The following is a 53486-nucleotide window of genomic DNA, read 5'->3' as shown; positions in this document are numbered from 1 at the left end:
GTGACAGCGCTGCCGAGTACTTACGTGCGCCCAGCGGCCCTGGAACGGTACCTCGCGCTGGCGACGCTGGGCCTGCTGGGCGAGCAGCGCGCCGGGGTGCAAGCAGAGCTGGAAGAGCACCTGCTGACCCGCGCTGACCATCTGCACGCCTTCGGAATGCCTTATCCTCATAACTTGCACCTTGCATAGCTGAGCGAATAGCCGTGCTGGTGGAGGAATTCTTGCTCTTTTTGGAGCTGACTCAGAAGATGGTTGAGCCTGACTACGGGGAACAGGGTGTAGAGGGCCAGGCGTGCCGCCTCTTTCAAGGTCATCCCTTCTGAGCGATGCAGCATGGTCAGGGTGAAGGCCAGGAAGACCATCAGAATCCAGCGGTCCAGACCCCTGGCAGTTCGCAGCGCGAACTGCGCCAACCCAAACTGATGCTTCCCTTCTTTGAAAAACGACTCCAGTGCCCAGCGCCGTTTTCCTTCAGCCAGGATGTCATCCCCCTCTAACAGCTCAGACGACACCGCGAAGAATTCGCGGTCCCCACGGTCCATCCTCCCCAGAGACAGCGTTTCCAGAGGCCAGTTGGCGAGGTTGACGTACCCCCCATGCGGACAGTCCGCCACCGTCACCCGCCCAGGATGGTCCGTGCGCCGGTTGCTCCTCACACCCACCACGAACTCGAAACCGAGGCGCTGCACACCTTCCAGAAAGACAGCGGCTTCAAAGCCGCTGTCCGCTAGGACACGTACCCGGAAACGTTTCTTGATGAAGTCCGGCACCTCTTCCAGTAGGTCGAGCGCCAGAGTGACGGGAGTGCTGGTGTACTTGCCCTGGTAGACCCGGTAAGAAATGGGGAACTTCAGTTCCCCATACTCGGCGAACAAGACCACCAGATGGATGCCGTGCCTGCCGTTGTAGACGCTGACGTAGGGCAGCTGAATTCCCACCTTTTCCACCGTGGTCAGATCCACGCTGAGCCGCAGACGAGGTCTACGTTTGTGACGAGCTGTATCCAGCAGGATGCGCCACTGGAAGTCCTGCATCTCTTCCCAGCAGCGGTCTGAATCCCAGTCATAGACGTTGAAGAAGCGACTCAGTGCACTGGGACTGACTCCCTCAGCCTGGCTGAAGTTGGTCTTCTGACCTGGACTGTGGAAAAGGTGCAGCGAAGCCTCCAGGCTTCGCCGTTGGTACAGCGTCTCTGGAATATCCAGAACCTGCTGTGCGAAAATACGGACGCGCTCCCCTGAAACCGGTTGATTCACACCTCCAGAATTTCAGCTCTGGGAGCGCTTTTTGTCCGCCTATTCAGGTGCAAGTTCTGAGTTATCCCGACGCTCTTTCTCAGGCCATGCGCGAACTAGGGTCACCCTTACGCGTGTGCGCCGGACTGTTCAAGGTGTATCCCATGCCAAAAATCCTGCTGACTTCCGTCCTCGCGGCGCTGGGCCTGAGTGGTTTGTTGCTGGCTTCGGCTGCCGCCCCGCGCCCCGCCGCCCTCACTCTCCCCCTCCAAACGGCGGCCCAACTCTGCGCTCCAGGCGCTACCAAGTGCCAGGCACTCTGCCCCGAGACCGACTGCGTGCAGAACGTCACGGCTCCCCTCATCTCCCTTACCACTGTCAAGGCCCTGGCGGCGGCCACAGGTCTGGAAGTGTCCGTGTCAGACGAAGTTATAGACGGAAAGACCTACCTTAACATGCTGCGCTTGGGCCTGCCCGATGAGCCGGACGAGGAGGTCAGCAGCCTTCAAACCCCGGCGATGGTCGGGCGCGGGGGCGAGCTGTACTACCGGGCGTCCAGCGTCCTGGGCTTCCTGATTCAGCAGGGGGGAGAGGCCCGGTTTTCCAGCCTGCCTGGTCTGTCCCTTGAAGTGCGGGGCCGGGTCATTGGCCTGCAGCTTGGCTCGGCAGCGCAGGGCGAGGAACTGTTGCGGGAACTGTCGTTCACCTTCCTAGAAGCGCTGCTCCCCGAAGCGTTCAGACCCGCCGCCCAGTGCCCCAGCCCAGAATCCTGCTCCTCCAGCTCGCCAATAGTCTCGGCCCGGATGTCCAGCGGCGAATCCTACCGCGTGCAGACGGGCTTGGCAGAGGGCGAAGTCGTGATGCTGGCCCTGCCGCTGTCCGCTCAGGGCCCGGATGACGCGTCCTACGCGGTCGCCGTCTCACCCGTAGATGACCAGGGCTGGGCCGAGTTCTCGGTGAGCGAGGCCCCCAAACGGTTTGTGTCCCGCCGGGAAGCGGTCCTCTCCAGGCCGGAGAACAGAGGCAACGCCCTGCTCGTCCGCGTCACCAATACCCCGCTGAACGACCTGTGGGGCGGCATCATCCAGCCTGCGCAGGTGAAGTAGAAACAGACCACCCCGGAGATACAGGCCACCCCAGCAGCCGGTCCTGACCCTTGACACGGGCCAGGGCCACCGGCCTTTCATTCACCTCTTCCCTACCCGCCCCACACCTACCGGTCCAGCCTCTACTCGCCCAGAATGCGCCGCAGGTACGGGCTACCGAAGCGCCGCTCGGGGTCCAGCGCGGCGCGGGCGGCGCGGAACTCAGTCCAGCCGGGGTAGAGCGCTGCCAGTTCGTGTTCGCCCAGGGCGTGCAGCTTGCCCCAGCTGGGCCGCCCGCCGTGCCCCCGCAGCACGCCTTCGGCCTCGCGGAAGTGGGGGCCGGTCACTTCGGGGGGCAGCTCCAGCGGTGCCCCCAGGGCAATGACTGCGGCGCCCTCGCCGGCCGGGGTGCCCAGCGGCAGGTCATCGGGCGCCACAAAGCGCACGCCCACCGGCAGCTGCAACGCCGGCCCTGCCGAGCTGGCGCTGGAGAGGGCAGCGCGCAGATCACGCAGGGTGGCTGTCAGCGCGGCCAGCGGCACCGCGTATTCCAGCTCACGCAGGGGCGTGTCGGCTGCCAGCAGCGCCTGCTGCGGGGCCAGCAGGACTGCGGCCTGGGCACGCTGTTGCAGCAGGTTCCGCAGCGGAGCCGGCAGCGGCGAGAACAGCTCGCCCGCTTCGGCCAGAGCCTGGGCTGGGCCGCCCAGTAGACCGGCGGTACTACCGGCTCCGGCCGCAGCTGCCCGGTCTTCCCCACTGACAGCTTCCTCGGGCCAGGCGCGGCGCAGCAGGATGGCCTCGTGGTCCTCGTGCGCCGGCCGCCAGGTGAGTGACACGTGCGGGGCCGCCTGAGCATATTCCGGCCCCAGCGCCAGCACCTCGCCCCAGCTGACCGGCCGGGTGCTCAGCCGCAGGCGGTAAGCCGGCTGCACACGCAGGGTCACGCGGGTCAGCACACCCAGCGCACCCAGCGACAGCGCCGCTGCCCCGAACAGCGCCTGGCCTGGGTGCAGCCGGTGCAACTGGCCCTGGCCGTCCACCAGTTCCAGCCCGGTTACGGAAGCCGCCAGCCGGGCGCTGCTCAGGCCGCTGCCGTGGGTGCCGGTGCTCAGGGCGCCGCCCAGCGTCTGTGACGCGCGGCCCCCCAGGCCCGGCACGCTCAGCCCACGCGAGTCGAGCGCGGCGGCCAGCTCGCCCAGCGGGGTGCCGGCCCACACGGTCACGGTGCCGGCGGCCGGGTCCAGCGCGGCCACGCCCCGCAGCCCGGCCACGCTCAGCATCACTTCCTGCCCGGCGGCCAGCGGGCTGAGCGCCGTGCCGGCCCCCACTGGCCGCACCCGCAGGCCTTCTTCCGCAGCGCGGGCCACCGCTGCCGCCGCCGCCTCGGCCGAGCGCGGCACAGCCCAGACGGCCGGGCTGGCCTGGGCGGTGCCGGCGCGGTTCTGCCACGCCGGCGGTTCGGTTTGCCAAACAAGGTCAGTGTCTGTCACGTCGGTTCTCACCATACCCTCTGCCCGGCCGGGGCACCGTGAGCCGCCCCCGGCCAAACCGTTAAAATGACGCATGAACCGCGAACAAGCTTACGCGCTGATGGTGCAGCACACCCCCAGCGAGTCCCTGCAGCGCCACATGCTGAACGTGGAAGCTGCCATGCGCTGGTACGCCCGGCACTGGAACGCCCAGGGCATGAACGAGGACGAGGAACAGTACGCCGTGGCCGGGTTGCTGCACGACTTCGACTACGAACTGCACCCGGAAGAACACCCGAGCTGGGGCGTCAATTATCTGCGTGAACACACCGACGTGGCGGAGCCTGTGCTGGACGCCATCATGGGCCACGCCGCCTATACCAGCACGCCCCGTCAGAGCCAAATCTCCAAAACCCTGTTTGCAGTAGACGAACTGACCGGGCTGATTCAGGCGGCGGTGCTGGTCCGCCCCGATAAGGACATCCAGCAGCTGGAACTGAAAAGCGTGAAAAAGCGTTTCAAGGCGCCGTCGTTCGCGGCAGGCGTCAACCGCGAGGAAGTGGCCCAGGGCGCCGAAGAACTGGACGTGCCGCTGGAGGAACACATGGCGAATGTCTTAAAAGCGCTGCAGGAGCTGGACGCGGCCGGAAACGGAGTTGCTGCACCGGAGGCGGGGCAATGAGGCGCCTGCTGACCCTGCTGGCTGCCCTGGCGCTGCCCCTGGCCAGCGCTCAGGCCACCGCCGCACCCACAAAAGCAGCGCCCGCAGAAACCGCGCAGGCCGTCCCCCTGCCCCACTGGGCGCTGGCGACTCCGCTGCAATGGCAGCGCACCGGCCGGGTGGGCGAGCCGGCAGAGGTGCAGCTGCGCTTCGCAGCCCCGCCGGAAGTGACCGTGTCTTTTCCCTGCACGCTCAGCGAGCCGCCCAGCGTCAAGGTGACCCGCCTGCGCGACAGCGGCGAGGAAGAACCGCTGTGGCTGACGCTCACGCCGGTCTGGGACGCCCCCACCTGCCAGGGCGGCGTACTGGTGCTGCCGGGCGGCACTCGCGGCCAGTACCGCGCCGAGCTGTATGGCCTGCCGGCCGGCGAGTACCGGCTGACCGGCTTCTGGTTCGGCGGCCGGGCCGGCGATACCCTGGGCGCACCAGAGCAGCGGCTGCGGCTGGAGTAGCGGGGCCTCATTCCCCGTCAGCTCCGCTCCGCTAGTCTGAGCCATGCACAAAACTCTGCCCCTGCTCACGCTGCTGCTGTGTGCTTCCGCCTCTGCCGAACTGCGTGCCGACATAGCCAAGAACACGCCGCCGGGACAGGCCACCATGCGGGTCTACGACGGCGAAAAGCTAGTGTTCCAGGCGACGACGCCGGGGCTGAACGCAGTGACGGAAAGCAAGTTCAGCCCAGACGGGCGCTGGCTGCTGAATATTGCAGACGGGAGCGGCTACGTGCAGCTTTGGGACGTGGAGAAGGGAGAGCGGGTCAAAACCTTCCTGAACGCCTCCTCCCGTATTTTCGGAGCCGATTTCACGCTGGACAGCGAGCGCCTGTTGCTGGATTTCAGCGGTTCACAGGACAAAGCGGACCCACGCAGGCCCGCCTACTTTCCCTCTCCTTCGCTGTGGAATCTGGCGACATTGGAACGGATTTCTTTCGTCTACAACGACAAACGCGAAAGCTTTTACGATGGCAAAGTGACATTTAGCCGGGACGGCGAGCGCATGGCCTTTATTCGTCGAACCGCTTATTCTTCAGGACCTGCCTCTGTCTGGAACGCCAAAACGGGCGCCCATATCGCCACCATTTCCCGCCTGCCCTACCCGAAAGGTGCGGCGCAAACAGGCGGCGCCGGGGCCGTGGACGCCCGCCTCTCGCCGGATGGTCAGCGCGTGCTGGTGCGATATGTGGATAACCGCCTGGCTGAATACGATGCCGGCACCGGCAACCTGCTGAAGGTTCGTGGGAAGGCGGCCGAGGCTGAGGCGCGGGCACAGCTGGAGCGGTTCGCACAGACGGGCCACTGATAGAGATTTCCCCGCCCAGCGGTTTCTCTTTTACTTCGTGCTGGGGCTGTTGCTGGGGCAATGGGCCATTCGGGAATGGACATGGGCGGCAGTGTGCGGGTTGCTGAACGCTCTGGCTGTAGCTTATCTGCTGCCCAGGCTGCCGCTTCTCCTGTCCTCCTCCGCCACCCATTTTGCGATGCTGGCAGCTGAACTCTTGGCGCCTGTGGGGCATCTCAAAGCTGCCGGCACTGCCAGACTGTGCTGCCCTGCCCTTCATCTGCTGGACGGTAGCAACGGCCGGAATGCTGGCTTTTTTCACCACCATCTTCCAGATTCCATAAAAAAAGAGCGCCCGGCTGGACGCTCTTCTTTTTACTTTCTCTCTTAGTCTGCGGCCTGCTCGCCCGCTCCAGCAGGGAACACCTCGATGATGCCCGCCGCGCCCATGCCACCGCCGATGCACATGGTGATCAGGGCCTTGCCACCGCCCCGGCGCCCGAGTTCGTAGATGGCGCTGGTGGTCAGCTTGGCGCCCGAGCAACCCAGCGGGTGGCCCAGCGCAATGGCGCCGCCATTCACGTTCAGCTTGCTTTCGTCGATGCCCAGTTCGCGCACCACGGCCAGGCTCTGCGCAGCGAAGGCTTCGTTCAGCTCAATCAGGTCAATGTCGTCCAGGTTCAGGCCGGTCTGCTTCAGTACCTTGGGCACCGCCGCCACCGGGCCGATACCCATGATTTCGGGGTCCACGCCGGCCACCGCAAAACCGATGAACTTGGCCAGGGGCTTCACGCCCAGTTCCTCGGCCTTGTCGCTGCTCATCAGCAGCACGGCGGCAGCGCCGTCGGAAAAGGGGCTGGAGTTGGCCGGGGTCACGCTGCCGCCCAGCTTGAAGGCGGACTTCAGCTTGCCCATCGCTTCCAGGCTGGCATCGTCGCGGATCAGTTCGTCGGTATCGAACTGAATGGTTTCGCTCTTCAGCTTGGTGCCCTTGAGCTTATCCACCTGCACTGGCACCGGCACGATTTCGTCCTTGAATTTGCCGGCGTCGCGGGCAGCAGCAGCCTTCTGGTGGCTGGCCAGGGCGAACTTGTCCTGGTCCTCGCGGCTCACGCCGTACTTCTCGGCCACGTTTTCGGCGGTCATGCCCATGCCCACATAGGCGCCGGGGCGGGTGTCTACCAGGTCGGGGTTGGGGCTGGGGTTGTGGCCGCTCATGGGCAGCATGCTCATGCTTTCCACGCCGCCGGCCAGCATCACTTCGGCCTGGCCGGTCTGAATGGCCGCCGCCGCCATGGCAATGGTCTGCAGGCCGCTGGAGCAAAAACGGTTCACGGTCACGCCGCCCACGCTGTCGGGCATGCCGGCCCGCAGCGCCGCCAGGCGGGCCACGTTCAGGCCCTGCTCGGCTTCGGGGATGGCGCAGCCCAGGTACACGTCTTCCACGATGTCGGCTTCGACACCGGCGCGGCTGACGGCTTCTTTCAGGACCAGCGCGGCCAGGTCGTCGGGGCGGGTGTTGCGGAGGGTGCCTTTCACGCCGCGTCCAACGGGCGTGCGAACGGCGGATACGATTACTGCGTCTTTCATTTGTTTACTCCTTGTGTGGGAGGTCGAAGGGTCTGGAGGTCTGAAAAATCAAAGGTCAAAGGGCGTCCGGGCCGCTGCGTTTGCTCGCTGTTCCGGGCATCAAGCCGGAAATCTGCCGGGTCACTGGCGTTGCTGCCGCACCCGGCGTTCATTCCTTCACCCGCTGGAGAAAGCTTTCCAGCGCCGCCTCGTACCGCTCTGGGTCAATGTTCCAGGTGCGGATGTGGCGTGCGCCTTCCACCGAATGGAACTCGACCAGGTCGGGGCGGGCCTCGGCCAGCGCCTGAGCCTGCCAGAACGGCACCGTCTTGTCGCTGGGACTATGAAACAGCAAGATAGGCACCCGGAACCGCGGCGCAGCAGCCAGTTGGTCGACCGTGTCGAAGTTCTGGCCGCTGCGGTAGGTGACCAGGCGCTCAATCATGCGGCCCACCGGCCGGGCAATGAACTGCGGCAGCCCACCCCGGCGGGCCTGGCGGCGAATGATGTCGCGCCATTCCAGCGCCGGCGAGTCCAGCACCACGCCCCGGACGGGCAATGGGTGGGGCCAGAAGTGAGGCCGCAGTACGCTCAGGGCGATGTTGCCGCCCATGCTGTAGCCGTACAGAATGGCCTGCTTGTATCCCGCGCCGCGTGCCCAGACCAGCGCCGAGAGAACGTCCTCGGCCTCCACGTCGCCTAGGCTGAGGTAGCCCTTGCCCACGCGGGGGGCGTCGAAGGCGTTGCGGAAGGTTACGAACAGCTGCCCCGCTCCGGTGCGCTGCACGGCCTTCAGGGTCCGCAGGCCCTGCGAACGCTGCCCGCCGTGACCATGAATCTGAATCACGATCAGGTCACGCTCATCACCGGGACTCGGCACGTGCCAGGCTGGCAGATCGCCGATGGGCGTCTGAACCACCACATTCTCGTAGTCCGCGCCCAGCTGCGCCGGCGTGCCGTTGTACACGAAGCTGGACACCCAAGAAATCCAGCCCGGCTGAATCACACCGCTTTCTTCCAGCACCGGCCGCTCCACGTAGGGGCCGCGCCGCTCCACATGCCCGACCAGGGCGTGGCCCTTCACCGGGTTCAGCGGCACCACGCCCAGCACGTCACGGCTGAGGCTTTCGGGCAGTGGAGGCATCAGCAGTTTGCCGCCCCGCCGCGCCACCAGCATAAAGCTGCCCTTGATCCAGCGCGATTTGGAGCGCAGCAGCACTTCCGCCCCCACCAGCGCCCCCAGGGCAACCAGCGTGACATAGGCACCGGCCGCAATGGCCAGGGTGCGGGGCAGGCGTTTGGGGGTGAAGTGTTGCTTGAATTTCATGCAGGGGTCCTTTGAAGGGGGAGGCGGAGAAGGCTCAGTTGCGCAGGGGCTTGCCGGTCTTCAGCATGTGCTGAATACGCTGCTGGGTGCCTTTCTTGCCGGCCAGGGTCAGGAAGGCTTCGCGTTCCAGGTCCAGCAGGTGCTGTTCGGACACCTTCTGGCCACGGGTACGGCCCACGCCACCGCTCAGTACGCGGGCCAGCTGTTCGCTGACCACCACGTCGTATTCGGTCACGTAGCCGGCCTGCTGCATACCGTACAGGGCGCTCTTGATGGCAGCCACGGCGTCCTCACCCATCACCGGGATGTCCTGGCGGGGCTGGGGCTGCACGTAGCCGGGGGCCAGGGCCAGCACGTGGCGCTTGGCTTCCTCGATGCGCAGGTTGGCGTTCATCACGACCGTATCGGTGTCGCGCAGCAGCCCCAGTTCCTTGGCGTCCAGGGCGCTGGTGCTCACCTTGGCGGTGCCGATCAGCTCGAAAGCGCGCTGCACGGCCGGCAGCAGGGGCTGGCCGCCCTGCAGGCGGTCAGTAAAGCGCAGCAGCATTTCCTTGGTGCCGCCGCCGCCGGGGATCAGGCCCACGCCCACTTCTACCAGGCCCATGTACAGCTCGGCGCTGGCGGTCACGTGGTCGGCGTGCAGGGTGAATTCACAGCCGCCGCCCAGCGCCAGGTTATGCGGCGCCGCCACGCAGGGGTGGGGGCTGAAGCGCAGGCTGGAGGTGGTGTCCTGGAACTCACGGATCACGTTGTCCATTTCATCCCAGTCGTCGTCCTGGGCCAGGCTCAGAATCTGGGGCAGGTTGGCGCCGGCGCTGAAGTTGTCGCCCTGGTTGGCCACCACCAGACCGGCGTAGCCCAGCTGCTGCACCTGCTTGTGGGCTTCTTGCACGATCCGCAGCTGGTCTTCGCCCAGTGCGTTCATCTTGGCGTGCCATTCCACCAGCAGCACGCCGTCGCCCAGGTCCACGATGCTGGCGCCGGGCTTTTTCTTGATGACCCGGGTGGCGTCCTTTTTCAGGTCGGTCAGGATCAGGTAGGGTGCCTGGTAGCTGGTCTTCTCGCCCGAGGGGGTCATGATCTGGTCGCCCTCATAGAAGCTCTCGGCGCCGCTATCTTTCATCTTCTGCAGCAGCGGAGGCAGGGCCAGGCCGGCCGCTTCGATGTTGGAGATCACGTGCTGCACACCCAGCAGTTCCATGGTTTCAAAGGGGCCGACTTCCCAGCCGAAGCCCCACTTCATGGCGTTGTCGATGTCGGCCAGGCTGCCCGACACGTAGCCGGCCATCTTGGCGGCGTACCAGAACGAATCGTTCAGGCTGGCGCGCATAAAGTCACCTTCGGGGCCTTCAGCGGTGTAGAGGCCTTCCAGACGGTCTTTCAGCGGCTGACCCTTGAGGCTGTCGGCCAGCTTGCTCTTGGCTTTGCCTTCGCCGGTGTATTCGCCGGTGGCGATGTCCAGCGCGGTGATGACGGTCTTGCCCTTTTCGTCCTTGCTCTTCTTGAAAAAGCCGGAGCCGGTCTTGTCGCCCAGCACGCCGCGGCCGACCATTTCGGTGAAGAAAGGAGGCAGGCTGAAGTCTTCGTCGTCGCCGCTGGCTTTCTGCAGGTCAGACGCCACGTGGCTGATGATGTCCAGGCCCGAGAGGTCGGCGGTGCGGAAGGTCGCGGACTTGGCGCGGCCAGCCACCGGGCCGGTGATGGCGTCCACCTGCGCGGGGGTCAGGCCAGCGTCCTGCATGTGTTTCATGGCCCGCACGATGCCGTACACGCCGATACGGTTGGCGACAAAGCCGGGCACGTCGTTGGCCACCACGATGCCCTTGCCCAGCACGTTGCGGCCGAATTCGCTGAGGGCTTCGGTCACTTCGGGGCGGGTCTTGTCGGTGGGAATCAGTTCCAGCAGGTGCAGGTAGCGGGGCGGGTTGAAGAAGTGCGCACCGATAAAGCGGCTCTGGAAGTCTTCGCCCCGGCCTTCGATCTGCATCTTCATGGGAATGCCGCTGGAGTTGCTGGAAATGATGGCCGTCTTCTTGGCGACGCCTTCCACCTTTTCCCACAGGTCGTGCTTGACTTCCAGCTTTTCGAGGACCGCTTCGATGACCCAGTCACAGTCCTTGATGTCTTTCAGGTTGTCTTCGAGGTTGCCGGGGGTGATCAGCGCGGCGCGGCTCTTGGACATGAACGCGGCGGGGCGGGCCTTGAGGGCCTTTTCGATGCCGGCCTTGGCCAGGAAGTTGCGGTCTTCCTTGTCGGGCAGCACGATGTCCAGCAGGCGCACGGGAATACCCGCGTTGGCCAGGTGGGCGGCGATGGCGGCACCCATCACACCGGCGCCGATCACGGCGACTTTGCGGATGGGGGGCAGATGTTGGGATTGACTGTCTTGCATGGGACCTCCTGACGCACCGGGCGCCGGACGAGAAGCGGAATTTTGGACTCGGTCTAAAGATTAATGGATTTTCGGGAGAAATGTCCATGCACAGACTACCTTCTCGCCGGGGCCACCGGGCCCAGACTGCAGCGGTAGTTCTCCCTGCCAGCGGCACTCAGGGGCCGCCCGGCAAGCGCTGCAGCCATTCACGCAACCCGGCTAGGAACTGCGCTTCGGCCTCCGCCCGGCTGACCGAGGGCACCCCGTCTCCGCTCTGGGGACCGTAACGCCCGAAAAAAGCGTGTACAGCGCCGGGCAGTTCCAGCAGCTGGTGAGGTGGCAGGCGGGCCTGAGCTTCTCGCCAGTGTTTGCGGTCCAGCACGCCGTCATTGCCGGCCAGCACGTTCAGTACCGGAAAGCCGGCCTGCCGCAAATCGGTGCCGTTCGGCGGGTAGGCGGCCAGCAGCACCAGCCCGTCCACCTGTTCCGGGTGCTGCCCGGCGTACTGCGCGGCCACCACGCCGCCCAGCGAGTGTCCGGCCAGCACCACCTGTTTGCCCCCACCCAGCGCTTCAATCAGCGGCCCGGCGCGGCCGGCACCTGTTACTGCCAGGTCCAGCGGGAACACTGGGATGACCGTTTCCACGCCCTCGCTCGCCAGGGCACGCCCCAGCCACTCGTACGCCTGCGGCCGCACCAGCCCGCCGGGATACAGCACCAGCAGCGTCCGCACCTGCCCCGCCGCGCTGACCGGCGGCTGGATATGCACAAAAGGCACCGGCTGGCGTTCCAACGTGACCCGGGCGGCGTGGCTTTGCGGGGAGCTGACCGCGTCCTGCCCCAGCACCAGCGGCGCCGGGCTGAGCAGCGGGCGCAGGGTGCCCAGGCCAAAGCCGGCCAGCAGGGCCAGCGCGAGCGGGAAAAAGCGGCGAAGCATGGCTGCACTTTATCTTCAAGACTTTATCTTCAGAATTTCAGCCTCGGCCTCTGCCGTGCCTCCCCGGTTTTCCCGCCCCTGCCTGTTCCATAAAGCACGCTGAGGGGCAGCGCTTCTGGGGCATACTTGCCCGCATGACGCAAGACACCAGCCCTTCCGATAGCAGCACTCCCGACAGCAGCATTTCCGAGCAGGCCGGGTTACCCCAGGCCGGCACTCTGATTCTGATTCGCCACGGCCGCACCGCCCTGAATGCCCAGAGCCGCTTCCAGGGCCAGACCGACACCCCCCTGGACGCCACCGGCCAGGCCCAGGCGCGAGCCACTGCCCAGCGGCTGCGGGATGAAGGCGTGCGTGATCCCCTGATCCTGACCAGCGATCTGCCACGGGCAGTCCAGACGGCCGAAGCGGTGCGGGCCGCCGTGGGTGGGAGGCTGCAGACGACTCCGGCCCTGCGTGAGATGGCTTTTGGCGAGTGGGACCAGCAGGGCATTGAGGACATCGAGGCCCGGTTTCCGGAAGAGTTCGGGCGCTTCCGCGACGGCGACCCCAGCTTCACCTGCCCTGGCGGCGAGTGCGGCAGCGACGTGGCCGACCGGGCCTACGCGGCGGTAGAAAGCCACCTGCCCACTCCCGGCGAAACGGTGGTGGTGGTGGCCCACCAGCTGACCATCTTCGCGCTGCTGACCCGGCTGCTGGGCGAGGATTACCAGACGGTCTGGCCCACCTACCGCTTTAACCACGCCAACGCTGCTTTCTCGCGGCTGAGTTATCAGGGGGGGCAGGTGGTGTCCGCCGAGCTGGGCGTCCACGACCACCTTGACCATCTGACTGCGGCCAGGGTCTGAACCAGCGGCAATCGGCCGGGCGCCACCAATAGAGCTGTGGCTCAGCTCTCCGGCTGGACCTCCGGGGCAGCGGCGCTCAGGCGCTCCAGCACGGCCTGCACGTCCGCCGGTTGCCAGCCGGCCGGCTTGAGCAGCTTGCCGTCCTCGCGCAGCGGCCCGCCCACTTTTTGCAGGTTGGCCTGGTGAACTGCCGCAAAGGTGGCGTCCGGGTCCACGCCCAGCTGCACCAGGGTGCCGTAAGCGACATACAGCAGGTCGGTCAGTTCATGGGCCAGCCGGTCCAGCTCGGCGGCCGGGGTGCCGGTCGCTTCACCGGCCGCCAGCCGGGCTTCCAGCTGGTCCAGTTCTTCTTGGACTTCGGCCCATTCCTCGTCCATCAGGGTGCGGCGCATCCGTAGCAGCTCAGGGCTGGGCAGGGTGGGGCGTTCCGGGGCCGGCTCGCCGATGGCGCGGTGAAAGGCCCGCAGCCCCTGGGTATAGCGCGACGGCCCGGCCGCCCGGGAACCGTCCTCCAGGGCCCCTTCCACCCAAGTCGCCTGAGAAACCCGAGCCGGCGCGGCAGCAGAAGCAGCAGGATCATCCATGCCCCGACTCTAACGCGCCGGGAAGCCGGGCACAGCGGCCGACAGCAGCAACCAACAACAGCAAAAAGAAGAGGGCGCCTTCCAGAGCAGGAAAGCGACCTCTTTTTCTTTGGGAGCGGGCGGCAGGACTTGAACCTGCGCGGCTGGCCTTTCAGGCCCACTCGTACGTCCGTTTTGTGGCTCACCTTATTTCTGGGCGGAATAACCGGCGGTGAGCGAGGTGGACGTCTCCCTCAGGACTGACCTGCGCAGGCTTTCCGGAAAGAGAATCAAGCCGGCGGGGGTCAGGCTTCAGAGTCTTTGCCGTAACGGCAGACTCTCGGGTAGTGCAGAACCCTAGGTAGTATGGCAGGTCATTCTGACAGCAGTATGAACCGCAGGGCTATGAAACCTTGAATAAACCAGCAGCCTGCCCGCCGCCGGCCCGGGCCGGGACAAAAAGCCGGGGTCGGCCGGGTCGGCCGGGCCGGCCGGCCCGGCTTCAGCTTTTGTACGCCGCTGGCGAACCGGAGCCGCACCGCAGGTTCCGGGCCCCCACAGAAGTTGTTTTGAGGAACGGCCAGCCGGGCAGCCTATAAAGTTGCAGCCGCGTGGTATACGCCGTTTGGCACGCTAGGCTGACCGGTATGGACATCAATATTCTCGGTATTCCCATGGATCTGGGAGCCGGCCGCCGCGGGGTCGACATGGGCCCCTCGGCGCTGCGCAATGCCCGCCTCCGGCAGCGCCTGGGCGAGCTGGGCCATGCGGTACACGACCTGGGCGACGTGCCGGTAGCCTTGCCCGAAAGCGTGGACAAATTTTCCGGCAACGGTATGGAGTTCCTGCAACCGATTCTGGAAGCCAGCCGCGCCACTGTCGAGCGGCTGCGGGCCCTGCCGGATGACGTCTTTCCCATCACGCTGGGCGGCGATCACTCGGTCGCCATGGGCACTGTGGCCGGCAACGCCCTGCGCGGCAGCCAGCAGGGGCACCGCATGGGCCTGATCTGGGTGGACGCCCACACCGACTTCAATACCCCCGAGATCAGCCCCAGTGGCAATATTCACGGCATGCCAGTGGCGCAGCTGTGTGGCCTAGGCCACCCGGAGCTGGCCTCGCTGGCCGGCGACTGGCGGCTGAACCCCCGCGACATCCTGATGATCGGGATTCGCTCGGTGGACCCCAAGGAAGCGGCGCTGGTGCGCGAGCAGGGCGTGCGCATCTACACCATGAAGGACGTGGACCAGCTGGGCATCAGCCGGGTGTTTGAAGAAACCATGGAGTACCTCTCGGACGTGGAGCGGCTGCATGTGTCTTACGACGCCGACGCCCTGGACCCCGGCGTGACCCCCGGCACCGGCACCACCGTGCCCGGCGGCCTGAGCTACCGCGAGGGCCACCTGCTGATGGAGCTGCTGTGTGAAACCGGCCGCGTGACCAGCATGGATATCGTGGAGGTGAACCCCACCCTTGACGCCGGTAACCGCACCGCCGAGGTGATGGTGGAAATGGCCGCCAGCCTGCTGGGCCTGCGCATTCTGTAACAGCCGTGTCAGCGGGCCGGCCAGGGCAACTCCCGGCCGGTCCGCTTTTACAGCTGCCACTGGCCTTTAGACTGGGCAGCATGACCCGTAAAGGCACCCCCGACACCGTGCAGCTGGCCGTGGTGCAGATGCACATGACCGACCAGCTGGAAGACAACCTGACCCGCGCCGAGGAGCACGTACGCGCCGCCGCCGCCGCCGGAGCGCAGGTGATTTTGCTGCCCGAGCTGTTCGAGAACCTGTACTTCTGCCAGGCCGAGCGCGAGGACTACTTTGGCCTGGCCCACCCGCTGGACAGCCACCCCTTTATTCCCCGCTTTCAGGCGCTGGCCCGGGAACTGGGCGTGGTGCTGCCGGTCAGCTACTTTGAGGCGGCCGGGCAGGCCTACTACAACTCGCTGGTGTGTATCGACGCCGACGGCGAAGTGCTGGGCAACTACCGCAAGACCCATATCCCCGATGGCCCCGGCTACGAGGAAAAGTACTACTTCAACCCCGGCGATACCGGCTTCCGGGTGTGGGAGACCCGTTTCGGGCGCATCGGCGTGGGCATCTGCTGGGATCAGTGGTATCCCGAAACCGCGCGCGCCATGATGCTGCTGGGCGCCGATTTCCTGCTGTACCCCACCGCCATCGGCTCCGAGCCGGCCGAGGTGGAAACCCCCAACTCTTACCAGATGTGGCAGCGGGCCATGCAGGGCCATGCGGTGAGCAACTCTACCTACGTGGGCTCGTGCAACCGGGTGGGCCGTGAAGTGGTGGAAGGCACCGAGCAGACCTACTACGGGCACTCGTTCCTGACCGACTACACCGGCGCCATCGTGGCTGAGCTGGGTGAAGAGGAAGAAGGCTTTCTGCTGCAGACTCTCGACCTGGCCGAAGCCCGCAAGTTCCGCGCTGGCATGGGCTTTTTCCGTGACCGCCGCCCCGAACTGTACGGCCCGCTGATGACCACCGACGGCTACACCCGCCGCGGCTGAGGCGGCGCGGCCGGCCTCCCAACGCCGGCCCACCCCTGCTGAGAGTGGGCCTTTCTTCACTTTTTCCGCCTGAGGTGCCGGCAGCAGGCACAATAGAAGGCATGACCTTTCCTGCTCCGCAGCTTCAGGCCTCGTCGGACCGGCTCAGCACCTGGCTGAACGTCTGGCGCATTCTCTATCTGATCTTTGGCGGCCTGGGCCTGCTGGTGTTGCTGGGCGTCTTTGCCGCCGGCCTGTACAGCGGTGCGGCCGGTCTCCCCGCCGATACTGCCTGGGCCGTCTGGCTGTTGCTGCTGCCGGCGTTGCTGCTGGGCTTCAGCCTGTGGGCCGCTTGGATGCTGCTGACCTGGGGCAAAGAGTGGGTGGACCGCGCCACCTCTCTGGCACTGCACGGCGGGGGGCCGCAGCGCTTGCAGGCGCTGGACAGCACGCTGGGCAAATGGCTGATGGGCATCGTCTGGGCTTATCTGACCTTTTACGCCCTGATTATTCTGGGTATAGGCCTGGGCGTCCTGCTGCTGGGCAGCACGACCTTTCCCGAGGGCCTGGCCATAGCCGCCATTATTTTGCCCATCCTGGCGATCTTTTATCTGGTCGGCACCTATTTTCCGCTGACGGCGCTGCGCCGCTTTTTGGGGAACACCACCGCGCGGCTGAGCGGTCAGGCGATGCTTCTCAAGGAGGCCGCTGACCGGCTGAACACCTGGTGCATCGTGTTGATCGTCTTCCAGGTGCTGGGACTGCTGGTTGAAATTCCAGGCCTGTTCGTCGGAGAAGATAGCCTGGGCGCCGTTGGCGGCCTCTTCGCCCTGCTGGTAGGGGCTGCCGTGAGCCTGCTGTATATCCTGCCGCTGCTGGCAACCGGCCGCTACGCGCGGGACCTGGGGACAGCCCTGGACCAGACTTCCGGCACCGGGGGCGTCTCTGCCGCAGCTGCGCCGGCCGCCGACTACAGCCAGATGGGCCGCCTGGCCGACCAGGGTGAAATAAGGGAGAAATAGAGCGCCAGCCTTGAAGGCCAGGAGCCGTTAACGAAGTAGATCAGCCAGAAAAAAAGAACCGCCGGGAATGCTGAGGGCAGCTCCCGGCGGTTCTGGCCTGCCCTGCTCAGTGCAGCTCGGCCATCGCCTCGATTTCGATCAGGGCGTCCTTGGGCAGCCGGGCTACTTGCACCAGTGAGCGGGACGGGAAAGGTGCCTGGAAATATTCCGAGTACACCTCGTTGATGGCAGCAAAATCATCCATATTCGCCACGAAAATGGTGGTCTTGACGACCCGGTCGTAATCGGTGCCGGCCGCCCGCAGCACCGCGCCCAGGTTGTCCATGGCCTGCCGGGTCTGGGCGCGGGCGTCACCGCCGGCCCATTCGCCGTCTGGCCGCAGGGCAATCTGACCGCTGGTGATCACCAGATTGCCAAAGCTGACGCCCTGGCTGTATGCGCCGATGGCGGGGGCCGATTGATCGGTCTTGACTTCCTGTTTCATGGCCCTAATCTAGCGGACTAACCCTGGCGGGTGCTTCCAAAGGGGCACAGCACGCTGGCGGCTCAGGTTTTAAGCGGTGTCTTGCCGTTCCAGACTGCACCATCCCCATCCGGCACCAGGGTGATCCGGGCTTCAGGGTGCAGGACCGGCGAACCGGCGAACCTGAGCCGCCGGGCATATACCAGCAGCAGTACCAGCGCAAACAGGCCCAGCAAAGCGGTATAGATGCGGTAAAGCGGCAGCAGGGCCAGCACCAGCAAAATCAGGTAGACAGCTCCCAGCAGGAGATAATTGACCGGCGTGCCCTGGCGCACCTCGCTGAGCAGCTGCTCGGCGTAGACCGGGCCGTCATGCCAGCGCCCAGGCGGCAGCTGAAGCGGTGGGCGGCCGGGGCTCAGCACATCCACCACCACGGCCGAGATATTGTCGGGGCCGCCGGCCTGATTGGCCTGATCAATCAGCAGCCGGGCCACCTGCTCCGGCGAGCGCGGCAGGCTGAGAATGGTCAGCAGCTTGTAATCGCCGACTGGACCATACAGCCCATCGGTACACAGCAGCAGGCGGTCGCCCGGCTCCAGCGGAACACTCAGCAGCTCCAGACGCACCCGCTCTTCGCCGCCCAAGGCGTTACTCACCACATTGCGCCATCGGTGTGCCTGCGCCTGTTCGGGGGTCAGCTGGCCGGCCCGCAGCTGTTCGGCCACCCAGGAATGGTCGTCGGTCAGCCGGTATAAGGCCTCGCCGCGCAGCAGATAAGCCCGCGAGTCGCCGATATGGGTCAGGTACAGCGTGGCCTGGGTGATCATGGCTGCCAGCAGGGTGGTGCCCATGCCGCTCAGGTCGCCCACCGCCCGGCGGTAAACGGCCTGATTGGCCTTCTCAGCAGCGAAAATGGCCCGCTGCGCCAATGGCTCACGCTGCCGCTGCATCACGCCGGCAAACGTCTCCAGCGCCAGCCGGGAGGCCAGCTCGCCGGCTGCGTGCCCGCCCATGCCGTCTGCCACCGCAAACAGCTGGGCGCCGGGCAGTTCAGCTTCGACCAGGCTGTCCTGATTGGCTGACCCACGGCGCTGCCGCCCGACATCGGTCAGGCAGGCAGCCTGAAGCTCAGCCCTTCCCAGGCGGGAAAGGCCAGAGCTCCAGCTAAACAAACGGCCACCACTGGAGAACATCGTGGAAATCAGTCAGGAAAAAACTGGGCATGGTACAGAACTCTAGAGAGCGGGAAACAGGACCGGGCGGAACAAGACCATCTTAGAGGGTTAAGCAGAACTGCTCTGCTACACTTGCGTGACTCTGTTGCCTTCCCTGGCGCCTGCCAGGGGCCTTGTTCTACCACCCGGCTTACTGGCTCAGCGTATTGATGATCGAGAACATGGGCGTGAACATCCCCAGCACGATAAACAGCACGATGCCGCCTAGAGCCACAATCATGATCGGTTCGATGGCGGCCGTCAGGCTGTCAACCGCCTCTTCCACCTCACGGTCATAGAAGTCAGCCACTTTTTCCAGCATTTCATCCAGTGCCCCGGTCTCTTCACCGATCGCCACCATGCTGGTCACCATCGGCGGGAAGACTGGGCTGGCAGCCAGACTGCCACTGAGCGGCTCACCTACCGTGACCACGTTCTTGCCGTTTTCAATTGCTTCTTCAATGATGGCATTGTCAGCCGTGCCCTTGGTGATGTCCAGCGACTCGATGATGTTCACCCCGCTGCTGAGCAGCATGCCCAGCGTCCGGCTGAAAGAAGCGACTGCACCTTTGCGGGCCAGGGGACCCATCAGCGGGATCTTGAGCTTGACCTGATCAATCACGCGCCGGCCCTGAGGGGTGGAGTAATACCAGCGATACACGCCGTATACGATGGCCGCAATCAACACCAGTACCCAGGTGTAGGTCTGAAAGAAGGCCGACATGCTCATTAGAATCCGGGTAATAACCGGCAACTTGGCATCCATTGAGGTCAGAATGTCGCCGAAGGTGGGCACCACAAAGCGGATCAGGCCCCAGGTGATCAGCAGCGCGAACACCAGCACGATGGTGGGATAGGTCAGGGCCTTCTTGATCTTGCCGCGCAGAGCCAGATCCTTTTCCTGAAAATCGGCGATGCGGCCCAAAATCAGCTCCAGGGTCCCCGAGGTTTCGCCGGCGCGCACCAGATTGATGTAGAGACGGTTAAAGGCTTTGGGGTGTTTGGCCATTGCCTCGCTCATGGGTAGGCCACTCTCCACGTCCACCCGCACTTTACGGACAATTTCCTGAAAGCTCTTGTGTTCAATCTGCTTTTGCATGATGAACAGGGCCTGCACCAGCGGCACGCCGGCATTGATCAGGGTGGCCATCTGACGGCTGAACAGGGCCACGGTCTTGAGATCTGGTGCACGATTATCCAGACCCGGAATCTTGATATCGGCGTTCAGACCGCTGGTCGGCTCTTTGATATCTAGAATAGTCAGCTTACGCGAACGCAGTGCCTCACGTACCTGAGTAGCGGTTTCTGCTTCCATCTGTGAGGTCAGGATTTTCCCTGAGCCGTCGCGTACCCTGTACTGAAAGACCGCCATGTGAAAAGTATAACTCAGAACTTGTCTTCTCAGAACTTGCACCTGAATAGGCGGACAAAAAGCGCTCCCAGAGCTGAAATTCTGGAAGTGTGTACAAACAGGTTTCAGGGGAGCGCGCCCATATTCTCTCACAGCGGATTCTGGACATTCCAGAGACGCTGTACCAACGGCGAAGCTTGCAAGCTTCGCTGCACCTCTTCCACAGTCCAGGTCAGAAGACCAAGTTCAGCCAGGCAGAGGGAGTCAGCCCCAGTGCACTCAGCCGTTTCTTCAACATCTACGACTGGGATTCAGACCGTTGCTGGGAAGAGATGCAGGACACCCAATGGCGCATCCTGCTGGATACAGCTCGTCACAAACGTAGACCTCGAATGCGGCTCAGCGTGGATCTGACCACGGTGGAAAAGGTGGGAACTCAGCTGCCCTATGTCAGTGTCTACAACGGCAGGCACGGCATCCATCTGGTGGTCCTGTTCGCCGAGTATGGGGAACTGAAGTTCCCCATTTCTTACCGGGTCTACCAGGGCAAGCACACCAGCACCCCGGTCACACTGGCCCTCGACTTGCTGGAAGAGGTGCCAGACTTCGTGGGGAAACGCTTTCAGGTCTGCGTACTGGCGGACAGCGGATTCGAATCTGCTGTCTTTCTGGAAGGTGTGCAGCGTCTAGGTTTCGAGTTCGTGGTGGGTGTGCGGAGCAACCGACGCACGGATCATCCTGGGCGGGTGACAGTGGCGGATTGTCCGCACGGAGGGTATGTCAACCTCGCCAACTGGCCTCTAGAAACGCTGACCCTGGGGAGAATAGACCGTGGGGACCGTGAATTCTTCGCGGTGTCATCCGAGCTGCTGGAGGGGGATGACATCCTGGCCGAAGGAAAACGGCGCTGGGCACTGGAGTCGTTTTTCAAAGAAGGGAAGCATCAGTTTGGGTTGGCGCAGTTCGCGCTGCGAACTGCCAGGGGTCTGGACCGCTGGATTCTGATGGTCTTCCTGGCCTTCACCCTGACGACGCTGTACCGCTCAGAGGCCCTGACCTTGAAGGAAGCTGCACGCCTGGCTCTCTACGCCTTGTTCCCCGAAGTCAGGCTGAACCACCTGCTGAGCCAAATTCAAAAGGAGCAAGAATTCCTGCGCCAGCACGGCTATTCGCTCAGCTATGCAAGGTGCAAGTTATAAGTATAAGCTTCCTTTAGAATCCTTAGCTTTCAGATGAAAGAAGGAGCAAGCTGACGCGACAGCATCTGCGACAGACTTCTGTCATGAAGTTTGCTTCTCCAGATTTTTCCATTCCAGAAACTGGGCTCCCGGAATCCGAATTCCCGGTAGGTTTTCCCACCGAAACGGTCTGGGGACTGGGCGCACCGCCCACCCGGGCCGGCTGGGAAGCCCTGATCCGGGTCAAGGGACGTGACCCCAAGCAGGCCTTTCAGGTGTCGTGCGCTTCAGGAGAACTGGCGCTGCGCCTGGCCCGCGAACCGGAAGTGCTGGAGCCGCTCACCCGGTTCTGGCCTGGGCCGCTGACCCTGGTGGTGCCGGCTCAACCGGAGCTGGCAGACTATCTAGCACGCGGCGGCTGGGTGGGCTTGCGAGTGCCGGCACACCCGGCCGCCCAGGCGCTGCTGCAGGAGTCTGGCGGTTACCTGCTGACCAGCAGCCTGAACCTCAGCGGCCAGCCCACCGCCCGCACTGAAGCTGAAGCCCGCGCCCTGGGCCTGGCGCGGCGGGTGATTGGCGACGGAGGACAGCCACCCAGCGGTGCCGCTAGCACTGTACTGCGGGTCGGGGAAGGCCAGCTGGAGGTACTGCGGGCCGGGGCGCTGCCACTGGACGAGATCCAGGCCCAGCTGCAAGGCACACCGCTGGCAGACCTGTCCTTTGTCTCGGCCGCTGCCCACTGACCCTGTTTGCTTCTTCTGCAGGCCGGCCAGGGCGTTATCATGGTGGGCCGTATGCCTGCCGATGCTGTCCCCGCTCCCGCCGACCCTGCCCCCACCCCACTGCAACTGACCTGCGCGGCGCTGGTGGCGGCCGGGCGGCCGCTGCGGCTGAGCGAGCTGGCCGGGCTGACAGGTCTGAGCGAGGACGGCGCCCTGCGAGTGGTGCAGGAGTTGCAGGGACGCCTCGGTGAGCTGGGGCTGGCGGCCGAACTGGTGGCCGGTGGCTGGCGGCTGTATGTACCGGCCGAACTGGGCCCCCATTTAGCCCCGGTGCTAGCGCCGCCCGCCCTGCCACCCCTGAGCCACGCCGCGCTGGAAGTGCTGGCAATTGTGGCCTACCGGCAGCCGGTGACCCGCGCCGAGATTGAAGCGATGCGCGGGGGCAGCGCTTCAACCCTGGTGACCCTGCAAGAGCGCGAGCTGATCAAGGCAGTGGGCCGCAGCGACGCCCTGGGCCAGCCGATACTGTACGGCACCACCCAGAAATTCCTGCTGGAATTCGGCCTGGCCTCGCTGGCCGAGCTGCCCCCGCTGGAAGGCAACGATTTTTCGGAACTGCTGCGCAGCTGAGCCACCACAGCGTTTTCATGGCCCGGGCAACAGCGGAGGCAGGTACACTGGGGCACATGTCAAGTCTGCCGCCTTCCTCTCCTCTGCCCTCGCCCGCCCGCCAGCTGGCCCAGGCTGTTCAAAGCGGCGCGCTGGCCCCACAGGCCCCGGCCGAAGAAGCGCTGCGCCGCATTCGGGCGGCCGGGCAACTGAATGCCGTGCTGAGCGAAGTCGACCCTACCGAGCAGCTGCAGGCGGTGCAGCAGCGACTGAACGCTGGCGAAACGTTACCGCTGGCCGGCGTGCCGGTCATTCTCAAGGACAATCTCAGCCTGCGCGGCTCGCCCACCACCTGTGCCAGTCGGATGCTGGAAAGCTACCGTCCACCCTACACCGCCACCGCCGTGCAGCGCCTACAGGACGCCGGCGCCGTGGTGGTGGGCAAGGCCAACCTGGACGAGTTCGCCATGGGTTCCAGCAACGAGAACAGCGCTTTCGGACCGGCGCTGAACCCCTGGGGCGAAGGCCGGGTGCCGGGCGGCAGCTCCGGCGGCAGTGCAGCGGCCATTGCGGCGCGGCTGACTCCGCTGACCGTGGGCAGCGACACCGGCGGCTCGGTGCGGCAGCCGGCCGCACTGTGCGGGGTCTACGGCTTCAAGCCCACCTACGGGCGCATTTCGCGTTCCGGCCTGGTGGCCTATGCCAGCAGCCTGGACACGGTGGCCCCCTTTGCCCTGAGCGCCGCCGACCTGGCCCTGACGCTGGGCGTGATGTCGGGCCACGACCCCCGCGACGCCATCAGCCTCAACCAGCCGGCCGACTTCACGGGGGCGCCACTGGAGCTGAGCGGCCTGCGGGTCGGGGTGGTGCAAGAAGGCCTGCCCGGGTGTACCTCCGGCGTGGCCGCTGCGCTGGACGAGATGCGCCGGGCACTCGGCGCGGCCGGCGCACAAGTGCAGGAGGTCAGCCTGCCGCACCTGAAAAACGCAGTGGCCGCCTACTACATCGTGGCGATGGCCGAAGCCAGCTCCAACCTCTCGCGCTTTGACGGCATGCACTATGCCCGCCGCGCTGAGGAAGGAGCGGGCGGCGCGGTGCAGAGCATGCTGCACACCCGCGAGGAATTCTTCGGGGCCGAAGTGCAAAAGCGCATCATGCTGGGCACCTTTATTCTCAGCAGCGGGTACTCGGACCGCTACTACACCAAGGCGCTGCAGGTGCGCCGTTTGATCGCCCAGGAATTTGAAGAAGCATTCCGGCAGTTCGACGTGCTGCTGATGCCCACCAGCCCTTTCCCGGCCTTTCGCCTGGGCGAACGCAGCGGCGACCCGCTCGCCATGTACGCCGCCGACGTGAACACGGTGGGCGTGAACCTGGCCGGCATTCCAGCGCTGAGTGTGCCGGCCGGTTTCGAGACGGTGGACGGCCAGCGCCTGCCGGTGGGCCTGCAATTCAGCGCCCGCGCCGGCGACGATGCCCGGCTGGTGGCCCTGGCGGCCGCCCTGGAACAGCTGGGTGCCGTGCAGCTGGAAACGCCGGACGGCTATCAGGATTTCAGTCTGTAAGGCTCGGCCGGAGTGTAAGGCGGGGGCTGACCGGCCATGTTCTAGACTGACCTCATGTCCACAATTCAGCCTGCCGCCCTGCGGCCACGGTCGGTGCTGTTTGCGCCGGCCGGCCGCGCCGATCTGATTGCCAAGCTGCCCCGCTCCCGCCCCGACGCCGTGGTTATTGACCTGGAAGACGCGGTGCCGGCGACCGCACAGGCCAAAGCTGCTGCCCGCCCGGTTGCCCGGCAGGGCAGTCTGGACCTGTGCGCCCAGCACCCGGAACTGGCCGTCTTCGTGCGGGTGAATGCGGTTCATTCGCCCTTTTTCCAGGACGACCTGGCCGCGCTGCACCCGGGGCTGGCCGGCGTAGTAGTGCCCAAGCTGGAAACCGCCGTAGACGTGCAGATGGCCTGCGACGCCCTGCGCGAACGGGGGCTGAACCTGCCGCTGCTGGCCGGCCTGGAAACCGGCGCGGGGGTCTGGAACGCCCAGGCTATCCTCAGTGAAAGCTGTGTCCAGTGGGCCTATTTCGGCGCTGAGGACTATGTCACCGACCTGGGCGGCGTGCGCACGCCCGGCAACGCCGAGGTGCGCTACGCCCGCTCACAGGTGGCGTTGGCTGCCCGGCTGAGCGGCACCCACGCGCTGGACATCGTCGTGACGGCGCTGAACGACGAAGCCCGCTTCCGCGAGGACGCCGCGCAGGGCCGGGCTCTGGGCTACGGCGGCAAGCTGTGCATTCACCCGGCGCAGGTGCCGCTCAGCAACGAGCTGTTCGGAGTCAGCGAAGCCCAGCTGGCCCGTGCCCGGGCGCTGCTGGCCGCCGCCAACGAGGCCGCGCAGGCCGGGCACGGCGCTTTCAGTTTCGAGGGCCAGATGGTGGATGAACCGATGCTGGCCGCCGCACGGGCCACGCTGGCCCAGCCAGAAAAAGGAGACCCGCTATGACCGAAACCCCACTGAACGCCGACCTGCTGCGCCCCCAGGGCCGCTATTTCGAGGAACTGCCGCCCGGCACGGTGATCCGGCACCGGGTCACCCGCACGCTGACCGAGAGCGACAACATCCTGTTCACCACCCTGACCATGAACCCACAGCCGCTGCACCTGGATTTTGAATATGCGGCGCAGAGCGAATTCGGCCGCCCGCTGGTCAATTCGATGATGACCCTCAGCCTGCTGGTGGGCCTCAGCGTGCACGAGCTGTCGCTGGGCACCCTGATTGCCAACTTGGGCCTGAGCGATGTCCGCTTTCCGGCGCCGGTCTTTCACGGGGACACCATCCACGCCGAGTCGGAAGTGCTGGACGCCCGCGCCAGCCGCAGCCGGCCCGGCCAGGGGGTGGTTACGGTGCGGCACCGCGCTTTCAAGCAAAGCGGCGAAGTGGTGGCCGAGTGCACCCGCACGCTGCTGATGCAGGGGCGGCCGGGCCCGGTCTGACCGCCTGCCGCCCGGCACACCCATCAAGCGTAAACTGGGTCATGTTTCCCTTCATCGTCTGGCTGGTGCTGGCCGGCGCCCTGGCAGCACTGGCTGCCTTGTGGCGCCGGGTGGCCCGGCAGCAGCGCGAGCTGGACGAACTGCGGGCGCAGGTGCAGGCGCTGTCCCGGCAGGGCGCGGCAGCCCGGCCCTCGGCGCCGCCTCCCGGACCCGCAGCGCCGACCAGGCTGGAGACTCCAGAAAAGCCAGCGCAGCCCAGCGAACTGGACATCAACTTCCTGCGGTCCTCCTGGTCGGTGCCGCCGGAAGCGGGTAACCCAGAGCCGACCCCACACGTACCAGCCAGCGCTCCTCAGCCGCGTGCCTCTCTCCTGAGTGGGGGCCAGTGGTTCGCCGCGCTGGGCGGGCTGCTCACGCTGCTGGGGCTAGGGGCCGTCCTGTCGCAGCTGGTGCGGGCCGGGTTCTTCACGCCACAGCTGCAGCTGGGGGCTGCCTTTGCCCTGGCCGCGGCGCTGTATGCCCTGGCCGAGCGTGCCCGGCCTGCGGTGGCGGCGGTGCTGCGCGGGCTGGGCTACGGCACAGCGGCGCTGGCGTTTGGGGCAATGTTTCAGGCCGGCACCCTGCCGGCCCTGGCCGTGCTGGGCCTGACCGGGCTGCTCAGCCTGCTGGTGGGCTGGCACGCCTGGCAGCGGCGCGAACCGCTGACGCTGCTGGTGGCACTGAGCGGCACCACCCTGGCCTGCTGGCTGCTGGCCGATGACCTGGCCGCCGGGCAGGGCACGCTGGGTGCGGCCCAGTTGGCGCTGCTGGCCGTCTTTGCCGCCACGCTGTGGAGTGTGCGGCGTGGCCCTGCGCCACACCACGCCGCCCCTCTGGCTCTGCAGGCACAGACACTGCTGCCCTTGCTGCTGCCGCTGGGGCTGTTGGGCCTGTGGGTGAGTGCCCAGGCGCACGGGCTGAGCGGCGAAAGCTGGCTGTGGGTGCTGCTGGGCACGGCCGGACTGCTGGGGCTAGCCTGGCCACCCACGCCGGGTGCAGCGGCAAAAACGGCACCGGCCAGCCTGAACGCTGCAGCAGTGCAGGCTGCCGCCTTGCTGGCCTTGAGCGGCACGGCGGCGGCACCTTTGCTGGCCTGGCTGCCCCTGAACTGGGCCCCGCTGCTGACCCTCTGGGCAGCAACGGGCGCGGCGCTGATACTCCGGGCGCGGCACACGCCACTCACGCAGCCCGACCTCTTGCGAGACGCTCAGGTCTGCCAAGCGCTGGGCCTGGGCGCAAGCCTGACCCAGCGCTTGGCAGACCTGAGTGGTGGGGTCTGGGCGGCCGCCTTTCCGGAGGGGCTGCGGCTGTTGCCCTACGCCCTGCTGGCGTCTCACTACGGGCGCTGGTCCGGAGCCAAAGGCTGGCAGTAGGCCGGCGCCCTGCTGAGCAGTCTGGCACTGCTGGCGTCACTGCCGGAGGTGGGCAGTCTGGAGGGCAGGACGGCCCTGGCGCTGGGTGCGTTAGCAGCACTGGGCACGGGCCTGAGCCTGCTCCCCCGTCCTGGCGCGGTCCTGCTGGTGCCGGCCGCCCTGGCTCTGCTGGCCGCCTCGCCGGATCCCCTGAGGCTGCTTCTGCTCCTGGGGGCCACCCTACTGGCCGTCTGGGCTGGGCCGCGCTGGGAAGGCCGGGGGCTGTGGTGGGCGCTATGGGTGGCGGGCGCTGGGCTGGTGCTAGAGCTGAGCCACCTAACCGGAGCCCTGATCGCGGGAGCAGGGGCCGGTTCCCCGCTGCCCTGGGCCATCCTGACAGAAGCCAGCGTGGCCGGGCTGTTTCTGGTTCTCAGCCCGCAGCTGCGCCCCGCCTGGACGGCTTTGGCAGGCACTCTGCGCCGCCCGCTAGACCGGCTGGCCCAGGGGCTGGAAGGTGCCGCTGTCTGGGGCTGGCTGCTGGGCACCCTGCTGACCCTGCAGGACCGGCTGGGGCAGTGGCCCACAGCACTGCTGCTGACCGGTATGCTCGCGGCCGTGCTGCCGCTGGGACTCGTCCGGTTGCCGCTGCGCTCGGCCCGCCTGCTCCACTGGCTGCTGGGGGCGGGCCTGCTCACAGCACTGGCAGCTCCGGCCCTGCTGGGCGACCTCTTCGTCGCAGATTCCGCCCACCCCATCCCGCTGCTGAGTGGCTGGCTGGCCTGGTCAGCGGCCACGGCAGCGCTGTGGTGGGCCACTGCGGGCCGCCGCCCGGCAACCACCCCCCCGCTGTTGCCGCTGCCGGCCTGGGGCAGGCTATTGCTGGGCGGATTGCTGGCCCAGAGCCTCGGCGGCCTGCTGGCACTCACGCTGGGACTCCCGCTTACCGGGCTGGCGGCAGGGCTGCTGTCCACCGCGCTGCTGCTGGCCACCGGCCTGCTGGGCCTGACCTGGGCCTACCGCGCCGGCCTGCGTCCAGTGTGGTGGCTGGGCCTGGGCTTTTTCGGGCTGGGCGTGGCCAAGCTGGTGCTGGCAGATTTGGACGGCCTGGGCCTCAGCGCACGCGGCCTGGGGCTGACGCTGGTCGGGCTGCTGCTGGGGATCGGGCAACTGGCCCCGGACGGAGCGCGGGAACCGCAGGGCAATGAGGCTGAATCCAGCACAGCTGAACACTGAGCCGGTGCTCTGGGGTGAGGCGGAGTGAGAGCCCTTCCCCGGTCCACCCTCTACGGCCCACTGACGGAATGCGGCAGGCCCCCTTTCCGCTCCCCTTCTCCCTGGCACCCAGCAGGCTACACTGCCCCTCATGGCGACAAACAGGCAGCACCAGCAGGAGAAGGATGCAGCCGGGCCACAGGTTTGGGCTGCCCTCTCTCCCGCTGACCGGGCGTTCCTGCAGGCTCTACATGCCGACGCGGCTGGCGCGGGTGAGCTGGCCCTGGTGGGCGGTGCTGTCCGCGACGCACTGCTGGGTGTACCGAACGCCTCGCCGGACCTGGATATCGTGCTGGACACCTCGGGCGGCCTCAGCGTCGGCGAGCTGGCCCGGCGCTACAGCGCCCGCAGCAGCCTGCCGCACACCTATCACCCCCAGTTCGACAACGCCACCCTGACCCTGCCAGACGGCCGCCACGCCGACCTGATCCGGGCGCGGCGCGAGCGTTACCCGGTGCCGGGGCAGCGCCCCGAGGTGGCGGCCGGCACCCTGCTGGACGACCTCTGGCGGCGCGATTTTGGGCTGAATGCGCTGGCGCTGCGCCCCGGCGACCCGCCGGCCCTGCTGGACCCGGCCGGCGGCCTGGACGACCTGCAGGCACGGACCCTGCGCCCCCTGCACGCCCGCTCGCTGCATGAGGATGCCAGCCGGCTGGTGCGGGCCGCGCGGCTCGCCGGCCGTCTGGACCTGCGGGCGCACCCGGAACTGCTCCGGCAGGTGCCCGATGCCCTGGCGCTGGCCAACACCACCCCGCGCCTGTGGGCCGAACTGGGTCTGCTGCTACACGAGGCGCATCCGGCCCGCGCTGCCCGGCAGCTGGCAGACTGGGGCGCGGGCGACCTGCTCCCGGGCGGCCTGCTGCCCCTCTGGGAAAGGCTGGAAAATACGCCCGGCGCGGCAGCTGACCTTTACGCGGCGGCGCTGCTGCACCGCGCCGCGCAGCCGGCCCGCTGGGCTGAGCGCCTGGGCCTGGGTCATGGCCCGGAGCGATTATTGGCCCGCGCCCTTTCGGCAGCACCTTTTCCGGCCGGGTCGCCCGAGCGCACCCTGCGCCGCGTGCTCCAGCCGGAGCGCCCCGATTACGAACCGCTGCAAGGCCGCGACCTGCTGGCCGCCGGCTGGGCCGCCGGGCCGGCGCTGGGGCAGGCGCTGGCCGAACTGCGCCGGCAGCGCGAAGCCGGTGCAGTGAGCAGCCAGGCAGAAGAATGGGCCACCCTGCGCGAGTGGCAGGCACGGCCCGGCGGTTCCCGGAGCAGTTAAACCCGGCTAGGCAAAGACCAGACCCAGCGCCCACTGCCGCACCAGGCCCAGAAACTGGCCCAGCGGTCCCCGGAACAGCAGGATAAAAGCCATCACCGCAAAAAAGCTGTAGGGGCTGCGCTCGAATTCCTGCAGGGCGCGGCCCAGCGGCGGCACCAGTCCCGACAGAATCCGGCTGCCGTCCAGCATCGGAATTGGCAGCAGGTTAAACACGGCCAGGCTGAGGTTCAGGATAAAAAAGGTCAGCAGCACCTGCCCGAGGGTGGTCAGGCTCTGATAACCGGCGCCAAACAGCAGCTCATGCGGCAAAAACCGCATTACCAGTCCGGCTATGACCGCCAGCAAAACGTTGCTGAGGGGCCCGGCGGCCGCCACCCAGAAGTTCTGCCAGCGGCCCAGCCGGTTCATATTCACCATCACCGGCTTGGCATAGCCGAAGTCCGCCACAATCAGCAGCAGGGTGCCGAAAGGGTCAAGGTGCGCCAGCGGATTGAGGGTCACCCGGCCCTGCGAACGCGGCGTGGGGTCACCGAAACGGTCTGCCGTCCAGGCATGGGCGAACTCATGAAAGGCCAGCGCCATCATCAGCGCCAGGGCCGTGATGACAAAGGCGACCGGGTCGGTCCGCAGCAGGTTCAGCATCGCTCAGCGGCTCCCGCCGTAGTTGGGCGCTTCCTTGGTGATGGTCACGCCGTGAGGGTGGCTTTCCACCAGGCTGGCGCCGGTAATGCGGGTAAACTGCGCTTCGCGCTGCAGGGCCGCCAGGTCGGGCGCGCCGCAGTAGCCCATGCTGGACTTCAGGCCGCCGGCGAACTGGTACAGCACCTCGCCGGCCGTGCCGCGGTAGGCCACGATACCTTCGATGCCTTCAGGCACGAACTTGCGGGTGCCACTCTGGAAATAGCGGTCGGAGCTGCCGTCGCTCATGGCGCCCAGCGATCCCATGCCGCGGTAGGACTTGTAGCGCCGGCCATCGCGCAGCACCATCTCGCCGGGGGCCTCGTCGGTGCCGGCCAGGGCCGAGCCCATCATCACGGCACTCGCGCCCGCCGCAATCGCCTTGGGCACGTCACCGGTCTGCTTGATGCCGCCGTCGGCAATCACCGGCACGCCCGCTTCCATCGCTGCGGCGCTGGCTTCAAAGATGGCCGTGATCTGGGGCACGCCCACCCCCGTCACCACCCGAGTGGTGCAGATGCTGCCCGGGCCGATGCCCACCTTCACAGCGTCGGCGCCGGCCAGGATCAGGTCGCGGGCACCCTCGCGGGTGGCCACGTTCCCGCCAATCACGTCCACGTCGAACTGCTCCTTAACCTGCTCCAGCGCCCTCAGGATGCCCTGCGAGTGCCCGTGGGCGCTGTCCAGCACCAGCACGTCGGCGCCGGCGGCCACCAGGGCACCGGCCCGCTCCATCAGATCCTTCGACACGCCGATGGCGGCCGCCACCCGCAGCCGGCCCAGCTCGTCCTTGGCGGCGTTGGGGTACTTCATGCGCTTGGCGAGGTCCTTGATGGTGATCAGGCCGCGCAGATGGCCATCCCCATCGGTGACCAGCAGCTTTTCGATGCGGTGGCTCTTGAAGATGTCGCGTGCCTGCTCCAGCGTGGTGCCCACCGGCACGGTGACCAGGTCTTCCTTGGTCATCACGTCGTACACCGGAGTGCTCAGGTCGTCCACAAAGCGCATATCGCGGTTGGTGATGATGCCCTGCAGGTGGCCCTGAGCGTCGGTAATCGGCACCCCGCTGATCTTATACTCGCCCATCAGCCGGTCGGCCTCGCCCACCGTGGCGGTGCTGGGCAGGGTGATGGGATCCACGATCATGCCGCTTTCCGAGCGCTTGACCTTGCGGACCATCTCGGCCTGGGCTTCCACCGACATATTCTTGTGAATCACGCCGATGCCGCCTTCGCGGGCCAGCGCCACGGCCATCTGGGTTTCGGTGACGGTGTCCATCGCCGCAGAAATAAAGGGAATGTTCAGCCGGATGCGCCGGGTCAGCTGGGTCTGAATATTCACCTCGCTGGGCAGCACCTGCGAGTGGCGGGGCGTCAGCAGCACATCGTCAAAAGTAATGCCCTCACGGCCAAATTTGTACTGGAAGCGGGAATCTTGGTCGGCGGGGTCATAGGCGGACGGCTGCATGGGCTCCTCGGTCATGCAAGCCAGTTTACTCTCCCCCGCGCCAGGTCATGGTGGGCTTTTCCCGGTGTGGGCTGCGCGGATGCCGCAGCGGCGTCAGCGTCCTGCGGACTTGCCCCGCCGCGCCCAAGATGCTAGATTTCCTTTTGCCTTGAGCTGTCTGCATTGCTCCAGGAAACAGAAACGGGGTTATAGCTCAGCTGGGAGAGCGCGTCGTTCGCAATGACGAGGTCAGGGGTTCGATCCCCCTTAACTCCACCAAATCACCGCCTTCCACTGCTCGGAAGGCGGTTTTTTCTGGCGGTTCAGCTCAGATGTTCGCTCAGGCTTCAGGGCCGGGGCAGCGGGTTGGCATACAGCCCCACCCAGTTCAGCGGCCACTCGCGGGTCTGGCCGGCCCACTGCACCTGCAGTCCCTGCGCCGAGGTGCCTACCCGGGCGCCGGGCTGCCGGTCCAGGTTCCCGATGCTGGCATATGGCACCCCATCCACCAGCACGGCAGGTACGGTCCAGCGCCCTTCGCCCTGACCCTGGCGCAACTCTGCGGTAACTGCTGCGCCGGATTGCCCCGGCTGGGCAGCGGCAGGAGGCAGCAACTCCAGACCGTAGGCTGCAGCCAGCGCCGGCAGCGGCAAATGCACCCGGCCGCCGATCAGGCGTGGCTGGCCGTCCGTAACCAACGGGTGAGCTGCCGTGGCTGCGGGGATGGTGGCTGCAGGCGCTCCAGCAGCCGGGGCAGTCGCCACTTCAGACGGCTGTGCAGATGGCTGCGCGGGGGCCGGCGCAGGCGAAGAAGGTACAGACGGCTGCGGCTCAGCCGGCGGCCGGGTGGCCGTCACTGGAGTCGTCGTCACCGAGGCAGCCGGAGCCTGAGCCTGAGCAACTGCTTCCAGGGGAGCAGCATTCGCCCGGCGCTGGGCCAGCACGGCGCTCTGCTCTTCTCCATTCAGCGCCCGGCCCCAGCCCTGTGGGGTGGCGCGGAAAGAAGACCAGGGGCCCGCTGCCTGCGGCCAGCCGCCTGCGTAAGCCCGCAGTTGCCCGTCCACGACCACCAGCCAGGTGCCACCGTCGGTCACCGTCACCGGGGTGTCAATCCGCTCGCCCAGGTCCTCCCGGCTGACCTCGCGGCCGCCGGCCGACACCCGGTGTAGCACGCCGCTCAAGTCGCCCACCAGCAGGTCACCGTTCCACAGCTCGGTGGCCGAGGCGGTGATGGGTGCGCCGGCCGGATACGACCAGGCCAGAGTGCCGTCCAGGGCGTAGGCGTTCAGCTCTCCCCCGAAACTGCCCACCACCACCTGCCCGCCGGCCGTGACAGTGGGGCTGGCATTCACGAACCCGCTCAGCGGCTGCTTCCAGCGCAGTTCTCCCCTAAGCGTCAGCGAGTAGAGAAAGCGGTCTGCCGACCCGAAGTAGAGGTTGCCCTGGGCATCCAGCGCCGGCGAACTGAAGACCGAGCGCCCCGCCTGAAAAGTCCAGAGGCGCTGGCCCGACAGGTCGAAAGCGAAGACACTGCCGGACTGCGACCCCAGATAGATCCGGCCATCTGCCGACACCGCTGGGCTGGAAAAGCTGGGTGCCCCCAGCGACTGGCGCCACAGTACCGCGCCGTCAGCGCCGATGCGGTACAGGCTGCCGCCGGCCGTCGCCACCACCGCCGAGCCATCGGGCAGCAGCGCCGGGCTGGCAAAAATGTCGCCGTCCAGCCGAACATTCCACAGCGGCTGACCGGCTGCACTGAAGGCATACAGTCGGTCGTCATAAGCTGCGGCCAGCAGCGACCCGTCCGGACGCACCACCGGGAAAGCCCGGCCGATGTCGCCCAACGCGGCTTTCCACTGCACCTGTCCGGCCGCATTCAGGCGGTAGAGTTGCCGCTGGTTACTCAGCACCACGGCGTCCTGCCCAGCGCTGGCTGCCGCTGAGAGGGCTTCAATGCTGGCGGTCCAGCGGGGTACCTGCTGCGCCTGGGCGACCGGGGCCAAACTCACCAATAGAGTTAATGTCACACTGGTTACTTTTTCTCGTAGATTTCTCATAGTGTAGTTTTTCCTTAAGAGAGCCTTCAGCTGGTCTGAGCCGAGTGCTGAAACGGTAGGGCGAAAGGTGGACGCTTCACAGCCTAGCCACCTAAGATGAGGGCAGTTATGAAAAAGATTCTGATGCTGACCGCCCTGGTGATGGGTGCCGCGAGTGCCCAGACCCAGCAGAGCACCGCTGCCGCCACTGTCACTGCCGCCCCCAGCGCGGCTGACCTCTACAGCCAGGCTCAGGAGTACGCGGTGCAGGCCGACGTGGCCTACCCCCAGGCTTTTTATGACCGCACCCTGTGGAAAGCCAGTGTAGACAGCGCTTACGGCGCCGCCCGCATGGAGCCCGGCAACCGTGACTACCAGGCTTACCTGGCGCAGCTGTACACCAAGACCCAGTGGTGGATCAACGCCTATAACACCTGGCGTTCTATGGACAGCCTGAGCGCCACCGAACGCCAGTGGGCCAGCCTGAGCGCCGCCAAGCTGGCTTACCTGGCCCTGCAGCGTGGTGACCGCGCCGCCGCCAGCGCTTACGTCAGCCAGGGCATGGCCTGGGCTGACAGCGACAGCCTGCGCGCCATCCGCAGCCGCCTCTGAGTTCACCGACTCCACGTCAAGTCGGGGCCCCCACATCCGGGGGCCTTTTTTTGTTGCCCACTGGTGAAGTACCCGGCCGTCAGCTTCTAGACTTGGAATTATGCGTGCCCTGATTCTTTCCGATACCCACGGTCTGCTGCGCCCTGAAGTGCTGACGCTGCTGCCCCAGGCAGAGCTGATTATTCATGCCGGCGATGTGGGCAGCCCCGACGTACTTGCTGCTCTTCAGGCGGCAGCCGGCGGGCCGCTGCACGTGGTACGCGGCAATGTGGACCGGCAGCCGCCCCTCAGCGACCTGCCGGCCACCGAGTTGCTGGAGGCCGGTGGGCGGTCACTCTACCTGCTGCACAACCTGGACGACCTGGACCTGGCTCCCCGGGCGGCCGGCATAGATGCGGTCATCTTCGGGCACTCGCACCGCCTCGAGCAGCGCCGCGAGGACGGCGTGCTGTACCTGAACCCCGGCTCGGTCGGGCCACGGCGGTTCAGCCTGCCGGTGGCCTGCGCCTGGCTGGACCTGAGTGACCTCGGCGTGGAGCCGGTCCGGCTGGGCTGAGCCGGGCTGAGGATCACGGTCCGGCCTGCGGGCAGGCAATATACTTGCTGTCATGACGCTGCATCCTGCTGCCCATGCTTCCAGCCCGCTCACCGAGGACCTGGTTATGGCTCTGCGCGAGCTGGGTCTGCAAACCGAGTGGCTAGATGAGGGCGCCCTGGTCGAGGTGGGTGATCACCGCATCTTGCTGGAAGTGGACCGCAGCGGCGAGGGCGAGGTGCTGGTCCGCGCCAATATGCCGCTGGACATCTTCGTGGAAGAAGATTCGCTGTCCGATTCGCTGATGGGCCTCAACTTGATGAACCAGACGCTGGATTTCGGCATGCTGCTGCTGAATCCGGTTGAGGACGAAGCCGCCGAGGAAATGCCCGGCGCGTTTGCCATTGTGGGGCGCACGGTGGTCTGGCTGGGCAGCACCGGCCCGGCCGAGGTACAGCGGCTGTCCACCCACCTGCACCGCTTTGAAGCCGAGGTGTTCGACAGCCTGGAAAGTGCCGTCAACAGCGCCGGCGCGATGACCGCCTGAAGCAGACCCCTCAACATCAAGCATCAAGCAGAGAAGCAAAAGCCGGAGCTGAAATTGCTCCGGCTTTTGCTTCTCTGGCGCCTGGCCCCGGCGCGTAACTCAGGCGCGCACTAGGGTCAGGCAAGGTCTCTTACTGGCGGTCCTGCAGGGCCACGTAGTGTTCGTTGGACGCACCGGTGTAGACCGAGCTGGGGCGCAGCAGACGGTTGTCGGCAGCGTACTCAATCACCGAGGCGCACCAGCCGCTGATGCGGGCCAGCGCAAAGATCGGGGTGAAGTACTTCTTCTCGATACCCAGGTCGGTATAGACGGTGCCGGAGTAGAAGTCCACGTTGGGGTAAATGCCGCGGTCGCCCAGGCGGTCCACCACGGTCTTCTCGATTTCCTCGAGAATCTGGTAGTAGTTGCTCTTACCTTCCTTGTCGGCCACCAGTGCGGCGTAATCACGCAGCACGCGGGAACGGGGGTCGAAGTTGCGGTACACGCGGTGACCCACGCCCATGATCTTTTCCTTGTTGTCCAGCTTCTTGTTGATGTAGTCGGCGGCCTTTTCGGGGCTGCCCACTTCGTCCAGCATTACCATGACCTGCTCGTTGGCGCCGCCATGCAGCGGGCCCTTCAGGGCGCCGATGGCGCTGGTGATGGCCGAGTACATGTCGCTCAGGGTGCTGGAGGTGGCAATAGCGGTAAAGGTGCTGGCGTTCATGCCGTGGTCGGCGTGCAGAATCAGGGCAATATCGAACAGACGGGCCTGCTCGGTGGTGGGTTCGGTGCCGTTCAGCATGTACAGGAAGTTGCCGGCGTGTGTCAGGTCAGCGCGGGGAGCCACGATGTCCTTGCCGCTCTGGGTGCGCTGAATCGCGGCGATGATGGTGGACATCTGGGCAATCAGGCGCACCGAGATGGCGCGGCGGCCTTCGGGGGTGATGTCCTCGGACTGGTCGTCCAGCAGGCCCAGGTAGGACACGGCGGTGCGCAGCGCCTGCATGGGCACCGAACCCTGTGGCAGGCCGCGGATCACGTCCCGCAGCTGCTGGGGAATTTCACGGTTGGCCTTCAGTTCGGCGTCGAACTCGGCCAGTTCCTGCGCGCCCGGCAGGCGGCCCAGCAGCAGCGCCAGGCTCAGTTCCTCGAAGGTGCTCTTCTCGGCCCATTCCTGAATCGGAATACCCAGGTGGGTCAGAATGCCTTCCTGACCGTTGATGAAGGTCAGCTTACTCTCAGTGAACTTGACTCCTTCGAGCCCTTTGGCAATCTCTTGATTTTGGGTCATAGTGTGGTTACCATAGCACTTTTGCCCTTTTGTTCCCACGCCCTGGACCACAGAAATCCGGCAAAATCGGCTGACTGCGCCCAGGTTCCCCGGCCAGTGACAAAAGCCCCGGTAGATAGAGGATGCGGCAGTCTGCCGTAGACTCAGCCATGTGATCACTCTGGCGCTGGACACGTCGACCCCTTACCTCACCCTGGCCCTGCAGTGGCCGGGCGGCGCCCTGGAGCAAGCCGAGCGCATTGAACGCGCCCACGCCGAGCGCCTGCCGGACGGGGTGCGCACGCTGTTCAGGGAAGCGGGGCTGGATTTTCACGCCGACCGTCTGGTGATTGGCACCGGGCCCGGCTCCTACACCGGCGTGCGTATTGGGGCCAGTTATGCGCTGGCACTGGCACGGGTCTGGCAGGCGGAGCTGCTGGGCGTGCCCACCCTGACAGCCCTGCTGAGCGAGCAGAGCGGACTGCAGGCTCCCGCGCTGGATGCCCGAAAGGACAACGTGTATGGCGCGCTCTATCAGGTCACGGCCGGCAGGGTGAGCGAGGTGCAAGCCCCTGCCAAGGCGACCCAGGCTGACTTTGCCGCCTTGGCAGAGGCACAGGGCGCCGAGCTGCGCCTGGACGTGCCGCCCAGCGGTCTGAGCCTGCTGCGGGCCGCCGAGAGCCTGGGCCAGCCGGAGCCGCAGCTTCACCTCAGCTATCTCTAGAGCATTTGACGAAAAGATGGCGCCGCTTTTTGGCGAGCGAAGCGAGAGCAAATAAAGAGCAGGACGGACTTGCAAAGCTGCGGAGCAGAGAATGGAGCGGGTGGCGGTGATGTTCCGACGTACGCGTCATGCGGAGAACTGCTCTAAGCGCTCCTTTTGGTGGCCTCGGCCCTCAGCTTTCCGCTTCGGTTGACGCCTTGCGGGTCCAGCGGCCGGCGTCGCGGCGCTCCACCTTGCTCATCATCCGCTCAAAGCCACGTTCCAGGCTGAGGCCCCGCTCGTTCGCCAGACAAATCATCACGAACAGCAGGTCGGCCAGCTCCATTTCCAGGTCGCCCTCTTCCTCGCCGGGTTTGGGGGTCTTGCCGTTCTGATGGGCAATCACCCGCGCAATCTCGCCGACTTCCTCGCTCAGGCGGGCCTGCATCAACAGCGGCGGAAAATACCCTTCTTCAAACTGCGAGATAAAAGTGTCCACCCGCTGACGGGCAGCCTCGAAGGTGAGTGAGGCGGCGGAGCCGGTCTGAAGTTCTGTCATCTGTTCAGGGTAGCCCAGCCGGGGCCGGGCGCCGCCGGCACCCAGCTTTAGCGAACGATATAGAAGTAGGTTTCCTGCACGTCGCGGTCGGCCGCCTGCAAGGGAGGCAGGTCCTGATAACCCACACCGTTCCAGCGGGCCTGATCGTAGTTGCCGGACACCGCCGGCTGACCGGAAGGCTGCACCCGCGTGAAAATAGCCCGCACCTGTTGCAGACCGTTCGGGGCGTGCACGTTATAGGTGACCCGGTCGCCGGCACGCGGGAAAATGGTGGTGCCGCGCTCGACGTAGGCGCCGCGCACCAGCACCTGGGCGCTGCCGTCCGGCTGCCGGGCAATCAGGGTGAGGTAGCCGGGCTCCCGCACGCTGACCCGCAGCCGCACCTCGTCGCCCTGCCGGTAGCTGGCGCCCTCACCGCGGTCGGGGACCAGCCCCACGATCAGGTTGCGCTGCGAAGCGTTCAGGCCCAGATTGGGCCGCTCGGTCTGCACCGTGCAGGCGCTGAGTCCGGCACCCAGACCGAGCGCCACCGCCAGAAGAATGTGCTTGGACATGCCTTCAGCATAACGGCCTGGAGGGAGCAGCGGTGCGCTGCCACTCTGCAGGTTCGCAACGGGACGGTGCGCCCCATTGCCCGCGCGGCCGATGCTCTAGCATGTCGCCATGCAACCGCGTCCAGTCCGGCCTGTTTCTGCTCGGCGCCTGGCCCGGCCCTGGCCGGCGCTGGCCCTGTCTGGCCTGCTGGCAGCCACGGCCCTGACCGGCTGCGCCCGGACCGGGAGCGATACTGCGGCCTCAGCCTCCAGGCAGACACCGACCACCCAGACCTTTGCAGAGCAGGCCGCTCAGGCCACCGGCACTGCCGCTGCCGCTTCGGCCGCCCAGAGCCGGGGCGCCCTGCTGCCCTATACCTCCGAGCAATTCATGAAGGACCTGCGGGCCGGGCGGGTCACCTCGGTGGCGCTGAACAGTTCAGGCAATGCCACCGTGTTTGTGCAGAACCGGCCCGGCCCCGAAGCCGTGGCGCTGCCGCCGGACGGCGATACCCTGGCCCTGCTGCGGGAAGCGGATATCCCGGTGAGGGTCAGTTCCTCGCGCTCGCCGTTTGCCTGGATCGGCCAGATTCTGCCGGTCGCCATCACCCTGCTGATTTTGCTGGTGATGTGGCGGACCATCCGCAACCAGCAGGCCGGCGGCGCTGCCAACGCCTTCGGCAAAAGCAAGGTGACGGCCATCGCCCCCGAGAAAGTGGGCGTGACCTTTGCAGATGTGGCCGGCTGTGACGAGGCCAAGCAGGACCTGCAGGAAGTCGTCGATTTCCTGCGCCAGCCTGAGAAATACCGCTCACTGGGCGCCCGTATTCCCCACGGTCTGCTGCTGGTCGGCCCGCCCGGCTCGGGCAAAACCCTACTGGCCAAAGCGGTCGCCGGCGAAGCCGGCGTCCCCTACTTCGCCATCTCCGGCTCCGACTTCGTAGAGATGTTCGTGGGCGTCGGGGCGGCCCGGGTGCGTGACCTCTTCGAACAGGCCCGCAAGGCCGCTCCCTGCATCATCTTTATGGACGAAATCGACGCGGTCGGCCGCAAACGAGGTGTAGGGATGCAGGGCGGCAACGACGAACGCGAGCAGACTCTCAACCAGTTGCTGGTGGAGATGGACGGTTTCCGGGGCGAGGTGGCCGAGGAAGGCCAGGACATCATCATTCTGGCTGCCACCAACCGGCCCGATGTGCTGGACGCAGCCTTGCTGCGTCCGGGACGCTTTGACCGGCAGGTGGTGGTGGATGCACCGGACGCCGCGGGCAGGGAGCGAATCCTGCGGATTCACTCCCGCACCAAACCGCTGGACCCCGGCGTGGACCTGGCCCTGATCGCCCGGCGCACGGCAGGCATGGTAGGTGCCGACCTGGAAAACCTCCTGAATGAAGCGGCCTTGCTGGCGGCCCGGAGTGGAAGGGGCCGGATTCTGATGTCGGACATTGACGAGGCGCGCGACCGGGTCTTGATGGGCCCCGAGCGGCGCAGCCTGGTGATTCAGGAAGCCGACCGCCGGATCACCGCTTACCACGAGGTGGGCCACGCCTTAGCCGCTCAGCTGCTGCCGCATGCCAACCGGGTTGCCAAACTGACGGTGGTGCCGCGTGGCCGCGCTGCCGGATACATGATGCCGGACGCCCAGGACACCCTGCATGTGACCGAGGCGGCTCTGCAGGACATGCTGACCGTGGCCCTGGCCGGCCGCGCCGCCGAGGAAGTGGTGTTCGACGAGGTCACTGCCGGCGCCCAGAACGATTTCCAGCAGGCGACCGGGCTGGCCCGCCGGATGGTGACCGAGTGGGGCATGGGTCCGCGCACCGGCAAGGTGGCCTGGGCAGGTGAGGCGCCCGGCTACCTGGGTGGAGGCTCCCCATTGCTGCCGATGAGTCAGGCCACCGCGCGCACCATTGACGCCGAGGTTCATGACCTGGTCACCCAGGCACATACGCAGGCCGTCGCCCTGGTCCGCGAATATCTGCCGCAGGTTCACCGGACCGTGGATGTGCTGCTGCGCCGCGAGACCCTCAGCGGTGAGGAATTCTCGACCCTACTGGCCGGCGGGCAGCTGGAAGATGCACCTGCCGCCGGGCCAGAAGCAGCGGGCCGGCCGCTGCCCCCGGCGCCGGCCTAAGCCCAGTTATTGGTCCTGTGTGCTGAGCTGGGACTCTGCGGCGCGGGCCGCCACTGCGCCGGCCAGCCGTCCCATCAGGTCGGATTCATAGGCGCGGGCCGCCCGCAGCAGCGAGTTCTTGACCGCCTGCTCGTCCGACGAACCGTGGCCGATAAAAGTCAGCCCGTTGACCCCCAGCAGCAGGCTGGAGCCGTAGGTGCTGGGGTTCATACGTTCGGCCAGTCCCTTGAGGGCACCGCGCACCAGCAGGCCACCGGCCTTGGCTTTTAGGCTGCTGGTCAGCGCTTCCTTGATCCAGCCCAGCAGCACCCGGGCCTCGCCTTCGGCCAGCTTCAGCACCACGTTGCCGGTAAAGCCGTCGGTCACCACAATGTCGGTGGTACCCAGGAAGATATCGCGCCCCTCCACGTTGCCGTAAAAATTCACACCGTGACCGTTCAGCTCGCGCAGCCGGGCGTGGGCGTCCAGCACCAGCTGGCTGCCCTTGTGGTCCTCTTCCCCGATGCTCAGCAGGCCTACCGTGGGGTTCTGCCGACCTTCCACCACTTCCAGATACACCGAGGCCAGCAGCGCCCACTGCGCCAGATAGGCCGGTTTGACATCGGCGTTGGCGCCTACGTCCAGCAGGGTCACGAAGCCGTTCTTGGCCGGCAGGTGGGTCAGCATCGCCGGCCGGTCTATCCCACCCAGCCGCCCCAATGTCAGCAGCGACGAAGCCATCACTGCGCCACTGTGTCCCATGGTCACCACCGCCGCTGCCCGGCCTTCCTTGACCAGCCGGGTGCAGACGTTGATGCTGGCGTCCCGGCGCGAGCGTACGTCCCGGGCATGCTCATCCATTCCGATCACGTCCGGGGCGTCAATCACTCGCAGCGGCAGGCTGGCGCTGCCCTCGTGCTTGGCCAGCTCGGCGTGAATCTGGGGCTCACGGCCCACCAACAGCACCGAGACGCCAGCCCGGGCGGCAGCCACTGCGCCGGCCACGTTGGGTTCCACGCCATAGTCGCCGCCCATGGCGTCCAGCGCCAGCGGCAGCGGATAGGGCTGGGCCGTTTCCAGTGATGCAGGGTCAGTTTTCATGGCTCACCTTTTCCGGGTTTGCAGCCGGGGCAAAGTAAGATAGCCGCTCCAGACTGTCGTCGGGCGTGCTGCGGGACTGGCCGGGCCGGTGTTCGCTGGGCAGGCGGTAGCCGGGGCGCTCGAATTCCTGGCGCAGGTCGCGCAGGTCCAAGTACTGGTCAGAAGCGTTGCGCAGTTCATAGCTGGTCATCTCGGGCAGGTTGACCACCAGGCTGCGCCGGCCTCTGGCCCGCAGCACTTCCAGCGGCCGCTCGAATCCGCCGTCGCCGCTGATCAGGACCGCCGTATCGTAGTGCTCCAGGCCGGTCAATAAGTCGGTGACCAGTTCCACGTCCAGGCTGGTGCGGCGGTAGGCCGTGCCACTCTCATCCGAGGCCTCGCGCAGGGGCTGAGTCCGGACCGTGTAGCCCATATAGGTCAGGGCATCGGTAAAGCGTTTTTGCTTGTCGTCGCCCTGTGCCGGCAGTGCCGTGTAATAAAAAGCGTTGTACAGCTCGCCCTGTTGCCGGAAATATTCCAGCACTTTGCGGTGGTCAAAATTCCACCCCAGGCGCTTGGCTGCCGCGTAAATACTGGCCCCGTCCACAAATAGGGCAATTCGCTGTGAATTCATCATCTAACCTCTCGGGGGTTATTGTACCGGGGGTGCCGGCCGCAGAATCGGGCGGCTGTTACCGGCGCTCCGAGTCCAGTAGTGGCAGCTGGGGCGGTGGGCCGGGTTGCTCGCCTTCCAGTGCGGCATCTACTCTCTGTTCCAGCAGGGGCCAGTCCACCCCGTAGACCCCGGGAGACAGCTGACGTAGATACGCCTGGGCCTTCACAAAATTGCGCCGGGTTAAGCTGCCCATCTGCCAGCGCTTGTGCAGGGCCGCCGCCAGCAGAATCAAGGCCTGCAGCGCCAGGCGCGCCTCACCGCTGGCCCGCATCCATACCGGTTCCCAGGCTTCATGGGCTTCCCACCAGTGTCCCGCATTAAAAAGGGCCGCGCCGGCCTGCCAGGACGCGGGAAAAACCAGGTCTTCTTCCAGAGGAATCATACTTGCTGTCATAACAAAAAAGGGCCCTGTTAGAAAAAGGGGTTTTCTTATCCCAGCCGGCCATTGGACAACCTTTCCCCTTCGCTCAGAAGGCAAGCTGGGCCCCGATCAGCTGGGGGGCAAGGGCTATACTGGCCGCTATGAAACCTGTTGAACTGACAGACAGCAACTTTACTGAAGAACTGGGCAGCGGCCTGACCCTGGTTGACTTCTGGGCACCCTGGTGTGGCCCTTGCCGCATCATCGCTCCCGTGCTGGAAGAAATCGCCAGCGACTACGACGGCAAGGTCAAGATCGGCAAGGTCAACGTGGACGAAAACCCCAACACTGCCGGCCAGTTCCGCGTGATGAGCATCCCCACCCTGATTCTGTTCAAAGACGGCCAGCCGGTCGAACAGATGGTGGGCGCCGCGCCCAAGCGCTCCTTCGAAACCATGCTGAACAAGCACCTCGAAGCCAGCAACTGAGCTGAGCCACCCGCCTGTTCAGGCCCTGCCTCAAAAGAGGTGGGGCTTTTTTTGTTGATGTCTTTGGGCAGTCGCAGCAGGCCGCAGCGGGGCGGGCCCCAGACAACAAAAAAGCCGACCCGCAGGTCAGCTTCTTGTTCTTCACTTGTTTCTGTTGTCTCGGCGTTGCCGTGGACTCAGAGTGAATTCAGACCAGTTCGATCAGAGCCATGGTGGTCGCGTCACCGCGGCGCACGCCGGTCTTCAGGATACGGGTGTAGCCACCGCTGCGCTCAGCGTAACGGGGGGCAATTTCTTCCATGACCTTGCTCACGACTTCCTTGTCGTGAATGTCCTGGGACACCAGACGGCGGGCGTGCAGATCTCCGCCCTTGGCAGTGGTGATCAGCTTCTCGACGTAAGGGCGCAGTTCCTTGGCCTTGGTCAGGGTGGTGTGAATGCGGCCTTCGCGCAGCAGGGCCGTCGCCTGGGCGCGGGCCAGCGCGGTGCGGGCGCTGCTGTTGCGGTTCAGCTTGCGGCCAGCTTTTCCGTGACGCATAGCAGTTCTCCTTTGTGGGTGAGGGGGCGGTCCCGGGAAAAAAGCTCCCGGAAGCAGAAAGTGGGCGGGATGCTCAGTCGCGCAGCGCTTTGCCGAACTGGGCCAGCTGCTGCTTGATTTCGTCCAGGCTGCGTTCACCGATGCCAGGAACCTTTTTCAGGTCGCGGTCACTCAGGGCGCACAGGGCGTCGACACTGTCGATGCCTTCTTCTTTGAGCGAGTGCAGGACGCGGGTGGTCAGACCCAGCCCTTCCAGGCTGACACTGGGTTCACCGTTGGCCGCGCTCTCTTCAGCGAGGTCGTTGCTCTGGGTTGCCGCTTCGGCTTCCGGCTGGGCAGCCTCCGCAGAAACGGTGTAATCCGGCGCTGCGCCTTCGGGGTCTTCCAGTTCTTCGACAGAACCAAAAACCAGCAGCTCTTCACGCAGGATGTCAATCGCCTGATCCAGCACGTCCTGGGGCGTGGCGCTGCCATCCGTCCAGATGCGCAGGGTCAGCTTGTCCAGGTCGGTCTGGCGGCCCACACGGGTGTTTTCCACCTGATAAGCCACGCGGCGCACTGGGTTGAACATGGCGTCCACCGGGATCGAGTTGATCCGGTCCTTGGTGGCGTGTTTGTCGGCAGACAGGTAGCCTTCGCCTTCTTCCACGCGCACTTCCATGACCAGCTGACCATCTTCGGCCAGGGTGGCAATTTCCAGATCGGGATTGACAATCTCGGCGTCGCTGGGCACCTCGAAGTCCGAGGCGTGAATTACGCCCTGGCCCTGAGCACGCAGCGTCAGGGTCTTGGGACCCGGAGCGTGAAACTTCACCACCAGTTCCTTGAGGTTCAGGATCAGACGAATAACGTCTTCTTTGACCCCAGGAATGGTCGAGAACTCGTGCAGCACGTCTTCAATGTAAACACTGGTGACGGCCGTACCCTGAATCGAGGACATCAGAATGCGCCGAATAGGGTTGCCAATGGTGACCCCGTAACCACGCTTGAGTGGTTCGAGCACGAACTCGCCATAATTTCCTTCGACGCGGGCTTTGAGTTGAGGGCGCTTCTGATCCATGGGACCTCCAGGGTTAGCGCGAGTAGTACTCGATGATGAAGTTTTCGTTGATAGGCAGGGCCAGGTCTTCGCGTGCCGGCAGGCGGCTGAAGGTGCCGCTGAAGGTTTCGGCGTTCACTTCCATCCAGGGGCTGGGGCGGCGGCGCTTCATGGCTTCCATGTTTTCCTGAACGAAGCCCATCGAACGGCTTTTTTCCGCCACGGTGATTTCGTCACCGATCTTGACGCGGTAAGAGGGGATGTCCACTTTCTTGCCGTTCACCAGGATGTGACCGTGGCCCACGAACTGACGGGCCTGGCGGCGGGTGCTGGCAAAGCCCATCCGGAATACGACGTTGTCGAGCCGGCGTTCCAGCAGCTGCAGGAACACGGTGCCCAGCACGCCCGGCTGGCGGGTGGCTTCTTCGAAGAGGTTACGGAACTGCTTTTCGTTCATGCCGTACAGACGCGCCAGCTTCTGCTTTTCACGCAGACGAACCGAGTAGTCGCTGGGGCGGCCGCGGCCACGGCGCTGGCCGTGCTGACCGGGGGCATAAGGACGGCGGTCCAGGTACTTCTGAACCTTTTCGGTTTCCGCCAAGTTGATTCCTTCACGGCGGCTTTGCTTGACGATAGAACCACTAAAACGACCCATATTTCTCCTTAAGAGGCACTCTGGGAAGGTGCCCTGGTCTGTTGCGACCCTCTGCTGCTCAGGCGGACTGGCCGCCAGAACCGCTTCCTCGGCCTGTGGTGGGCCTGATTGCCGGCTGGCTTAGAGGCCAGCTGCAAAGGGAAGCGGGGCAGGTGGGTTCGCGCGTTGCGCTTAGGCGCGGAACTTCTTCTTGGGGCGGCAGCCGTTGTGAGGCACGGGAGTGTCGTCCATGATGGAGCGCACTTCGATGCCGCTGGCCTGAATAGCCCGGATCGCCTGTTCACGGCCGGAGCCGCTTCCACGCACGATCACATCGACCGAGTTCATGCCGAAGGTCTGCTGGGCCTTTTTCACAGCGTCGGCAGCGGCCAGCTGAGCAGCGTAGGGGGTACCCTTCTTACTGCCTTTGTAGCCGATGGTGCCGCCACTCGACCAGGCGACGGAGTTGCCGTCCTGATCGGTGATGGTGACGATGGTGTTGTTGTAGCTGGCATGCACGTAGGCGCGGCCAGCTGCGATGTTGCGGCGGCTGCGGCGGGGTGCCCTGCCCTTGGTGGTCTTCGCCATGGCTTACCTCGCTGCCTTTTTCTTCCCGGCAACGGTCTTCTTGGGACCTTTGCGGGTGCGGGCGTTGGTCTTGGTCTTCTGGCCGCGGACGGGCAGGCCACGGCGGTGACGCAGGCCGCGGTAAGCACCGATGTCCATCAGACGCTTGATGTTCTGGCCTACTTCGCTGCGCAGATCACCTTCGACCTTGTAGGTCTTTTCGATGGCATCACGCAGGCTGGACTGTTCGCCTTCGCTCAGGTCCTTGATGCGGGTATCGGGGTTGATTCCGGTACGGGCCAGGATTTCGCGGCTGCGGGTCAGACCGATTCCGTAGATGTAGGTCAGGCCGATTTCAACACGCTTCTCGCGTGGCAGGTCTACGCCGGCAATACGGGCCATACTCAGCCCTGCCTTTGCTTATGCTTGACGTTGGTGCAAATGACGAATACCCGGCCGTGACGGCGGATAACTCGGCAGTTGTCGCACATTCTCTTGACACTACTGCGCACTTTCATATACTTCCTCCTCGCGCCGCCTTTGCTCGGTGCTGAGCAGCGCTCGACCCCCAGGTCTTTTGACAGGTCTTTTCGGAACGGGCCTTTTGGGAGCCACCCGGCTCCGAACTCAGGGAATCTGTGGGTACTGCCCGTTGGGCTGGGCAAGAACAAGAACGCGGGAACGTTAGGAAATCTCTTTTCCTTTTCGTTCCCACCCCCGCGTCACTTACGGTAGACGATGCGTCCGCGCGTCGTATCGTAGGGGCTGATTTCCAGAACAACCCGGTCGCCGGGCAGAATGCGGATGTAATGGATCCGCATCTTGCCGCTGATGTAAGCCAGGATCTCGTGACCCGTATCGAGCTTCACCTTGAACGTGGTGTTGGGCAGTGCCTCTTCCACCACGCCTTCGGCGCGGACGACATCCGAATCTTCCTTCTTACGTTTATCGTTTTGTTCCGGTAGTTTTCGTCTCGCCACATAACCTCCAAGCTAAGTACAAGCCAAAGAATAAGGTACCACTCTGCTGCTTCTGTCGCAAGCCCTATGGCGGCCTCTCAGCTTAGCGTGAGCGGGCGACGCTAACAGCGTTTTCAATCCGCCCATAGACCTCGTCCATGCTGCCGGTGCCGTCTACCTCTACCAGGCGGCCAGCCTGCTGGTAATACTTGATCAGGGGGGCCGTCTCCTGACGGTACACTTCCTGGCGGCGGCGGGCCACTTCTTCAGTATCGTCACTGCGCACCGGCTGACCGGCGGCGGCGGCCTGCCGGCCACGTTCCACGATGCGGCCGATCAGTTCTTCGTCGGGGACTTCCAGCAGCACAGCAGCGTTGACCGGAGCCCCCAGTTCTTCCAGCAGCAGATCCAGCGCGTTGGCCTGAGCCTGGGTGCGGGGAAAGCCGTCAAAGATAATCCTGACCGGCTCCATACTAGAAAGCCGGTCACGGATCAGGGCCACCAGAATCTCGTCAGGGACCAGCTGGCCGGCGGCCAGAATCGGAGCCACCTGCTGGCCCAGTTCGGTTTCACGGGCCACATGATCGCGCAGAATATCGCCGGTACTGACTTTAACCAGTCCGTGGGCGGCAGCCAGACGTTCGGCCTGGGTGCCTTTGCCGGCTCCGGGGGGGCCCAGAAAAATAACGACCTGATTGTTGTCTTGGGTCATAGTGCATACTCCTTCTCGGTGTGGGATATGGGGTGGCTGCCGGGCGGCCGCTTCTCTCATCATACGCTGAACCATAAAAAACCGCCCCAGGAGGGACGGTTCTTGAACTCCGTGCCGGTAGGCTCAGTTCACACGGTCGCGCAGACGGCCTTTGCGGATAAAACCGTCGTAGCGGCGAACGGTCAGCTGAGCTTCCAGCTGTTTGAGCGTTTCCAGGGCCACACCCGCAATAATCAGCAGACCCGTGCCGCTGAACCTGAAGGTGGTAATCCCCGTCAGGCTCTGTACCAGCTGCGGCAGCAGAGTCAGAATAACCAGAAAGATGGCTCCCCAGAGGCTCAGCCGTGAGCTGATGTTCCCCAGAAACTGCGAGGTGGGCGTGCCCGGGCGGACCCCCGGAATAAACGCTCCCGACTCGCGCAACTGCTCACTGATCCGCTTGGGATCGAACTGCACCGAGTTGTACAGGAAGGTAAATCCGAAGATCAGCATCGCCTCCAGCACCAGATACCAGGGAGTACCGAAAGCCAGATAAGTCCGAATGAACTCGTTGACCTGCGGTGCCCGCTCGGCACTGGCCGAGGCGATCAGATTGGGGATGATCAGCATCGCTGACGAGAAGATCACCGGGATCACCCCGGCCTGGTTCACCTTAATAGGCAGCCAGGTGGCCTGGCCGGCGCGGCGGCCGGTTCCGGCAGCGCCGCCACGGGCGCGGGCATAGGTAATCGGCACCCGGCGCTCAGCCTGATAGATGTACACAATCCCGACAATGGTCAGCACAATGATGCCGATAAACGCCAGCAGCGGCAGCAAGGTCAGCTGGCCGGTACGGAACAGCTGAGCCGTCGCCGCGATTTCACTGGGGTAAACCCCGATAATCCCGGCCACGATAATTAGGCTGATCCCGTTGCCGATGCCCACGTCAGTGATGCGTTCACCAATCCACATGGTTAGGGCAACCCCGGCAATCTGGGTCAGTACCATCACCAGGACTGTGAACAGCCCAGGCGTCCAGCCCACCGCAATAAAATTGGGGTTGCTGGTGATAAACAGGGAGAAAAAGAGTGCCTGAAACGCGCCCAGGCCCACCGCCGAATAGCGGGTGAGCTGATTGATGCGCTTGCGCCCTTCCTCGCCTTCCTTACTGAGCTTTTCCAGCTGCGGCACCGTGGTGGTCAGCAGCTGGATCACAATACTGGCAGTAATGTAGGGCAAGACCCCCAACGCAAAAATGGAAAACTGCGTGAGGTTCCCGCCCGAGATAAAGCTCAGCAGGCCGAAGAGGTCATTGTTGGTGGCGTTTTGCAATGCCGCCACATTGACCCCCGGCGTGGGAATGGCGCTCCCCAGGCGGTAGACCGCCAGCAGGAGCAGCGTAAAGACAATCTTCCGCAGCAGCTCCGGAGTCTGGAAGGCTTCGCGGAAGGCGCGGAGCATGTTACTCGGCCTTTTCCGTCTCGCCCGTCTGGGCCTGGCTCAGTTCCACGCGGCCGCCGGCCGCTTCCACGGCGCGGACCGCCGAGGCGCTGGCCGCGTCGACCTGCACAGTAATGGCGCGGCTCAGTTCGCCGCTGCCCAGCAGCTTAACGGGGCGGCTCCTGCGGCGTACCAGACCAGCCTGTTCCAGGGCGGCGCGGTCAATGCTGTCGCCTTCCAGGGCGTTCAGCTGGCTGAGGTTCACCACTTCGTAGGTGGTGCCCACATTGTTAAAACCACGCTTGGGCAGACGGCTGATTAGGGTGCTGCGGCCACCTTCGAAGAAGAGACCCTCGCCAGCGCCGCTGCGGCTCTTCTGGCCCTTGTGACCACGGCCGGCAGTCTTGTCGGTGCCGCCGGGGCCACGGCCTACGCGCTTGCGGTTACGGCGCGAGCCGGGAGCGGGCTGCAGGTCATGCAGTTTCATGACTTTGCTCATTGCTGAACCTCCAGCAGATGTTCGACTTTACGGATCATGCCGCGAACAGCAGGGCTGTCCTGCACTTCACGGGTCTGACCAATCTTGTTCAGGCCCAGCGCCTTGACGGTGTCCCGCTGTTCCTGCGGACGACCGATCACGCTGCGCTTCAGAGTAATTTTCACAGCGAGCCTCCAGTCAGGGGCGACACACCTTCACTGTCCAGCAGTTCACGGACCTGCTGGGGCGTGCGCAGCTTCTTGAGACCATCAAACACGGCATAGGCCACGTTGATCTGGTTACGGCTGCCCAGTTCCTTGCTGAGCATATCGGTGATACCGGCCAGTTCAGCGATCGAACGGGGCACCGTGCCGGCAATTACACCGGTACCGGGAGCGGCACGCTTCAGCAGTACACGGCTAGTGGTGCCTTCACCCACGATATCGTGGGGAATGGTGCCGCCGTCCACCGGGACGGTGATCATGTTCTTGCGGGCCACGGTCTTGGCCTTCTCAATAGCAACCGGCACTTCTTTGGCCTTGCCGATGCCCATGCCCACGCGGCCGTTACGGTCGCCCAGGATTACCAGCGCGGCAAAGCGGAAGCGGCGGCCGCCCTGGTAGGTCTTCGAGGTCCGGTTGACGAACAGCATCTTCTCTTCGAATTCGCTGTCCTGACGGTCATTACGACGATTAAAAGTCAAGGCCACCCTCCCGCGCGGCGTCAGCCAGCGCTTTGACGCGTCCGTGATAACGGTACTGACCACGGTCGAATGCGACTTGTTTGACACCCTTGGCAGTGGCAGCTTCGGCCAGCGCCTTGCCCACCGCAGCGGCGCGGTCCGTCTTGGTGCCAGTCGCGGCTTCCTTCAGAGCACCGGTTGAGGCGGCAGCCAGCGTGGTGCCGCTCTTGTCGTCGATGATCTGGGCGTAGATGTGCTTGCTTGAGCGGTGAATGCTCAGGCGGGGACGTTCGCCCATGGCGATGCGCACCTTGCGGCGAGCGCGCAGCTTGCGGCGGGTTGCAGAAGTGTTGCTCATTATTTCGCTCCAGCCTTACCGGGTTTGAGGGGAATGTGTTCGCCGAGGAAGCGCACGCCCTTGCCGTGGTAAGCGTCGGGCTTGCGGACGCGGCGCACGTTGGCGGCCACCTGGCCGACCAGCTGCTTGTCAATACCGGACACGTCAATGCGGGTCGGTTCGGGCACGGTGAAGCTCACGCCTTCGGGCGGATCAATCACAACCGGGTGGCTATAACCGATGGCCAGCTCCAGAGCCTTACCGGACATCTTGGCGCGGAAACCCACACCACGCAGTTCCAGGTTAATGGTGTAGCCTTCGCTCACACCTTGCACCGCGTTGGCGATCAGGCTGCGGGCCAGACCGTGCTGAGCGCGCTGCTCGGGCTTATCGCTGCTGCGTTCAATCAGCAGCTGTTCGCCTTCTTGCTTGATGCTGAGGGCCGTGTTATAGGGAACGGTCAGTTCGCCCTTGGGCCCCTTGACTTTGAAAACGCCATTTTCGGCGTTGACCGTAACCCCACTGGGCACGGTGATCGGTTGTCTACCAATACGGGACATGCTGTCTCCTTCTGTTCAGTCCGGGAAAAATAGATGAAGCGCTGCTTACCAGATCACGCAGATGACTTCGCCGCCCACGCCTTCTTTGCGGGCTTCACGGTCAGGCAGCAGACCTTTGCTGGTCGACACCACAGCCAGACCCATGCCATTGCGCACGCGGGGCAGGTGTTCGGCGCTTAGATAAGCGCGGCGGCCAGGACGGCTAACACGCTCGATATGCTTGATGACCTGTTCACGGCGCTGGCCATACTTCAGGCCCAGACGCAGGACATCGAACTGCTCGCCTTCAGGGCGCAGACGCTCAACTGAGGCGATGTAGCCTTCCTTGACCAGCAGTTTTGCCAGCTGCTCTTTGAACTTCGACGCCGGCACATCCACGCTCTCTTTGTATCCGCGGGTCGCGTTACGGATGCGCGTCAGCATGTCAGCAATAGGATCACTAACCATTATTCCTCCAGGGGCACCTCGCCCCAGGACAGCGGAAGCTTAAAGGCTTCCAGATTTTCCCAGGAAAAACGGCCCAGACTGAGCCGATCTTTCTCTTGTTAGGGACTTCTCCCAGGCCGGACGATCACCAGGCAATGTGCCGTGGTTCGTATCCGCCGGGACGGACACCAGCCGGAAACCTTACCAGCTGGCTTTGCGCACGCCGGGCAGCTCGCCGCGGTGGGCCATTTCACGCATCACGATGCGGCTGACGCCGAAGTGACGGATGTAGCCACGGGGACGGCCAGTGAACTCGCAGCGGTTGTGCAGGCGGGTGGGGCTGGCGTCGCGGGGCAACTGGCTCAGACCATAGTAGTCACCGGCGGCCTTCAGTTCGGCACGCTTTTCGGCGTACTTAGCCACTTTGCGTTCACGCTGCTTCTGCTTGGCAATCTTGCTCTTTTTAGCCATGTTCGTTTCTTCCTTTCTCTCGGGTCTCTTAAGCGGTTCGTAGGTGCCAGAACAGCAATAAGGAGTGCAGGCAGTCTGCAACTCCTTACTTTAACCTACTTAGGCTGTCTTGAAAAGAGACCAGGTGAGGGCCTTACTTGCGGAAGGGCATGCCCAGGCCCTGCAACAGGGCGCGAGCTTCTTCGTCGGTCTTGGCGGTGGTCACGATGGTAATGTCCATCCCACGGGTGCGGTCCACCATATCGTAGGTGATCTCGGGGAAGATCAGCTGTTCCTTGATGCCCAGGTTGTAGTTGCCACGGCCATCAAAGGCGTTGGGGTTGATCCCGCGGAAATCACGGATGCGGGGCAGGCCCACGTTGATCAGCTTATCCAGGAACACCCACATACGGTCACCGCGCAGGGTCACCTTTACGCCGATAGGCATGCCCTGACGCAGCTTGAAGTTCGAGATGCTCTTCTTGGCCTTGGTGATCACTGGCTTTTGCAGGGCAATCAGCGCCAGTTCCTTGGCCGCCTTATCAATGGCCTTGGAATCGTCATGGGCCGCGGAGCCCAGACCTTCGTTAATCACGATCTTTTCGATCCGGGGCGCAGCCATCACGCTGGAATAGCTGAACTGTTCGACCAGGGCAGGGCGCACCTCGCTCTGATACTTATCCTTGAGTTGCAACATGGTTCCTCATTTCGGGCGGACAGGTCGCCCAGGCCGCTCCATTTCGGGAAGCGGCCCCACGGGTTTTAGTCGATGACCTTGCCGCTGGCAGCCGCGACGCGGACCTTGCGGCCGTCCACGACCTGCTTACGGACACGGGTGGCCTTGCCGGTTTCGGGATCCACCAACGCCACCTTGGAGGCATGCAGGGGGATTTCCTTCTCGACGCGGCCGCCTTCAGGGTTAGCGAAGCTGGGCTTGACGTGCTTGATCACGGTGTTGACACCTTCGACCAGCACCTTCTGGTCGCGGGGCGAGGTTTCCAGAACCTTGCCGGTCGCGCCCTTATGCTTGCCGCTCAGTACCACCACAGTGTCGCCCTTGCGGACGTGCAGCTTGTTGCCGTGGTGTTCGCCTGCTGCTTTACGGGCCATTACAGCACCTCCGGAGCCAGGGAGACGATCTTCATGAAGCGGCGGTCACGCAGTTCACGGGCCACCGGGCCAAAGACGCGGGTACCACGGGGTTCGCCGTTCTGGTTGATGACCACAGCAGCATTCCGGTCAAAGCGGATGGTGCTGCCGTCAGCGCGCTTGATGGCCTGGCTGGTACGCACGACCACAGCCTTGACCACGTCGCCAGCCTTCACGGCACCGCGGGGAGCGGCGTCTTTCACGCTGGCCACGATGATGTCGCCAACCTGCGCGTAACGCTTGTTGCCGCCACCGCCGGTGGTCAGGCCCTTACCGCCGATACCCGAGTTCAGCACACGGATGCACATCAGTTCACGGGCGCCGCTGTTGTCGGCCACGTCGAGACGGGATTGAACCTGAATCATGCTTCGCCTCCAGCAGCTTCTTCGCCGGCAACTTCAGTTTCGGCCACGGTGGTTTCCATGCCGCGGGGGCGTTCGATCAGGCGAGTAACCTTCCAGGTCTTGTTCTTACTGATCGGGCGCACCGCAATGATTTCCACACGGTCACCGATGCGGTATTCGTTCTGTTCA

At 65.0% G+C, this 53486-nt stretch carries 64 protein-coding genes and 1 tRNA gene (2 of these 65 only partly in view); 26 read left to right on the top strand and 39 right to left on the bottom strand.

Going from position 1 to position 53486, the window contains the following annotated elements:
• Window positions 1-4 carry the final stretch of a PadR family transcriptional regulator gene (locus tag OCI36_RS01805; protein WP_261663356.1) on the top strand. It extends 350 nt beyond the left edge of the window, so 4 of the gene's 354 nt are visible here — the last part of the coding sequence; the start codon falls outside the window, past its left edge; its stop codon occupies window positions 2-4.
• Window positions 1-189: a hypothetical protein gene (locus OCI36_RS01800; protein WP_261663355.1), complete on the top strand. Its 189-nt coding sequence runs from the start codon at window positions 1-3 to the stop codon at window positions 187-189. The genes OCI36_RS01805 and OCI36_RS01800 overlap by 4 nt, the downstream gene beginning before the upstream one ends.
• Here OCI36_RS01800 and OCI36_RS01795 read toward each other — a convergent pair.
• Window positions 168-1256 carry a transposase gene (locus OCI36_RS01795; RefSeq protein ID WP_261663354.1) on the bottom strand — a complete coding sequence of 363 codons (1089 nt, stop codon included), beginning with the start codon at window positions 1254-1256 and terminating at the stop codon, window positions 168-170. The genes OCI36_RS01800 and OCI36_RS01795 overlap by 22 nt on opposite strands.
• 143 nt (window positions 1257-1399) lie before the next feature.
• Here OCI36_RS01795 and OCI36_RS01790 point away from each other — a divergent pair, with 143 nt between their 5' ends.
• Window positions 1400-2341 carry a hypothetical protein gene (locus tag OCI36_RS01790; RefSeq protein WP_261663353.1) on the top strand — a complete coding sequence of 314 codons (942 nt, stop codon included), beginning with the start codon at window positions 1400-1402 and terminating at the stop codon, window positions 2339-2341.
• Window positions 2342-2463: 122 nt separating this feature from the next.
• On the opposite strand, the gene OCI36_RS01785 is transcribed toward OCI36_RS01790, so the two are convergent.
• The gene (locus OCI36_RS01785) at window positions 2464-3825 is read right to left on the bottom strand and encodes an FAD-binding oxidoreductase (protein WP_261663352.1); all 1362 of its coding nucleotides are present in this window, start codon (window positions 3823-3825) and stop codon (window positions 2464-2466) included.
• Window positions 3826-3883: 58 nt separating this feature from the next.
• Here OCI36_RS01785 and OCI36_RS01780 point away from each other — a divergent pair, with 58 nt between their 5' ends.
• From OCI36_RS01780 to OCI36_RS01770, 3 genes are read left to right on the top strand one after another with little or no spacing between them, the layout of a single operon-like run.
• Window positions 3884-4471: an HD domain-containing protein gene (locus OCI36_RS01780; protein WP_261663351.1), complete on the top strand. Its 588-nt coding sequence runs from the start codon at window positions 3884-3886 to the stop codon at window positions 4469-4471.
• A complete protein-coding gene (locus OCI36_RS01775) occupies window positions 4468-4962 on the top strand; it encodes a hypothetical protein (RefSeq protein ID WP_261663350.1) in 495 nt (164 codons plus the stop codon). The genes OCI36_RS01780 and OCI36_RS01775 overlap by 4 nt, the downstream gene beginning before the upstream one ends.
• A 43-nt stretch (window positions 4963-5005) precedes the next feature.
• A complete protein-coding gene (locus OCI36_RS01770; protein ID WP_261663349.1) occupies window positions 5006-5809 on the top strand; it encodes a WD40 repeat domain-containing protein in 804 nt (267 codons plus the stop codon).
• 366 nt (window positions 5810-6175) lie between these two features.
• On the opposite strand, the gene OCI36_RS01765 is transcribed toward OCI36_RS01770, so the two are convergent.
• From OCI36_RS01765 to OCI36_RS01750, 4 genes are all read right to left on the bottom strand, one after another.
• Window positions 6176-7378: a thiolase family protein gene (locus tag OCI36_RS01765; protein WP_261663348.1), complete on the bottom strand. Its 1203-nt coding sequence runs from the start codon at window positions 7376-7378 to the stop codon at window positions 6176-6178.
• Window positions 7379-7526: 148 nt separating this feature from the next.
• Window positions 7527-8684: an alpha/beta hydrolase gene (locus tag OCI36_RS01760; RefSeq protein WP_261663347.1), complete on the bottom strand. Its 1158-nt coding sequence runs from the start codon at window positions 8682-8684 to the stop codon at window positions 7527-7529.
• A gap of 34 nt (window positions 8685-8718) precedes the next feature.
• Window positions 8719-11076 carry a 3-hydroxyacyl-CoA dehydrogenase/enoyl-CoA hydratase family protein gene (locus OCI36_RS01755; protein WP_261663346.1) on the bottom strand — a complete coding sequence of 786 codons (2358 nt, stop codon included), beginning with the start codon at window positions 11074-11076 and terminating at the stop codon, window positions 8719-8721.
• A gap of 157 nt (window positions 11077-11233) precedes the next feature.
• Window positions 11234-11995 carry an alpha/beta hydrolase gene (locus OCI36_RS01750; protein WP_261663345.1) on the bottom strand — a complete coding sequence of 254 codons (762 nt, stop codon included), beginning with the start codon at window positions 11993-11995 and terminating at the stop codon, window positions 11234-11236.
• 134 nt (window positions 11996-12129) lie between these two features.
• On the opposite strand from OCI36_RS01750, the gene OCI36_RS01745 reads away from it, so the two are divergent.
• Window positions 12130-12843, top strand: a complete 714-nt coding sequence (locus tag OCI36_RS01745; RefSeq protein ID WP_261663344.1) for a histidine phosphatase family protein — start codon at window positions 12130-12132, stop codon at window positions 12841-12843.
• 41 nt (window positions 12844-12884) lie between these two features.
• On the opposite strand, the gene OCI36_RS01740 is transcribed toward OCI36_RS01745, so the two are convergent.
• Window positions 12885-13427, bottom strand: a complete 543-nt coding sequence (locus OCI36_RS01740) for a hypothetical protein (protein ID WP_315941229.1) — start codon at window positions 13425-13427, stop codon at window positions 12885-12887.
• A gap of 626 nt (window positions 13428-14053) precedes the next feature.
• Between OCI36_RS01740 and rocF the strand changes: the two genes are divergently transcribed.
• The 3 genes from rocF (at window position 14054) to OCI36_RS01725 (ending at window position 16934) form a co-directional block, all read left to right on the top strand.
• Window positions 14054-14953 (top strand): arginase, encoded by a 900-nt coding sequence (rocF, locus tag OCI36_RS01735; RefSeq protein WP_261663343.1) that lies wholly within the window; start codon window positions 14054-14056, stop codon window positions 14951-14953.
• 80 nt (window positions 14954-15033) lie between these two features.
• Window positions 15034-15933 (top strand): N-carbamoylputrescine amidase, encoded by a 900-nt coding sequence (gene aguB, locus OCI36_RS01730; protein ID WP_261663342.1) that lies wholly within the window; start codon window positions 15034-15036, stop codon window positions 15931-15933.
• 101 nt (window positions 15934-16034) lie between these two features.
• Entirely contained in the window at window positions 16035-16934 is a 900-nt protein-coding gene (locus tag OCI36_RS01725) for a hypothetical protein (RefSeq protein ID WP_261663341.1), read from the top strand.
• A gap of 106 nt (window positions 16935-17040) precedes the next feature.
• Here the strand turns inward: OCI36_RS01725 and OCI36_RS01720 are convergent, their stop codons facing one another.
• The 3 genes from OCI36_RS01720 to OCI36_RS01710 all read right to left on the bottom strand — a co-directional run bounded on the left by OCI36_RS01720 (window position 17041) and on the right by OCI36_RS01710 (window position 19983).
• Window positions 17041-17418, bottom strand: coding sequence for a RidA family protein (locus tag OCI36_RS01720; protein ID WP_261663340.1), 378 nt, complete (start codon window positions 17416-17418; stop codon window positions 17041-17043).
• 62 nt (window positions 17419-17480) lie between these two features.
• Window positions 17481-18569 (bottom strand): PP2C family protein-serine/threonine phosphatase, encoded by a 1089-nt coding sequence (locus OCI36_RS01715; RefSeq protein ID WP_261663339.1) that lies wholly within the window; start codon window positions 18567-18569, stop codon window positions 17481-17483.
• A 193-nt stretch (window positions 18570-18762) separates the two neighbouring features.
• Complete coding sequence (locus tag OCI36_RS01710; RefSeq protein ID WP_261663338.1) at window positions 18763-19983, bottom strand: type II secretion system F family protein; 1221 nt, start codon at window positions 19981-19983, stop codon at window positions 18763-18765.
• A gap of 89 nt (window positions 19984-20072) precedes the next feature.
• Between OCI36_RS01710 and OCI36_RS01705 the strand changes: the two genes are divergently transcribed.
• The 9 genes from OCI36_RS01705 to OCI36_RS01665 all read left to right on the top strand — a co-directional run bounded on the left by OCI36_RS01705 (window position 20073) and on the right by OCI36_RS01665 (window position 29384).
• Window positions 20073-21161, top strand: a complete 1089-nt coding sequence (locus tag OCI36_RS01705; RefSeq protein ID WP_261663337.1) for a transposase — start codon at window positions 20073-20075, stop codon at window positions 21159-21161.
• A gap of 83 nt (window positions 21162-21244) precedes the next feature.
• Window positions 21245-21883, top strand: a complete 639-nt coding sequence (locus OCI36_RS01700; RefSeq protein ID WP_261663336.1) for an L-threonylcarbamoyladenylate synthase — start codon at window positions 21245-21247, stop codon at window positions 21881-21883.
• A 51-nt stretch (window positions 21884-21934) separates the two neighbouring features.
• Complete coding sequence (scpB, locus tag OCI36_RS01695) at window positions 21935-22492, top strand: SMC-Scp complex subunit ScpB (RefSeq protein ID WP_261663335.1); 558 nt, start codon at window positions 21935-21937, stop codon at window positions 22490-22492.
• A gap of 56 nt (window positions 22493-22548) precedes the next feature.
• Window positions 22549-24036 carry an Asp-tRNA(Asn)/Glu-tRNA(Gln) amidotransferase subunit GatA gene (gene gatA, locus OCI36_RS01690; protein ID WP_261663334.1) on the top strand — a complete coding sequence of 496 codons (1488 nt, stop codon included), beginning with the start codon at window positions 22549-22551 and terminating at the stop codon, window positions 24034-24036.
• Window positions 24037-24090: 54 nt separating this feature from the next.
• Window positions 24091-24969, top strand: coding sequence for an HpcH/HpaI aldolase/citrate lyase family protein (locus OCI36_RS01685; protein ID WP_261663333.1), 879 nt, complete (start codon window positions 24091-24093; stop codon window positions 24967-24969).
• A gap of 11 nt (window positions 24970-24980) precedes the next feature.
• On the top strand, window positions 24981-25460 hold the full coding sequence (locus OCI36_RS01680) for a MaoC family dehydratase (RefSeq protein ID WP_261663413.1): 480 nt from the start codon (window positions 24981-24983) through the stop codon (window positions 25458-25460).
• A 41-nt stretch (window positions 25461-25501) separates the two neighbouring features.
• Window positions 25502-26872 carry a SlyX family protein gene (locus OCI36_RS01675; RefSeq protein WP_261663332.1) on the top strand — a complete coding sequence of 457 codons (1371 nt, stop codon included), beginning with the start codon at window positions 25502-25504 and terminating at the stop codon, window positions 26870-26872.
• A 48-nt stretch (window positions 26873-26920) separates the two neighbouring features.
• A complete protein-coding gene (locus OCI36_RS01670; RefSeq protein ID WP_261663331.1) occupies window positions 26921-28084 on the top strand; it encodes a hypothetical protein in 1164 nt (387 codons plus the stop codon).
• 130 nt (window positions 28085-28214) lie between these two features.
• Window positions 28215-29384 carry a CCA tRNA nucleotidyltransferase gene (locus OCI36_RS01665; RefSeq protein WP_261663330.1) on the top strand — a complete coding sequence of 390 codons (1170 nt, stop codon included), beginning with the start codon at window positions 28215-28217 and terminating at the stop codon, window positions 29382-29384.
• Window positions 29385-29390: 6 nt separating this feature from the next.
• Here the strand turns inward: OCI36_RS01665 and OCI36_RS01660 are convergent, their stop codons facing one another.
• Together OCI36_RS01660 and guaB are read right to left on the bottom strand one after the other, a co-directional pair.
• Window positions 29391-30026 carry a site-2 protease family protein gene (locus OCI36_RS01660; protein ID WP_261663329.1) on the bottom strand — a complete coding sequence of 212 codons (636 nt, stop codon included), beginning with the start codon at window positions 30024-30026 and terminating at the stop codon, window positions 29391-29393.
• A gap of 3 nt (window positions 30027-30029) precedes the next feature.
• Complete coding sequence (gene guaB, locus OCI36_RS01655) at window positions 30030-31544, bottom strand: IMP dehydrogenase (protein ID WP_261663328.1); 1515 nt, start codon at window positions 31542-31544, stop codon at window positions 30030-30032.
• 167 nt (window positions 31545-31711) lie between these two features.
• Between guaB and OCI36_RS01650 the strand changes: the two genes are divergently transcribed.
• Window positions 31712-31787 (top strand) — tRNA-Ala (locus OCI36_RS01650).
• A 68-nt stretch (window positions 31788-31855) separates the two neighbouring features.
• Here OCI36_RS01650 and OCI36_RS01645 read toward each other — a convergent pair.
• Window positions 31856-33517, bottom strand: coding sequence for a PQQ-binding-like beta-propeller repeat protein (locus tag OCI36_RS01645; RefSeq protein ID WP_261663327.1), 1662 nt, complete (start codon window positions 33515-33517; stop codon window positions 31856-31858).
• A gap of 156 nt (window positions 33518-33673) precedes the next feature.
• On the opposite strand from OCI36_RS01645, the gene OCI36_RS01640 reads away from it, so the two are divergent.
• From OCI36_RS01640 to OCI36_RS01630, 3 genes are all read left to right on the top strand, one after another.
• The gene (locus OCI36_RS01640; protein ID WP_261663326.1) at window positions 33674-34156 is read left to right on the top strand and encodes a hypothetical protein; all 483 of its coding nucleotides are present in this window, start codon (window positions 33674-33676) and stop codon (window positions 34154-34156) included.
• Window positions 34157-34256: 100 nt separating this feature from the next.
• A complete protein-coding gene (locus tag OCI36_RS01635; RefSeq protein WP_261663325.1) occupies window positions 34257-34712 on the top strand; it encodes a metallophosphoesterase family protein in 456 nt (151 codons plus the stop codon).
• Window positions 34713-34764: 52 nt separating this feature from the next.
• The gene (locus OCI36_RS01630; protein WP_261663324.1) at window positions 34765-35238 is read left to right on the top strand and encodes a hypothetical protein; all 474 of its coding nucleotides are present in this window, start codon (window positions 34765-34767) and stop codon (window positions 35236-35238) included.
• A 130-nt stretch (window positions 35239-35368) separates the two neighbouring features.
• On the opposite strand, the gene OCI36_RS01625 is transcribed toward OCI36_RS01630, so the two are convergent.
• Window positions 35369-36511, bottom strand: a complete 1143-nt coding sequence (locus tag OCI36_RS01625) for a citrate/2-methylcitrate synthase (RefSeq protein ID WP_261663323.1) — start codon at window positions 36509-36511, stop codon at window positions 35369-35371.
• A 151-nt stretch (window positions 36512-36662) separates the two neighbouring features.
• Here OCI36_RS01625 and tsaB point away from each other — a divergent pair, with 151 nt between their 5' ends.
• Window positions 36663-37214 (top strand): tRNA (adenosine(37)-N6)-threonylcarbamoyltransferase complex dimerization subunit type 1 TsaB, encoded by a 552-nt coding sequence (gene tsaB / locus OCI36_RS01620; protein ID WP_261663322.1) that lies wholly within the window; start codon window positions 36663-36665, stop codon window positions 37212-37214.
• Window positions 37215-37386: 172 nt separating this feature from the next.
• On the opposite strand, the gene OCI36_RS01615 is transcribed toward tsaB, so the two are convergent.
• Together OCI36_RS01615 and OCI36_RS01610 are read right to left on the bottom strand one after the other, a co-directional pair.
• Window positions 37387-37752 carry a nucleotide pyrophosphohydrolase gene (locus OCI36_RS01615; RefSeq protein WP_261663321.1) on the bottom strand — a complete coding sequence of 122 codons (366 nt, stop codon included), beginning with the start codon at window positions 37750-37752 and terminating at the stop codon, window positions 37387-37389.
• A 47-nt stretch (window positions 37753-37799) separates the two neighbouring features.
• A complete protein-coding gene (locus tag OCI36_RS01610; protein WP_261663320.1) occupies window positions 37800-38306 on the bottom strand; it encodes a DUF4384 domain-containing protein in 507 nt (168 codons plus the stop codon).
• Between the two features lie 109 nt (window positions 38307-38415).
• Between OCI36_RS01610 and ftsH the strand changes: the two genes are divergently transcribed.
• Entirely contained in the window at window positions 38416-40419 is a 2004-nt protein-coding gene (ftsH, locus tag OCI36_RS01605) for an ATP-dependent zinc metalloprotease FtsH (protein WP_261663319.1), read from the top strand.
• Window positions 40420-40425: 6 nt separating this feature from the next.
• On the opposite strand, the gene plsX is transcribed toward ftsH, so the two are convergent.
• Genes plsX through OCI36_RS01590 form a run of 3 tightly spaced genes read right to left on the bottom strand, consistent with a single transcriptional unit; the run spans window position 40426 to window position 42536 of the window.
• Window positions 40426-41499: a phosphate acyltransferase PlsX gene (plsX, locus tag OCI36_RS01600; protein ID WP_261663318.1), complete on the bottom strand. Its 1074-nt coding sequence runs from the start codon at window positions 41497-41499 to the stop codon at window positions 40426-40428.
• Window positions 41489-42112 carry an NYN domain-containing protein gene (locus tag OCI36_RS01595; RefSeq protein WP_261663412.1) on the bottom strand — a complete coding sequence of 208 codons (624 nt, stop codon included), beginning with the start codon at window positions 42110-42112 and terminating at the stop codon, window positions 41489-41491. The genes plsX and OCI36_RS01595 overlap by 11 nt, the downstream gene beginning before the upstream one ends.
• Before the next feature lie 58 nt (window positions 42113-42170).
• Window positions 42171-42536: a DUF309 domain-containing protein gene (locus OCI36_RS01590; RefSeq protein WP_261663317.1), complete on the bottom strand. Its 366-nt coding sequence runs from the start codon at window positions 42534-42536 to the stop codon at window positions 42171-42173.
• Between the two features lie 140 nt (window positions 42537-42676).
• Between OCI36_RS01590 and trxA the strand changes: the two genes are divergently transcribed.
• Window positions 42677-43003 (top strand): thioredoxin, encoded by a 327-nt coding sequence (gene trxA / locus OCI36_RS01585; RefSeq protein WP_261663316.1) that lies wholly within the window; start codon window positions 42677-42679, stop codon window positions 43001-43003.
• A 187-nt stretch (window positions 43004-43190) separates the two neighbouring features.
• Here trxA and rplQ read toward each other — a convergent pair whose 3' ends face one another.
• From rplQ to rpsQ, 20 genes are all read right to left on the bottom strand, one after another.
• Window positions 43191-43541 carry a 50S ribosomal protein L17 gene (gene rplQ / locus OCI36_RS01580; protein ID WP_261663315.1) on the bottom strand — a complete coding sequence of 117 codons (351 nt, stop codon included), beginning with the start codon at window positions 43539-43541 and terminating at the stop codon, window positions 43191-43193.
• Window positions 43542-43614: 73 nt separating this feature from the next.
• The gene (locus OCI36_RS01575) at window positions 43615-44601 is read right to left on the bottom strand and encodes a DNA-directed RNA polymerase subunit alpha (RefSeq protein ID WP_261663314.1); all 987 of its coding nucleotides are present in this window, start codon (window positions 44599-44601) and stop codon (window positions 43615-43617) included.
• Between the two features lie 13 nt (window positions 44602-44614).
• On the bottom strand, window positions 44615-45235 hold the full coding sequence (gene rpsD, locus OCI36_RS01570) for a 30S ribosomal protein S4 (RefSeq protein WP_261663313.1): 621 nt from the start codon (window positions 45233-45235) through the stop codon (window positions 44615-44617).
• A gap of 171 nt (window positions 45236-45406) precedes the next feature.
• Window positions 45407-45802: a 30S ribosomal protein S11 gene (gene rpsK / locus OCI36_RS01565; RefSeq protein ID WP_261663312.1), complete on the bottom strand. Its 396-nt coding sequence runs from the start codon at window positions 45800-45802 to the stop codon at window positions 45407-45409.
• A 3-nt stretch (window positions 45803-45805) separates the two neighbouring features.
• The gene (rpsM, locus tag OCI36_RS01560; protein ID WP_261663311.1) at window positions 45806-46183 is read right to left on the bottom strand and encodes a 30S ribosomal protein S13; all 378 of its coding nucleotides are present in this window, start codon (window positions 46181-46183) and stop codon (window positions 45806-45808) included.
• A gap of 2 nt (window positions 46184-46185) precedes the next feature.
• On the bottom strand, window positions 46186-46299 hold the full coding sequence (gene rpmJ, locus OCI36_RS01555; protein WP_126353194.1) for a 50S ribosomal protein L36: 114 nt from the start codon (window positions 46297-46299) through the stop codon (window positions 46186-46188).
• Between the two features lie 204 nt (window positions 46300-46503).
• Complete coding sequence (gene infA, locus OCI36_RS01550; protein WP_261663310.1) at window positions 46504-46761, bottom strand: translation initiation factor IF-1; 258 nt, start codon at window positions 46759-46761, stop codon at window positions 46504-46506.
• A gap of 82 nt (window positions 46762-46843) precedes the next feature.
• Entirely contained in the window at window positions 46844-47452 is a 609-nt protein-coding gene (locus OCI36_RS01545) for an adenylate kinase (RefSeq protein ID WP_261663309.1), read from the bottom strand.
• 123 nt (window positions 47453-47575) lie between these two features.
• Window positions 47576-48892, bottom strand: coding sequence for a preprotein translocase subunit SecY (gene secY, locus OCI36_RS01540; protein ID WP_261663308.1), 1317 nt, complete (start codon window positions 48890-48892; stop codon window positions 47576-47578).
• A gap of 1 nt (window position 48893) precedes the next feature.
• Window positions 48894-49358 (bottom strand): 50S ribosomal protein L15, encoded by a 465-nt coding sequence (rplO, locus tag OCI36_RS01535; protein ID WP_261663411.1) that lies wholly within the window; start codon window positions 49356-49358, stop codon window positions 48894-48896.
• Between the two features lie 8 nt (window positions 49359-49366).
• The gene (gene rpmD / locus OCI36_RS01530; protein WP_261663307.1) at window positions 49367-49534 is read right to left on the bottom strand and encodes a 50S ribosomal protein L30; all 168 of its coding nucleotides are present in this window, start codon (window positions 49532-49534) and stop codon (window positions 49367-49369) included.
• The gene (rpsE, locus tag OCI36_RS01525; protein WP_261663306.1) at window positions 49531-50052 is read right to left on the bottom strand and encodes a 30S ribosomal protein S5; all 522 of its coding nucleotides are present in this window, start codon (window positions 50050-50052) and stop codon (window positions 49531-49533) included. The genes rpmD and rpsE overlap by 4 nt, the downstream gene beginning before the upstream one ends.
• On the bottom strand, window positions 50042-50389 hold the full coding sequence (rplR, locus tag OCI36_RS01520) for a 50S ribosomal protein L18 (protein WP_409996706.1): 348 nt from the start codon (window positions 50387-50389) through the stop codon (window positions 50042-50044). The genes rpsE and rplR overlap by 11 nt, the downstream gene beginning before the upstream one ends.
• On the bottom strand, window positions 50389-50928 hold the full coding sequence (gene rplF / locus OCI36_RS01515; protein ID WP_261663305.1) for a 50S ribosomal protein L6: 540 nt from the start codon (window positions 50926-50928) through the stop codon (window positions 50389-50391). The genes rplR and rplF overlap by 1 nt, the downstream gene beginning before the upstream one ends.
• 45 nt (window positions 50929-50973) lie before the next feature.
• Window positions 50974-51375, bottom strand: coding sequence for a 30S ribosomal protein S8 (gene rpsH / locus OCI36_RS01510; RefSeq protein ID WP_261663304.1), 402 nt, complete (start codon window positions 51373-51375; stop codon window positions 50974-50976).
• Between the two features lie 180 nt (window positions 51376-51555).
• Window positions 51556-51825 carry a 30S ribosomal protein S14 gene (rpsN, locus tag OCI36_RS01505; RefSeq protein WP_261663303.1) on the bottom strand — a complete coding sequence of 90 codons (270 nt, stop codon included), beginning with the start codon at window positions 51823-51825 and terminating at the stop codon, window positions 51556-51558.
• Window positions 51826-51958: 133 nt separating this feature from the next.
• The gene (rplE, locus tag OCI36_RS01500; RefSeq protein ID WP_261663302.1) at window positions 51959-52501 is read right to left on the bottom strand and encodes a 50S ribosomal protein L5; all 543 of its coding nucleotides are present in this window, start codon (window positions 52499-52501) and stop codon (window positions 51959-51961) included.
• Between the two features lie 65 nt (window positions 52502-52566).
• Entirely contained in the window at window positions 52567-52914 is a 348-nt protein-coding gene (gene rplX, locus OCI36_RS01495) for a 50S ribosomal protein L24 (RefSeq protein WP_409996705.1), read from the bottom strand.
• Window positions 52914-53318, bottom strand: coding sequence for a 50S ribosomal protein L14 (gene rplN / locus OCI36_RS01490; protein WP_261663301.1), 405 nt, complete (start codon window positions 53316-53318; stop codon window positions 52914-52916). Before rplN ends, rplX begins: the two co-directional genes overlap by 1 nt.
• Window positions 53315-53486 carry the 3' portion of a 30S ribosomal protein S17 gene (rpsQ, locus tag OCI36_RS01485; RefSeq protein ID WP_315941231.1) on the bottom strand. It continues 134 nt past the right edge of the window, so only the last 172 of its 306 coding nucleotides appear in the window; its start codon lies beyond the right edge, outside the window; its stop codon occupies window positions 53315-53317. Before rpsQ ends, rplN begins: the two co-directional genes overlap by 4 nt.

The organism is Deinococcus sp. Marseille-Q6407, from assembly GCF_946848805.1.
Classification (GTDB): Bacteria; Deinococcota; Deinococci; order Deinococcales; family Deinococcaceae; genus Deinococcus.
Note: the sequence above shows the minus strand (reverse complement) of the source record. Positions and strands in the feature narration are given on the sequence as shown.

Bases quoted from the DNA above. Each gene is read 5' to 3' on its own strand.
- OCI36_RS01790 (WP_261663353.1), top strand. From the start codon at position 1,400: ATGCCAAAAATCCTGCTGACTTCCGTCCTCGCGGCGCTGGGCCTGAGT.
- OCI36_RS01785 (WP_261663352.1), bottom strand. From the start codon at position 3,825: ATGGTGAGAACCGACGTGACAGACACTGACCTTGTTTGGCAAACCGAA.
- OCI36_RS01780 (WP_261663351.1), top strand. From the start codon at position 3,884: ATGAACCGCGAACAAGCTTACGCGCTGATGGTGCAGCACACCCCCAGC.
- OCI36_RS01775 (WP_261663350.1), top strand. From the start codon at position 4,468: ATGAGGCGCCTGCTGACCCTGCTGGCTGCCCTGGCGCTGCCCCTGGCC.
- OCI36_RS01770 (WP_261663349.1), top strand. From the start codon at position 5,006: ATGCACAAAACTCTGCCCCTGCTCACGCTGCTGCTGTGTGCTTCCGCC.
- OCI36_RS01765 (WP_261663348.1), bottom strand. From the start codon at position 7,378: ATGAAAGACGCAGTAATCGTATCCGCCGTTCGCACGCCCGTTGGACGC.
- OCI36_RS01760 (WP_261663347.1), bottom strand. From the start codon at position 8,684: ATGAAATTCAAGCAACACTTCACCCCCAAACGCCTGCCCCGCACCCTG.
- OCI36_RS01755 (WP_261663346.1), bottom strand. From the start codon at position 11,076: ATGCAAGACAGTCAATCCCAACATCTGCCCCCCATCCGCAAAGTCGCC.
- OCI36_RS01750 (WP_261663345.1), bottom strand. From the start codon at position 11,995: ATGCTTCGCCGCTTTTTCCCGCTCGCGCTGGCCCTGCTGGCCGGCTTT.
- OCI36_RS01745 (WP_261663344.1), top strand. From the start codon at position 12,130: ATGACGCAAGACACCAGCCCTTCCGATAGCAGCACTCCCGACAGCAGC.
- OCI36_RS01740 (WP_315941229.1), bottom strand. From the start codon at position 13,427: ATGGATGATCCTGCTGCTTCTGCTGCCGCGCCGGCTCGGGTTTCTCAG.
- rocF (WP_261663343.1), top strand. From the start codon at position 14,054: ATGGACATCAATATTCTCGGTATTCCCATGGATCTGGGAGCCGGCCGC.
- aguB (WP_261663342.1), top strand. From the start codon at position 15,034: ATGACCCGTAAAGGCACCCCCGACACCGTGCAGCTGGCCGTGGTGCAG.
- OCI36_RS01725 (WP_261663341.1), top strand. From the start codon at position 16,035: ATGACCTTTCCTGCTCCGCAGCTTCAGGCCTCGTCGGACCGGCTCAGC.
- OCI36_RS01720 (WP_261663340.1), bottom strand. From the start codon at position 17,418: ATGAAACAGGAAGTCAAGACCGATCAATCGGCCCCCGCCATCGGCGCA.
- OCI36_RS01710 (WP_261663338.1), bottom strand. From the start codon at position 19,983: ATGGCGGTCTTTCAGTACAGGGTACGCGACGGCTCAGGGAAAATCCTG.
- OCI36_RS01700 (WP_261663336.1), top strand. From the start codon at position 21,245: ATGAAGTTTGCTTCTCCAGATTTTTCCATTCCAGAAACTGGGCTCCCG.
- scpB (WP_261663335.1), top strand. From the start codon at position 21,935: ATGCCTGCCGATGCTGTCCCCGCTCCCGCCGACCCTGCCCCCACCCCA.
- gatA (WP_261663334.1), top strand. From the start codon at position 22,549: ATGTCAAGTCTGCCGCCTTCCTCTCCTCTGCCCTCGCCCGCCCGCCAG.
- OCI36_RS01685 (WP_261663333.1), top strand. From the start codon at position 24,091: ATGTCCACAATTCAGCCTGCCGCCCTGCGGCCACGGTCGGTGCTGTTT.
- OCI36_RS01675 (WP_261663332.1), top strand. From the start codon at position 25,502: ATGTTTCCCTTCATCGTCTGGCTGGTGCTGGCCGGCGCCCTGGCAGCA.
- OCI36_RS01665 (WP_261663330.1), top strand. From the start codon at position 28,215: ATGGCGACAAACAGGCAGCACCAGCAGGAGAAGGATGCAGCCGGGCCA.
- OCI36_RS01660 (WP_261663329.1), bottom strand. From the start codon at position 30,026: ATGCTGAACCTGCTGCGGACCGACCCGGTCGCCTTTGTCATCACGGCC.
- guaB (WP_261663328.1), bottom strand. From the start codon at position 31,544: ATGACCGAGGAGCCCATGCAGCCGTCCGCCTATGACCCCGCCGACCAA.
- OCI36_RS01640 (WP_261663326.1), top strand. From the start codon at position 33,674: ATGAAAAAGATTCTGATGCTGACCGCCCTGGTGATGGGTGCCGCGAGT.
- OCI36_RS01635 (WP_261663325.1), top strand. From the start codon at position 34,257: ATGCGTGCCCTGATTCTTTCCGATACCCACGGTCTGCTGCGCCCTGAA.
- OCI36_RS01630 (WP_261663324.1), top strand. From the start codon at position 34,765: ATGACGCTGCATCCTGCTGCCCATGCTTCCAGCCCGCTCACCGAGGAC.
- OCI36_RS01625 (WP_261663323.1), bottom strand. From the start codon at position 36,511: ATGACCCAAAATCAAGAGATTGCCAAAGGGCTCGAAGGAGTCAAGTTC.
- OCI36_RS01615 (WP_261663321.1), bottom strand. From the start codon at position 37,752: ATGACAGAACTTCAGACCGGCTCCGCCGCCTCACTCACCTTCGAGGCT.
- OCI36_RS01610 (WP_261663320.1), bottom strand. From the start codon at position 38,306: ATGTCCAAGCACATTCTTCTGGCGGTGGCGCTCGGTCTGGGTGCCGGA.
- ftsH (WP_261663319.1), top strand. From the start codon at position 38,416: ATGCAACCGCGTCCAGTCCGGCCTGTTTCTGCTCGGCGCCTGGCCCGG.
- plsX (WP_261663318.1), bottom strand. From the start codon at position 41,499: ATGAAAACTGACCCTGCATCACTGGAAACGGCCCAGCCCTATCCGCTG.
- OCI36_RS01595 (WP_261663412.1), bottom strand. From the start codon at position 42,112: ATGAATTCACAGCGAATTGCCCTATTTGTGGACGGGGCCAGTATTTAC.
- OCI36_RS01590 (WP_261663317.1), bottom strand. From the start codon at position 42,536: ATGATTCCTCTGGAAGAAGACCTGGTTTTTCCCGCGTCCTGGCAGGCC.
- trxA (WP_261663316.1), top strand. From the start codon at position 42,677: ATGAAACCTGTTGAACTGACAGACAGCAACTTTACTGAAGAACTGGGC.
- rplQ (WP_261663315.1), bottom strand. From the start codon at position 43,541: ATGCGTCACGGAAAAGCTGGCCGCAAGCTGAACCGCAACAGCAGCGCC.
- OCI36_RS01575 (WP_261663314.1), bottom strand. From the start codon at position 44,601: ATGGATCAGAAGCGCCCTCAACTCAAAGCCCGCGTCGAAGGAAATTAT.
- rpsD (WP_261663313.1), bottom strand. From the start codon at position 45,235: ATGGGTCGTTTTAGTGGTTCTATCGTCAAGCAAAGCCGCCGTGAAGGA.
- rpsK (WP_261663312.1), bottom strand. From the start codon at position 45,802: ATGGCGAAGACCACCAAGGGCAGGGCACCCCGCCGCAGCCGCCGCAAC.
- rpsM (WP_261663311.1), bottom strand. From the start codon at position 46,183: ATGGCCCGTATTGCCGGCGTAGACCTGCCACGCGAGAAGCGTGTTGAA.
- rpmJ (WP_126353194.1), bottom strand. From the start codon at position 46,299: ATGAAAGTGCGCAGTAGTGTCAAGAGAATGTGCGACAACTGCCGAGTT.
- OCI36_RS01545 (WP_261663309.1), bottom strand. From the start codon at position 47,452: ATGACCCAAGACAACAATCAGGTCGTTATTTTTCTGGGCCCCCCCGGA.
- secY (WP_261663308.1), bottom strand. From the start codon at position 48,892: ATGCTCCGCGCCTTCCGCGAAGCCTTCCAGACTCCGGAGCTGCTGCGG.
- rplO (WP_261663411.1), bottom strand. From the start codon at position 49,358: ATGAAACTGCATGACCTGCAGCCCGCTCCCGGCTCGCGCCGTAACCGC.
- rplR (WP_409996706.1), bottom strand. From the start codon at position 50,389: ATGAGCAACACTTCTGCAACCCGCCGCAAGCTGCGCGCTCGCCGCAAG.
- rplF (WP_261663305.1), bottom strand. From the start codon at position 50,928: ATGTCCCGTATTGGTAGACAACCGATCACCGTGCCCAGTGGGGTTACG.
- rpsH (WP_261663304.1), bottom strand. From the start codon at position 51,375: ATGGTTAGTGATCCTATTGCTGACATGCTGACGCGCATCCGTAACGCG.
- rpsN (WP_261663303.1), bottom strand. From the start codon at position 51,825: ATGGCTAAAAAGAGCAAGATTGCCAAGCAGAAGCAGCGTGAACGCAAA.
- rplE (WP_261663302.1), bottom strand. From the start codon at position 52,501: ATGTTGCAACTCAAGGATAAGTATCAGAGCGAGGTGCGCCCTGCCCTG.
- rplX (WP_409996705.1), bottom strand. From the start codon at position 52,914: ATGGCCCGTAAAGCAGCAGGCGAACACCACGGCAACAAGCTGCACGTC.
- rplN (WP_261663301.1), bottom strand. From the start codon at position 53,318: ATGATTCAGGTTCAATCCCGTCTCGACGTGGCCGACAACAGCGGCGCC.